General features: G+C 57.6%; 57 protein-coding genes (1 of these 57 cut by a window edge). 34 read left to right on the top strand and 23 right to left on the bottom strand.

Annotated features, from left to right (window positions below; translation table 11 throughout):
* From FEZ62_RS09330 to rpmE, 3 genes are all read right to left on the bottom strand, one after another.
* Positions 1-881, bottom strand: the 5' portion of a protein-coding gene (locus tag FEZ62_RS09330) for a malic enzyme-like NAD(P)-binding protein (protein WP_069898381.1). 388 nt of this gene lie to the left of the window's left edge; only the first 881 of its 1,269 coding nucleotides appear in the window; it begins with the start codon at positions 879-881; its stop codon lies beyond the left edge, outside the window.
* Positions 882-1,072: 191 nt separating this feature from the next.
* Entirely contained in the window at positions 1,073-1,855 is a 783-nt protein-coding gene (locus tag FEZ62_RS09325) for a thermonuclease family protein (protein WP_242454919.1), read from the bottom strand.
* Between the two features lie 77 nt (positions 1,856-1,932).
* Positions 1,933-2,148, bottom strand: coding sequence for a 50S ribosomal protein L31 (gene rpmE, locus FEZ62_RS09320; RefSeq protein ID WP_069898383.1), 216 nt, complete (start codon positions 2,146-2,148; stop codon positions 1,933-1,935).
* Between the two features lie 165 nt (positions 2,149-2,313).
* On the opposite strand from rpmE, the gene FEZ62_RS09315 reads away from it, so the two are divergent.
* From FEZ62_RS09315 to FEZ62_RS09270, 10 genes are all read left to right on the top strand, one after another.
* Positions 2,314-4,533, top strand: a complete 2,220-nt coding sequence (locus tag FEZ62_RS09315; protein ID WP_172927464.1) for a primosomal protein N' — start codon at positions 2,314-2,316, stop codon at positions 4,531-4,533.
* A gap of 147 nt (positions 4,534-4,680) precedes the next feature.
* Positions 4,681-6,420, top strand: a complete 1,740-nt coding sequence (argS, locus tag FEZ62_RS09310; RefSeq protein WP_172927463.1) for an arginine--tRNA ligase — start codon at positions 4,681-4,683, stop codon at positions 6,418-6,420.
* Positions 6,421-7,098, top strand: coding sequence for an SPOR domain-containing protein (locus FEZ62_RS09305; protein WP_069898386.1), 678 nt, complete (start codon positions 6,421-6,423; stop codon positions 7,096-7,098). It abuts the gene before it with no gap.
* 214 nt (positions 7,099-7,312) lie between these two features.
* Positions 7,313-7,846: an ATP-dependent protease subunit HslV gene (hslV, locus tag FEZ62_RS09300; RefSeq protein ID WP_069898387.1), complete on the top strand. Its 534-nt coding sequence runs from the start codon at positions 7,313-7,315 to the stop codon at positions 7,844-7,846.
* A gap of 26 nt (positions 7,847-7,872) precedes the next feature.
* Positions 7,873-9,210 carry an ATP-dependent protease ATPase subunit HslU gene (gene hslU / locus FEZ62_RS09295; protein ID WP_172927462.1) on the top strand — a complete coding sequence of 446 codons (1,338 nt, stop codon included), beginning with the start codon at positions 7,873-7,875 and terminating at the stop codon, positions 9,208-9,210.
* Between the two features lie 78 nt (positions 9,211-9,288).
* A complete protein-coding gene (locus FEZ62_RS09290; RefSeq protein WP_069898389.1) occupies positions 9,289-9,660 on the top strand; it encodes a DUF971 domain-containing protein in 372 nt (123 codons plus the stop codon).
* Between the two features lie 341 nt (positions 9,661-10,001).
* Positions 10,002-11,681, top strand: a complete 1,680-nt coding sequence (gene phaC / locus FEZ62_RS09285; RefSeq protein WP_172927461.1) for a class II poly(R)-hydroxyalkanoic acid synthase — start codon at positions 10,002-10,004, stop codon at positions 11,679-11,681.
* Positions 11,682-11,819: 138 nt separating this feature from the next.
* Positions 11,820-12,677 (top strand): poly(3-hydroxyalkanoate) depolymerase, encoded by an 858-nt coding sequence (gene phaZ, locus FEZ62_RS09280; RefSeq protein ID WP_069898391.1) that lies wholly within the window; start codon positions 11,820-11,822, stop codon positions 12,675-12,677.
* Between the two features lie 189 nt (positions 12,678-12,866).
* Positions 12,867-14,549: a class II poly(R)-hydroxyalkanoic acid synthase gene (gene phaC / locus FEZ62_RS09275; protein WP_172927460.1), complete on the top strand. Its 1,683-nt coding sequence runs from the start codon at positions 12,867-12,869 to the stop codon at positions 14,547-14,549.
* Between the two features lie 147 nt (positions 14,550-14,696).
* Positions 14,697-15,311 carry a TetR/AcrR family transcriptional regulator gene (locus tag FEZ62_RS09270; RefSeq protein ID WP_069898393.1) on the top strand — a complete coding sequence of 205 codons (615 nt, stop codon included), beginning with the start codon at positions 14,697-14,699 and terminating at the stop codon, positions 15,309-15,311.
* A 64-nt stretch (positions 15,312-15,375) separates the two neighbouring features.
* Here the strand turns inward: FEZ62_RS09270 and FEZ62_RS09265 are convergent, their stop codons facing one another.
* From FEZ62_RS09265 to FEZ62_RS09255, 3 genes are all read right to left on the bottom strand, one after another.
* Entirely contained in the window at positions 15,376-16,185 is an 810-nt protein-coding gene (locus FEZ62_RS09265; protein WP_172927459.1) for a phasin family protein, read from the bottom strand.
* Positions 16,186-16,195: 10 nt separating this feature from the next.
* The gene (locus FEZ62_RS09260) at positions 16,196-16,630 is read right to left on the bottom strand and encodes a phasin family protein (protein WP_069898395.1); all 435 of its coding nucleotides are present in this window, start codon (positions 16,628-16,630) and stop codon (positions 16,196-16,198) included.
* A 117-nt stretch (positions 16,631-16,747) separates the two neighbouring features.
* Positions 16,748-17,026 carry a polyhydroxyalkanoic acid system family protein gene (locus tag FEZ62_RS09255; RefSeq protein WP_069898396.1) on the bottom strand — a complete coding sequence of 93 codons (279 nt, stop codon included), beginning with the start codon at positions 17,024-17,026 and terminating at the stop codon, positions 16,748-16,750.
* Positions 17,027-17,169: 143 nt separating this feature from the next.
* Between FEZ62_RS09255 and ubiE the strand changes: the two genes are divergently transcribed.
* The 9 genes from ubiE (at position 17,170) to FEZ62_RS09210 (ending at position 23,282) form a co-directional block, all read left to right on the top strand.
* The gene (ubiE, locus tag FEZ62_RS09250; protein WP_069898397.1) at positions 17,170-17,940 is read left to right on the top strand and encodes a bifunctional demethylmenaquinone methyltransferase/2-methoxy-6-polyprenyl-1,4-benzoquinol methylase UbiE; all 771 of its coding nucleotides are present in this window, start codon (positions 17,170-17,172) and stop codon (positions 17,938-17,940) included.
* On the top strand, positions 17,940-18,557 hold the full coding sequence (locus FEZ62_RS09245) for an SCP2 sterol-binding domain-containing protein (protein ID WP_090510140.1): 618 nt from the start codon (positions 17,940-17,942) through the stop codon (positions 18,555-18,557). Before ubiE ends, FEZ62_RS09245 begins: the two co-directional genes overlap by 1 nt.
* Positions 18,554-20,143: a ubiquinone biosynthesis regulatory protein kinase UbiB gene (gene ubiB / locus FEZ62_RS09240; RefSeq protein WP_069898399.1), complete on the top strand. Its 1,590-nt coding sequence runs from the start codon at positions 18,554-18,556 to the stop codon at positions 20,141-20,143. The genes FEZ62_RS09245 and ubiB overlap by 4 nt, the downstream gene beginning before the upstream one ends.
* A gap of 109 nt (positions 20,144-20,252) precedes the next feature.
* Entirely contained in the window at positions 20,253-20,654 is a 402-nt protein-coding gene (gene hisI / locus FEZ62_RS09235) for a phosphoribosyl-AMP cyclohydrolase (RefSeq protein ID WP_172927458.1), read from the top strand.
* On the top strand, positions 20,647-20,979 hold the full coding sequence (locus FEZ62_RS09230; RefSeq protein WP_069898401.1) for a phosphoribosyl-ATP diphosphatase: 333 nt from the start codon (positions 20,647-20,649) through the stop codon (positions 20,977-20,979). Before hisI ends, FEZ62_RS09230 begins: the two co-directional genes overlap by 8 nt.
* 27 nt (positions 20,980-21,006) lie before the next feature.
* Positions 21,007-21,240, top strand: a complete 234-nt coding sequence (tatA, locus tag FEZ62_RS09225) for a twin-arginine translocase TatA/TatE family subunit (RefSeq protein ID WP_069898402.1) — start codon at positions 21,007-21,009, stop codon at positions 21,238-21,240.
* 115 nt (positions 21,241-21,355) lie between these two features.
* Positions 21,356-21,745, top strand: a complete 390-nt coding sequence (tatB, locus tag FEZ62_RS09220) for a Sec-independent protein translocase protein TatB (RefSeq protein WP_172927457.1) — start codon at positions 21,356-21,358, stop codon at positions 21,743-21,745.
* Complete coding sequence (tatC, locus tag FEZ62_RS09215; protein ID WP_069898404.1) at positions 21,742-22,578, top strand: twin-arginine translocase subunit TatC; 837 nt, start codon at positions 21,742-21,744, stop codon at positions 22,576-22,578. The genes tatB and tatC overlap by 4 nt, the downstream gene beginning before the upstream one ends.
* Entirely contained in the window at positions 22,575-23,282 is a 708-nt protein-coding gene (locus FEZ62_RS09210; protein ID WP_172927456.1) for a 16S rRNA (uracil(1498)-N(3))-methyltransferase, read from the top strand. The genes tatC and FEZ62_RS09210 overlap by 4 nt, the downstream gene beginning before the upstream one ends.
* A gap of 6 nt (positions 23,283-23,288) precedes the next feature.
* Here the strand turns inward: FEZ62_RS09210 and FEZ62_RS09205 are convergent, their stop codons facing one another.
* Positions 23,289-23,783, bottom strand: coding sequence for a helix-turn-helix domain-containing protein (locus FEZ62_RS09205; protein WP_069898406.1), 495 nt, complete (start codon positions 23,781-23,783; stop codon positions 23,289-23,291).
* 100 nt (positions 23,784-23,883) lie between these two features.
* Here FEZ62_RS09205 and FEZ62_RS09200 point away from each other — a divergent pair, with 100 nt between their 5' ends.
* Together FEZ62_RS09200 and FEZ62_RS09195 are read left to right on the top strand one after the other, a co-directional pair.
* A complete protein-coding gene (locus tag FEZ62_RS09200; protein ID WP_172927455.1) occupies positions 23,884-24,612 on the top strand; it encodes an SDR family oxidoreductase in 729 nt (242 codons plus the stop codon).
* A 45-nt stretch (positions 24,613-24,657) separates the two neighbouring features.
* On the top strand, positions 24,658-25,248 hold the full coding sequence (locus FEZ62_RS09195; protein ID WP_172927454.1) for a 2-hydroxychromene-2-carboxylate isomerase: 591 nt from the start codon (positions 24,658-24,660) through the stop codon (positions 25,246-25,248).
* A gap of 71 nt (positions 25,249-25,319) precedes the next feature.
* On the opposite strand, the gene dtd is transcribed toward FEZ62_RS09195, so the two are convergent.
* Positions 25,320-25,757 carry a D-aminoacyl-tRNA deacylase gene (gene dtd, locus FEZ62_RS09190; protein WP_172927453.1) on the bottom strand — a complete coding sequence of 146 codons (438 nt, stop codon included), beginning with the start codon at positions 25,755-25,757 and terminating at the stop codon, positions 25,320-25,322.
* A complete protein-coding gene (pip, locus tag FEZ62_RS09185) occupies positions 25,754-26,725 on the bottom strand; it encodes a prolyl aminopeptidase (protein WP_172927452.1) in 972 nt (323 codons plus the stop codon). The genes dtd and pip overlap by 4 nt, the downstream gene beginning before the upstream one ends.
* Positions 26,726-26,841: 116 nt before the next feature.
* On the opposite strand from pip, the gene FEZ62_RS09180 reads away from it, so the two are divergent.
* Positions 26,842-27,276, top strand: a complete 435-nt coding sequence (locus tag FEZ62_RS09180) for a hypothetical protein (protein WP_150547849.1) — start codon at positions 26,842-26,844, stop codon at positions 27,274-27,276.
* Positions 27,277-27,304: 28 nt separating this feature from the next.
* On the opposite strand, the gene FEZ62_RS09175 is transcribed toward FEZ62_RS09180, so the two are convergent.
* The 5 genes from FEZ62_RS09175 to estP form a co-directional block, all read right to left on the bottom strand.
* Positions 27,305-27,868, bottom strand: coding sequence for a lipocalin family protein (locus FEZ62_RS09175; protein ID WP_170827719.1), 564 nt, complete (start codon positions 27,866-27,868; stop codon positions 27,305-27,307).
* A gap of 10 nt (positions 27,869-27,878) precedes the next feature.
* The gene (locus tag FEZ62_RS09170; RefSeq protein ID WP_069898413.1) at positions 27,879-28,133 is read right to left on the bottom strand and encodes a hypothetical protein; all 255 of its coding nucleotides are present in this window, start codon (positions 28,131-28,133) and stop codon (positions 27,879-27,881) included.
* A gap of 115 nt (positions 28,134-28,248) precedes the next feature.
* Complete coding sequence (locus tag FEZ62_RS09165) at positions 28,249-28,857, bottom strand: DUF924 family protein (protein ID WP_069898414.1); 609 nt, start codon at positions 28,855-28,857, stop codon at positions 28,249-28,251.
* Positions 28,858-28,860: 3 nt separating this feature from the next.
* The gene (locus tag FEZ62_RS09160) at positions 28,861-29,865 is read right to left on the bottom strand and encodes a class 1 fructose-bisphosphatase (RefSeq protein WP_172927451.1); all 1,005 of its coding nucleotides are present in this window, start codon (positions 29,863-29,865) and stop codon (positions 28,861-28,863) included.
* A gap of 80 nt (positions 29,866-29,945) precedes the next feature.
* A complete protein-coding gene (estP, locus tag FEZ62_RS09155) occupies positions 29,946-31,847 on the bottom strand; it encodes an esterase EstP (RefSeq protein ID WP_201970334.1) in 1,902 nt (633 codons plus the stop codon).
* Between the two features lie 298 nt (positions 31,848-32,145).
* Here estP and FEZ62_RS09150 point away from each other — a divergent pair, with 298 nt between their 5' ends.
* Complete coding sequence (locus tag FEZ62_RS09150; RefSeq protein ID WP_069898417.1) at positions 32,146-32,547, top strand: YkgJ family cysteine cluster protein; 402 nt, start codon at positions 32,146-32,148, stop codon at positions 32,545-32,547.
* Positions 32,548-32,614: 67 nt separating this feature from the next.
* On the opposite strand, the gene cptA is transcribed toward FEZ62_RS09150, so the two are convergent.
* The 3 genes from cptA to thiI form a co-directional block, all read right to left on the bottom strand.
* Positions 32,615-34,375: a phosphoethanolamine transferase CptA gene (gene cptA, locus FEZ62_RS09145; RefSeq protein WP_172927450.1), complete on the bottom strand. Its 1,761-nt coding sequence runs from the start codon at positions 34,373-34,375 to the stop codon at positions 32,615-32,617.
* Between the two features lie 186 nt (positions 34,376-34,561).
* On the bottom strand, positions 34,562-36,373 hold the full coding sequence (typA, locus tag FEZ62_RS09140; RefSeq protein ID WP_069898419.1) for a translational GTPase TypA: 1,812 nt from the start codon (positions 36,371-36,373) through the stop codon (positions 34,562-34,564).
* 162 nt (positions 36,374-36,535) lie between these two features.
* Entirely contained in the window at positions 36,536-37,990 is a 1,455-nt protein-coding gene (gene thiI, locus FEZ62_RS09135; RefSeq protein WP_172927449.1) for a tRNA uracil 4-sulfurtransferase ThiI, read from the bottom strand.
* A 326-nt stretch (positions 37,991-38,316) separates the two neighbouring features.
* Between thiI and glnA the strand changes: the two genes are divergently transcribed.
* The 6 genes from glnA (at position 38,317) to FEZ62_RS09105 (ending at position 44,596) form a co-directional block, all read left to right on the top strand.
* Entirely contained in the window at positions 38,317-39,723 is a 1,407-nt protein-coding gene (gene glnA / locus FEZ62_RS09130; protein ID WP_069898421.1) for a glutamate--ammonia ligase, read from the top strand.
* A gap of 199 nt (positions 39,724-39,922) precedes the next feature.
* Positions 39,923-40,474, top strand: a complete 552-nt coding sequence (locus FEZ62_RS09125; protein ID WP_172927448.1) for a DUF4124 domain-containing protein — start codon at positions 39,923-39,925, stop codon at positions 40,472-40,474.
* Positions 40,475-40,483: 9 nt separating this feature from the next.
* Positions 40,484-41,101: a DUF4124 domain-containing protein gene (locus tag FEZ62_RS09120; RefSeq protein WP_069898423.1), complete on the top strand. Its 618-nt coding sequence runs from the start codon at positions 40,484-40,486 to the stop codon at positions 41,099-41,101.
* A 199-nt stretch (positions 41,102-41,300) separates the two neighbouring features.
* Positions 41,301-42,383, top strand: a complete 1,083-nt coding sequence (gene glnL / locus FEZ62_RS09115) for a nitrogen regulation protein NR(II) (protein WP_170827721.1) — start codon at positions 41,301-41,303, stop codon at positions 42,381-42,383.
* Positions 42,380-43,816, top strand: a complete 1,437-nt coding sequence (gene ntrC, locus FEZ62_RS09110; RefSeq protein WP_069898425.1) for a nitrogen regulation protein NR(I) — start codon at positions 42,380-42,382, stop codon at positions 43,814-43,816. The genes glnL and ntrC overlap by 4 nt, the downstream gene beginning before the upstream one ends.
* 324 nt (positions 43,817-44,140) lie before the next feature.
* Positions 44,141-44,596, top strand: coding sequence for an SRPBCC family protein (locus FEZ62_RS09105; RefSeq protein ID WP_172927447.1), 456 nt, complete (start codon positions 44,141-44,143; stop codon positions 44,594-44,596).
* A gap of 266 nt (positions 44,597-44,862) precedes the next feature.
* Here the strand turns inward: FEZ62_RS09105 and FEZ62_RS09100 are convergent, their stop codons facing one another.
* The gene (locus tag FEZ62_RS09100) at positions 44,863-45,303 is read right to left on the bottom strand and encodes a hypothetical protein (protein WP_150547853.1); all 441 of its coding nucleotides are present in this window, start codon (positions 45,301-45,303) and stop codon (positions 44,863-44,865) included.
* On the opposite strand from FEZ62_RS09100, the gene trmL reads away from it, so the two are divergent.
* Positions 45,302-45,784, top strand: a complete 483-nt coding sequence (trmL, locus tag FEZ62_RS09095; protein WP_172927446.1) for a tRNA (uridine(34)/cytosine(34)/5-carboxymethylaminomethyluridine(34)-2'-O)-methyltransferase TrmL — start codon at positions 45,302-45,304, stop codon at positions 45,782-45,784. The genes FEZ62_RS09100 and trmL overlap by 2 nt on opposite strands.
* Before the next feature lie 11 nt (positions 45,785-45,795).
* Here trmL and argA read toward each other — a convergent pair whose 3' ends face one another.
* From argA to FEZ62_RS09075, 4 genes are all read right to left on the bottom strand, one after another.
* Positions 45,796-47,094, bottom strand: a complete 1,299-nt coding sequence (argA, locus tag FEZ62_RS09090) for an amino-acid N-acetyltransferase (RefSeq protein ID WP_069898429.1) — start codon at positions 47,092-47,094, stop codon at positions 45,796-45,798.
* A 111-nt stretch (positions 47,095-47,205) separates the two neighbouring features.
* Positions 47,206-48,360 (bottom strand): acetylornithine deacetylase, encoded by a 1,155-nt coding sequence (argE, locus tag FEZ62_RS09085; protein ID WP_172927445.1) that lies wholly within the window; start codon positions 48,358-48,360, stop codon positions 47,206-47,208.
* A 127-nt stretch (positions 48,361-48,487) separates the two neighbouring features.
* The gene (locus tag FEZ62_RS09080; RefSeq protein ID WP_090510094.1) at positions 48,488-49,756 is read right to left on the bottom strand and encodes an inorganic phosphate transporter; all 1,269 of its coding nucleotides are present in this window, start codon (positions 49,754-49,756) and stop codon (positions 48,488-48,490) included.
* Between the two features lie 36 nt (positions 49,757-49,792).
* The gene (locus FEZ62_RS09075; RefSeq protein WP_150547855.1) at positions 49,793-50,470 is read right to left on the bottom strand and encodes a TIGR00153 family protein; all 678 of its coding nucleotides are present in this window, start codon (positions 50,468-50,470) and stop codon (positions 49,793-49,795) included.
* 111 nt (positions 50,471-50,581) lie between these two features.
* Between FEZ62_RS09075 and FEZ62_RS09070 the strand changes: the two genes are divergently transcribed.
* From FEZ62_RS09070 to FEZ62_RS09055, 4 genes are all read left to right on the top strand, one after another.
* On the top strand, positions 50,582-51,946 hold the full coding sequence (locus FEZ62_RS09070; RefSeq protein ID WP_172927444.1) for a CYTH domain-containing protein: 1,365 nt from the start codon (positions 50,582-50,584) through the stop codon (positions 51,944-51,946).
* Between the two features lie 178 nt (positions 51,947-52,124).
* Positions 52,125-53,909 (top strand): GspE/PulE family protein, encoded by a 1,785-nt coding sequence (locus FEZ62_RS09065; RefSeq protein WP_069898434.1) that lies wholly within the window; start codon positions 52,125-52,127, stop codon positions 53,907-53,909.
* Between the two features lie 152 nt (positions 53,910-54,061).
* Positions 54,062-54,982 (top strand): SPFH domain-containing protein, encoded by a 921-nt coding sequence (locus FEZ62_RS09060; RefSeq protein ID WP_150547857.1) that lies wholly within the window; start codon positions 54,062-54,064, stop codon positions 54,980-54,982.
* 2 nt (positions 54,983-54,984) lie between these two features.
* A complete protein-coding gene (locus FEZ62_RS09055; RefSeq protein ID WP_090510366.1) occupies positions 54,985-55,437 on the top strand; it encodes an NfeD family protein in 453 nt (150 codons plus the stop codon).
* A gap of 80 nt (positions 55,438-55,517) precedes the next feature.
* Here FEZ62_RS09055 and gcvH read toward each other — a convergent pair whose 3' ends face one another.
* Entirely contained in the window at positions 55,518-55,901 is a 384-nt protein-coding gene (gene gcvH, locus FEZ62_RS09050; protein WP_172927443.1) for a glycine cleavage system protein GcvH, read from the bottom strand.
* Between the last annotated feature and the right edge of the window lie 147 nt (positions 55,902-56,048).

The following is a 56,048-nucleotide window of genomic DNA, read 5'->3' as shown; positions in this document are numbered from 1 at the left end:
AGCTCTGGCTTGATTTCCGGATCCGGGTTCGAGCATGCAAACACGATAGGCGAAGGGCCCATGCGCAGTAGGTCTTCAGGGCTGAGCAGGTCAGGACCCGACAGGCCGACGAATACGTCAGCACCATCCAATGCGTCCGACAATGTGCGCTTCGGCGTTTCGGTGGCGAACACAGCCTTGTACTGATTGAGGTCATCACGGCCTGCATGAATCACACCTTTACGGTCGATCATGTAGATGTTCTCGACCTTGGCGCCCATGCTGACCAACAACTTCATGCACGAGATTGCCGCAGCGCCTGCACCCAGGCACACGATCTTCGCTTGCTCGATGGTTTTGCCAGCGATTTCCAATGCGTTGAGCATACCGGCAGCGGTTACGATCGCAGTACCGTGCTGGTCATCGTGGAAAACCGGAATGTCGCACTGCTCGATCAGCGCACGCTCGATCTCAAAGCACTCAGGCGCCTTGATGTCTTCGAGGTTGATGCCGCCGAAGGTGATCGAAATACGTTTTACCGTGTCGATGAATGCCTGCGGGCTTTCCGAATCCACTTCGATATCGAATACGTCAATACCGGCGAAGCGCTTGAACAGAACGCCTTTACCTTCCATTACGGGCTTGGAAGCGAGTGGGCCGAGGTTACCCAGACCGAGAATGGCAGTACCGTCGGAAATTACAGCGACCAGATTGCCCTTACCGGTGTATTGGTAAGCCAGCTCGGGATCACGCGCAATCTCACGCACAGGAGCAGCAACGCCTGGGCTGTAAGCCAACGAAAGGTCACGTGCCGTGGCAGTCGGCTTGGTCAGCTCTACACTCAACTTACCCGGGCGGGGCTGAGCGTGGTACTCGAGAGCGGCGGTTTTTAGATCAGACATATTGGAATTTCCGCTTTAGGCTGTTGAACAGGCAGGCGGCCGAGGATACGCAAGTTGTATACACTTTTACAAGACTGATCAGTCAGTCGGCATACCAAGGCTTACCCGGCTATCCTTGCCCGGTGATTAGGACCCCTCGATTATTACCTAGCTAAGGAAATGCGCACCAGTGCCAACGGGCCTTTTTTCTATTACAAAGTGGTTTTAACTGATGACAGCGTTTCGATCATGGTCGGATGGGTCAGAATCAGCATCCAACGCGCGCGCCCGACCTTATTTCGACCGCGCGAAGCTCTGTCGACCACCCAACCGCGCGCAATGACCTCCCGCCCCACATAATTTGCCAGCGACTCGCGCTTGAACGATTTCAGCGCCTGCCCGTCAATGCGAATCACCGCAGCCCCTAACTCAAGCCAGGCACCTTGCGCATTAACCTGCACCTTGCGCACCCGCGCCCTGATTTGCCTGAAACCACCATGAGTCAACTCTTCGGGAGCCTGCAGCACCGGCTGGCGCCAAACACCCGCGTTCTGTTCACGGGCGAACTGCTGGGCGGCCAGCTGACAATCCAGCAGCGCCAGATTGGGCGCAATAGCTATCTGGTAACCGAGCCCGCTTGCGAGCAACTGCGCCTCGATATTGCGCCCGGCGCCGTCAAACACATGGGCCAGCGTGCGCCCGTAGCGGTCATGGCGCTGCGCACCATATTGCAGGCCGACTTGCCCATCACTGGCATCCAGAAGGGCCTGAAGACGGCGCTGCGCTGCGACGGCGAATGGCTCAGCGGTTTGACCTTTGCGGCCTAGCTCCGGGGTGTTGATGCCGATCAGGCGAACACTGCGACCATCAACTAGGCGCAAGGTATCGCCGTCGACCACCCGCTTGACCGAAACGTAGGTAAGCTCCTCGCTGGCCGAACAAAACGCCTGAGGCTGTATTTGCGCCTGCACCTGCGCTGCAAAAAACGCAGGCATAAAAAAAGCGCCCACAAGGGACGCTTTTTTCACACACAAGAAGCAGACCATAAGGTCGCTCCTGGCTGTTTGGCTGCTTACTTGGTAGCGCCGAACACACCGAAACGCTGCTTGAAGCGGTCGATACGGCCGCCAGCGTCGAGGACTTTCTGCTTACCGGTGTAGAACGGGTGGCACTCAGAGCAAACGTCCAGGCTCAATGGCTTAGCCAGAGTCGAACGAGTTTCGATCACGTTACCGCAGCTGCAAGTAGCTTCGATAGCGACGTATTCTGGATGGATATCAGCTTTCATGGGGTATACCTCAATATATGTGCCGCCACCTGACCCTATGTCAGATACCGCACAGAAATAGGCCGCGGATGATAACAGACTCAAGCGCTGATGCAAGATCACGTGACTGCCAGCCGTCGCCTGCAGCCATGCTAATATCCTGACCTTTGTTTGCGGAGTCACCGCGTGCCCAACGCCATTCTGCGCCTCGCCCTGCCCTCGCCGCTACGCCGCCTGTTCGATTATCTGGCGCCGGTTGGCGTGTCTGTCGATACCCTGCAGCCAGGCATGCGCGTGCGTGTGCCCTTCGGCCGCCGCGAAATGATTGGCGTTTTGATCGAGGTCAGCGCACACAGCGATGTGCCTGCCGACAAGCTCAAGCCAGCCCTTGAGGTACTGGATGAAACAGCGCCCATGCCGCCGGCCTTTTTCCGGCTGTGCATGTGGACCGCGCAGTACTACCAGCACAGTATTGGCGACACCTTCAGTTGGGCATTGCCGACGCTACTGCGTCAGGGCGAGCCTGCGATCGCGCGTCAGGAGCGCTTCTGGTCAATCGCGCCGGGCGCCGACCTTGAAGACCCGCGCCTTAATCGCGCACCGCGCCAGCGCCAGGCGCTGAAAACCATCGCCCAGCATCCGCATGGGGTTGCCCATTCGCTACTCAGCCAACTGCAACTGAGTAAAGACAGCCTCGAACAACTCAAAGACAAAGGTCTGGTGGTGGTTGAAACACGCCAACATGCGCCAAGTGCCCGACACAGTAATTGGCTGGCGCAGCCCGAGCTGCCGCTCAATGAGGAGCAACTCACCGCCTCGACAGCTGTGCAAGAAGGTTTTGGTCGTTATGGTGCCTATTTGCTGGCAGGTGTGACGGGCAGCGGTAAAACCGAGGTTTACCTGCAACTCATTCATCAGACACTGCAGGCGGGCAAGCAAGCGCTGGTACTCATCCCGGAAATCAACCTCGGCCCGCAAACACTCGCGCGCTTCGAGCGCCGCTTCAACGCCAGAATCGCCCTGCTGCACTCCGCAGTGAATGACCGTGACCGGCTCGATGCGTGGCTCGCTGCCCGCGACGGCGATGCCGACATCATTATCGGCACCCGCTCGGCGCTGTTCACCCCGATGAAAAATCCGGGTTTGATCATCATCGACGAAGAACATGACGCCTCCTATAAACAGCAGGAAGGCTTGCGCTATCACGCCAGGGATCTGGCGCTGGTTCGCGCGCATCAGGAAAACGTGCCGATTGTGCTCGGCTCGGCCACGCCGTCATTAGAGACTTTGCACAACGCCACCAGCGGGCGTTATCAGTTGCTCAAGCTCAACAAGCGGGCGGGCGGTGCATTGCCTCCGCGCTTCCTGCGTCTGGATGTAAAAAGCCTGCCGCTGGACTCCGGCATATCGGGGCCCATGCAGCAGGCGATTAGCCAAACGCTGGCTGCCGGCCAACAGGTGCTGGTGTTCCTCAACCGGCGCGGTTTTGCCCCGACTCTGTTGTGTCACGATTGCGGCTGGCTGTCGGAATGTCCGCGCTGCGACGCCCGCATGACGGTGCACCAGCGCTCCAACGAACTGCGCTGCCACCACTGCGGTCATGCCGAGCGTCAGCCGCGCAACTGCCCCAAATGCCAGCGCGTGGACTTGCGCCCGGTGGGTGCAGGCACTGAGCGTGCGGAAGAACGGCTGGCCACGCTGTTTCCGGATGTACCGGTCCTGCGCGTCGACCGCGACAGCACCTCGCGCAAGGACGCCATGAACAACTTGCTGACCACCATTGAGCGTGGAGAGCCTTGTATTCTGGTCGGCACTCAGATGCTGGCCAAAGGGCACCACTTCCCACGCGTTACGCTGGTGGCCATTCTTGATGCCGACGGCGGGCTCTTCTCTGCTGACTTCCGCGCCAGCGAACGCATGGCGCAACTCATCGTTCAAGTTGCCGGCCGCGCCGGGCGAGCCGAAGAGGCTGGCAAGGTGATTATCCAGAGCCATCTGGCCGATCACCCGTTGCTGGTCCAGCTTACCGAGCAAGGCTACTTCGCCTTTGCCGAACAGGCCCTGACCGAGCGCCGCGACGCCGGCTTGCCGCCGTTTTGTCACTTGGCCCTGCTGCGTGCAGAAGCCCACAAACCAGGTCAGGCCGAAGGATTTCTCGACGAAGCCTGCGCTGAAGCCGAAATGCTTCTTGGCGAATTGCAACTTGAAGGCATCGAATTACTGGGACCGGTGCCCGCGCCAATGGAGCGCCGCGCCGGACGCTATCGGGCGCAGTTACTGATTCAATCTGCCGCACGTGCGCCCTTGCACCGTCTTTTACATGCATGGCTCGCCGCAATGGAACAGATGCCCAGCGGCCGTGCAGTGCGCTGGTCGCTGGATGTCGACCCGATTGACCTGTTTTAAGCCGCGCCGCTTTTCTCTACGCCAAACGCGCAAAAATACCCGATAATTGCCTGTTTACCTGCCATTGATAGGTTGAAGCTTGAAGCCGCAGGCCCAAGCCGCCGATAATGCAGAGTTTTCAACACGCCACGGCCGACTGAGCAGACCATGAAAGACAGCATTCGCAACCTGATCCAGCAAGCCCTGACCCGCCTGACCGCCGAAGGCGTGTTGCCTGAGGGTCTGAGCCCGACCATTCAGGTCGAGAATACCAAGGACAAAACCCACGGCGACTTCGCCAGCAACATCGCCATGATGTTGGCCAAGCCTGCCGGCATGAAGCCGCGTGATCTGGCGGAGAAGCTGATTGCTGCAATGCCTGCCGACCCGCAAATCAGCAAGGTCGAAATCGCAGGCCCGGGTTTCCTCAACTTTTATCAGAACATCGAAGCTCTGGCCGGGCGCGTTGACGCTTTGCTTGAAGACGCTCAGCTTGGCGTGCGTAAAGCCGGCCCGGCCCAGCGCGTGGTGATTGACCTCTCATCACCCAACCTCGCCAAGGAAATGCACGTCGGCCACCTGCGTTCGACCATCATCGGTGATGCGGTTGGCCGTGTCCTGGAGTTCCTGGGCGACGAAGTTATCCGCCAGAACCACGTAGGCGACTGGGGCACGCAGTTCGGCATGTTGCTGGCCTTCATGGAAGAGAATCCTGCAGCCGCTGAGAGCGAACTGGCGGACTTGGAAGGTTTCTATCGCGCCGCCAAGAAACGTTTTGACGAGTCGCCTGAGTTTGCCGATCGTGCTCGCGCACTGGTGGTGGAGCTTCAGGCGAACAAGCCTGAGTGCATGCGCTTGTGGCACCGCTTCAACGAGATTTCGCTGTCGCATTGCCAGAAGGCCTACGACCGCCTCAACGTCAAATTGACCCCGGCAGACGTCAAAGGTGAAAGCGCCTATAACGACGATCTGGCAAACGTGGTCAGCGACCTGCAAGCCAAAGGGCTGCTGAGCGAAAGCGACGGCGCCAAGTGCGTGTTCCTCGACGAGTTCAAGAACGCAGACGGCAATCCTCTGCCGGTAATTGTGCAGAAAGCTGGCGGCGGATACCTGTACGCGACCACCGACCTTGCCGCCATGCGCTATCGCAGCAACACCCTGAAAGCTGATCGCGCGCTGTACTTTGTCGACCAGCGTCAGGCCCTGCATTTCCAGATGGCCTTTGAAGTGGCTCGCCGCGCAGGCTTTGTTGCACAAGACATGCAGCTTGAGCACATGGGCTTCGGCACCATGAACGGCGCCGACGGCCGTCCGTTCAAAACCCGCGATGGCGGCACAGTAAAACTCATCGACCTGCTCGATGAGGCCGAAGAGCGTGCCTACAATCTGGTCAAGGGCAAGAACCCGGATCTGGCAGAAGAGCAGCTGCGCGAAATCGCCAGCGCCGTGGGCATTGGCGCAGTGAAATACGCTGACCTGTCCAAGCACCGCACCAGCGATTACAGCTTCAACTTCGAACTGATGCTCAGCTTTGAGGGCAACACCGCACCTTATCTGCTGTACGCCTACACGCGCGTCGCCAGCATTTTCCGCAAACTGGGGAAAAGCTTCGACGAGGTAGACGGCAAATTGCAGCTTCAGGCCACACATGAAATCGAACTGGCGGGTAAGCTGGCGCAGTTCGGTGAAGTCCTCAACAGCGTTGCCGACAAAGGTACGCCGCACTTGCTGTGTGCTTACCTCTACGATCTGGCCGGGCTGTTCTCGAGCTTCTACGAACACTGCCCAATTATCGCGGCCGAAGACCCTGCTACCCAGCAAAGCCGTCTGCGCCTCGCGGCACTGACCGGTCGCACGTTGAAGCAGGGCCTGGAACTGCTGGGCCTGGAAACTCTGGAGCGTATGTAAGTGGCTGCACGTAAAAAACCAGCACCCAAGCGTGGCGCGAGCCGCAATCGGGCGCCTGCGAAAAAACCAATGCCGGGCTGGATCTGGCTGGCGTGCGGTTTGGCCATCGGGGTTTTCGTGATGCTGCTGATGAATCTCAAGCCCGGTGACGATGCGATAAAACGCGCCGCCGAGCAAAAGGCTCAACACAGCCAGAATAAAGCCAAGGAAACCAAGCCTGATCCAGGCCCGGAAAAGCCGAAATATGACTTCTACACCCTGTTGCCAGGCTCTGAAGTCATCGTGCCGCCTGAGGCTGTGGAAAAGACGCCGCCAACGCCTGAGCAAAAACCGGTAACCCCGGAGGAAGCCGCCAAGATCGACGCCGCACGCGCTGAAGCCGCGCTGGCAGGTGAAGTGCCGCCGCCTCCACCCGTTATCGCCAAAGCTCCGGTGACCACCAAGTACTTCCTGCAAGCGGGCTCGTTCCGCCGCAAGGACGATGCCGACAGCGTGCGCGCGCAAATCATCATGCTTGGTCAGAATGTGAATGTTGAATCCGGCAAAGTCCGTGACGAGACCTGGTATCGCGTACTGGTTGGCCCGTTCGCCACTCGCGAAGACCTCAACAAGTCGCAAGCCACGCTGTCCAAAAATGGCTTCAACAACTTGCTGCTGCAACAACGCCAAGGCAACTAAGCGCTCAATTTAATGGCCATCACTCAGGTGTTGGCCATTGAACCCTCTGCTTCTACCCAAAAAATCCCCGCAAAATCCCCCCGCGCAACCCCGTCACCAAGGCACTTAGCAACAGCTTTAGTGAAGAATCCTTGCTCAGCCGTTGAAAATTGCCTTATGGCCCCCCATTTGGTTCCTATTGGGCATTTTCGCCCCGCTGCGTGGAGACTCTCCCTTGACCACCATCGTTTCAGTTCGCCGCAACGGCAAAGTCGTCATGGGCGGCGACGGCCAGGTTTCTCTTGGCAATACCGTTATGAAAGGCAACGCTAAGAAAGTCCGCCGTCTTTATCACGGCCAAGTACTCGCAGGCTTTGCGGGCGCCACGGCGGATGCCTTTACCCTGTTTGAGCGCTTTGAAGGGAAACTGGAAAAGCATCAGGGCCATCTGGTTCGCGCCGCTGTTGAGCTGGCAAAAGACTGGCGCACCGATCGCTCGCTAAGCCGTCTGGAGGCCATGCTGGCTGTGGCCAACAAAGATGCATCGCTGATCATCACCGGCAACGGTGATGTTGTAGACCCTGAACACGGCCTGATTGCAATGGGCTCCGGCGGTGGTTTCGCCCAAGCCGCAGCCTTGGCCATGCTGCAACATACCGAGCAAATGTCCGCCCGCGAGATCGCGGAGAGCGCCTTAAACATTGCCGGTTCAATCTGTGTGTTCACCAACCAAAACCTGACAATCGAGGAGCTGGACTCGGAGGTGTAAACCTCGTCCAGCCCGGAGCCCCAGTTATGTCGATGACACCCCGCGAAATCGTTCACGAACTCAACCGCCACATCATTGGCCAGGATGACGCCAAGCGTGCAGTGGCCATTGCCCTGCGTAATCGCTGGCGGCGCATGCAGCTGCCGCTGGATTTGCGTGCAGAGGTCACACCGAAAAATATTCTGATGATCGGTCCAACCGGTGTCGGCAAGACCGAGATCGCCCGACGCCTGGCCAAACTGGCTAACGCGCCGTTCATCAAGGTTGAAGCGACCAAGTTCACCGAGGTTGGCTATGTCGGCCGCGATGTCGAATCGATCATCCGCGACCTCGCCGATGCCTCGGTAAAAATGCTTCGCGAGCAGGAGATCATCAAGGTTCGTCATCGCGCCGAAGATGCCGCCGAAGAGCGCATTCTCGATGCCTTGCTTCCACCTGCACGCAGCTTCAGCGAAGAGCAGGCGCAGAGCAACGACTCGAACACCCGTCAGCTGTTCCGCAAACGTTTGCGCGAGGGCCAGCTGGACGACAAAGAGATCGAAATTGAAGTCTCCGAGAGCCCGGCCGGCATCGAAATCATGACGCCGCCCGGCATGGAAGAGATGACCAGCCAGTTGCAGAACCTGTTCTCCAACATGGGCAAAGGCAAGACCAAGAGCCGCAAGCTCAAGGTTGGCGAAGCACTGAAACTGGTTCGCGACGAAGAAGCCGCGCGCCTGGTTAATGAGGAAGAGCTCAAGGCGCGTGCGCTGGAAGCTGTAGAGCAGAATGGTATCGTCTTTATCGATGAAATCGACAAGGTCGCTAAGCGTGGCAACACCGGCGGCGCCGATGTATCGCGTGAAGGTGTACAGCGCGACCTGCTGCCGCTGATCGAAGGCTGCACGGTGAATACCAAGCTGGGCATGGTCAAGACTGACCACATCCTGTTCATCGCCTCCGGTGCGTTCCACCTGAGCAAGCCAAGTGATCTGGTGCCTGAACTGCAAGGTCGCCTGCCAATCCGGGTGGAACTCAAAGCCCTGTCGCCGCAGGACTTCGAGCGCATTCTCACCGAGCCGCATGCGTCCCTGACCGAGCAATACAGCGCGCTGCTGCAAACCGAAGGGCTGAAAATTCAGTTTGCCGAGGACGGTATCAAGCGCCTTGCCGAGATCGCCTGGCAGGTTAACGAGAAGACCGAGAACATTGGTGCGCGTCGTCTGCACACCTTGCTTGAGCGCCTGCTGGAAGAAGTCTCGTTCAGCGCCGGCGATCTGGCCGCGCAACACAGCGAGCAGCCGATCCAGATCGGTGCCGAGTACGTCAACGAGCATCTCGGTGAGTTGTCCGAAGACGAAGACCTGTCGCGTTATATTCTTTAATCTAAGCTGCATACACAGGCCGGGAACTGCACCTTCGCAGCTCCCGGTTGCCCTGTGAATACTGTTGAGAGCCACGCCATGCGAATCCCCAGCGCCATCGAACTGCACAAAGCATCCAGAACGTTGACGCTCAAATATGGCGACCAGAGCTACACCCTGAGCGCCGAGTTTCTGCGCGTGCATTCCCCTTCTGCCGAGGTGCAAGGCCACGGCAATCCAGTCCTGCAAACGGGCAAGCTGAACGTCGGCATAAGCCGCATCGAGCCTGCCGGCAACTATGCCCTAAAACTGTGCTTCGATGATGGGCACGACAGCGGCCTGTTCAGCTGGGATTACCTCTACCAACTCGCAACCCGCCAAACCGAACTTTGGGACGACTACCTCGCCGAATTGCGCGCAGCCGGTAAATCCCGCGACCCCAGTGAGTCAATCGTACGTCTGATGTCCTGAACCGTACTCTCGGTCGGCCTCTGCGGCGACTTAGCTCATGATGCTGGCCCACAATTGCGCACATTGTGATTACCATGACGGCCACGCACAGTTAGAGCGCATTTTCTAATTCTTGCACGCATACTTCAGCGCTATAAAAGCGCTGTCTTGGCTTGCGCTATTAGAAAAACTCGGGTAACCAATGAGGTTGGTAAGTTCCCTGCATACAAATGTGCGCTGTACAGACAATTTTGTTTATCTATCCCAGGTTACCCAGCGGTAAAGGTTCGGCAGCTGCCCGGCACTGCAGTGATCCACCTGGTATTAAGTGGGTTTAAACCCAGGACAGTGGAGCGTCAACGATGACAGATAAAAATAACGACGACTTGAAGCGCCAAGCTTCAGACAACACACTGGGCCTCAACCCGGTAGTTGGAATTCGAGGCAAAGACCTGCTGACATCTGCTCGCATGGTGCTTTCACAAGCACTCCGGCAGCCCTTTCACAGCGCCAAGCATGTTGCCCATTTCGGCATTGAATTAAAGAACGTAATGCTCGGGCGCTCCGAGCTGACACCTGAAGATGGCGATCGCCGCTTCTCCGATCCGGCCTGGAGCCAAAACCCGCTTTACCGTCGTTATCTGCAAACTTATCTGGCGTGGCGCAAAGAGCTGCATGACTGGATCGAAGAAAGCGCACTGGCCCCGCAGGACGTCAGCCGCGGCCACTTTGTTATCAACCTGATGACCGAAGCCATGGCGCCGAGCAACACCATGGCCAACCCCGCAGCGGTAAAACGCTTTTTCGAAACCGGCGGCAAGAGCCTGCTCGACGGCCTTTCCCATCTCGCCAAAGATCTGGTGAATAACGGCGGTCTGCCAAGCCAGGTCAATAAGGATGCATTCGAGGTCGGCCAGAACCTGGCAACCACGCCTGGCGCTGTGGTGTTCCGTAACGATCAGCTTGAACTGATCCAGTACAACCCGGTGACCGAACAAGTACACGAACGCCCTTTGCTGGTGGTGCCACCGCAAATCAACAAATACTACGTATTCGACCTGACGCCCGAGAAAAGCCTGTCGCGCTTCCTGCTGCGCAACCACGTACAAACCTTTGTCGTGAGCTGGCGCAACCCGACCAAGGCTCAGCGCGAATGGGGGCTTTCAACCTATATCGAAGCCCTCAAAGAAGCCATCGACGTCATCACCTCGATTACCGGCAGCAAAGACATCAACATGCTCGGTGCCTGCTCTGGCGGCCTGACGACCGCATCCTTGCTAGGCCATTACGCAGCCCTGAATGACCCCAAGGTTCATGCCCTGACCTTGCTGGTCAGCGTGCTCGACACTCACCTTGATACCCAGGTGGCGCTGTTCGCCGATGAGTTCACCCTGGAAGCCGCCAAGCGTCGCTCGTATCAGGCTGGTGTGCTTGAGGGCAGCGATCTGGCCAAAGTATTTGCCTGGATGCGGCCGAATGACCTGATCTGGAATTATTGGGTCAACAATTACCTGCTGGGCAACGAGCCACCGGTTTTCGATATTCTTTACTGGAACAATGACACCACCCGCCTGCCTGCTGCATTGCATGGCGAGTTCATCGACATGTTCCAGACCAATCCGCTCACGCGGGCCAATGCGCTCGAAGTCTGCGGAACGCCAATCGACCTCAAGCAAGTCACCTGTGATTTCTTTTGCGTGGCAGGCACCACAGACCACATTACGCCTTGGACTTCATGTTACAAATCGGCCCTGTTATTCGGCGGCAAGTGTGAATTCGTGTTGTCCAACAGCGGCCACATTCAAAGTATTTTGAATCCGCCTGGCAACCCCAAGTCGCGCTACATGACCAACTCCGAAATGCCTAAAGATCCGAAAGACTGGCAGGACGGCGCAACCAAACACACCGACTCGTGGTGGCTACACTGGCAGGCCTGGCTTGCCGAGCGCTCAGGCAAATTGAACAAAGCTCCGACGTCACTGGGCAATAAGAAACACCCCGCCGCTGAAGCTGCACCGGGGACTTACGTTCACGAACGTTAAATTTTGCGTATTACGCAATGATGCCCGCGGCACAGGATGTGCCGCTCGCAAAACCGGCTTGGCCGGCGCGCGAATCCGGCTTGCTGGGAATCACCGGTACTGGTCAGGCCCAGCGTATTAACTGATAGGGATTAGTGTATGTCGCGTCCATTCGTTTTCCGCACCATCGACATCGATGGTCAAACCATCCGCACCGCTGTGCGTCCGGGCGACAGCGCTATTGCGCCGCTGCTTATCTTCAACGGCATCGGCGCCAACCTCGAGTTGGTCATGCCGTTTGTTCGCGCGCTCGATCCGGAACTTGAAGTGATCGCATTCGATGTACCTGGCGTGGGTGGTTCATCTACGCCCAGTACACCTTTTCGCTTTCCCGGATTAGCCAAACTGGCGGCACGCATGCTCGACTACCTGGACTACGGGCAAGTCAACGCGATTGGGGTTTCCTGGGGCGGGGCACTGGCGCAGCAGTTTGCTCACGACTACCCCGAGCGCTGCAAAAAACTGGTGCTGGCTGCCACTTCGGCAGGCGCCGTGATGATACCGGGCAAGCCCAAGGTGCTCATGCGCATGGCCAGCCCACGGCGCTATGTTCAGCCCTCCTACGGCGTGCGCATTGCACCGCACATTTATGGCGGTGCATTTCGTCGCGACCCGGATCTGGCAATGGCGCACGCCAGTAAAGTCCGCTCCTCTGGCAAGGTCGGTTATTACTGGCAGTTGTTTGCAGGATTAGGCTGGACCAGCATCCACTGGCTGCACAAGATCCGCCAACCAACCCTAGTGCTGGCGGGTGATGACGACCCGATTATTCCCCTCATCAACATGCGCATGCTGGCGTGGCGCATCCCCAACTCCGAGCTGCATGTCATCGACGACGGCCACCTGTTTCTGGTGACCCGGGCAGAAGCTGTAGCGCCCATCATCATGAAGTTTCTGGCGGTCGAGAAGCAGCGCGCAATCATGCACCCTGAACCGGCAGTGACACGCGCTCATTGAGCGCGTGGTCGCTTTGCTGTCGCACAATTGTAGTGCTTGCTGTCTATATTTGAGTCATTTGCGCCCATGCCCTGCTTCTTCAAAGCAGGCTGCCCCGCTCTGGCATGCACCTTTTGCATGCATTGGTATAAGCCTTGCTGACCAATCCTGAACCTTGGGCTCAATGTTCTAGTAATGGAGTGCTGCCTGATGCAAAACAAGACTAATAGCGGGAGCTTTTCACCCCCCGCCAAGCACATGAATGCACAAACAGCGATCGCGGGCCTGCGCGGTCGCGACTTCGCCTCCACGCTGCGCACCCTTGCCCTGCAAGGGCTCAAACAACCGGTGCACAGTGCCAAGCATTTAGCGGCGTTTGGCAGTCAACTTGGCCGTGTGTTGATGGGCGACGCGCCACACAAGGTCAACCCGCAGGACAGCCGCTTCAGTGATCCGACCTGGCAGCTGAATCCATTCTATCGCCGGAGTTTGCAGGCGTATCTGGCCTGGCAGGCGCAACTGAACAAGTGGGTCGAAGAAAGTGATTTATCGGCCGATGACCGGGCGCGCTCCAAGTTCGTGCTTTCAATCATCAGCGACGCGCTGTCGCCATCCAATTCGCTGCTCAATCCACTGGCCGTCAAAGAGCTGTTCAACAGCGGCGGCAGCAGCGTCTTCAAAGGCCTCAATCATCTATACGATGACCTGATGAACAACAACGGCCTGCCCAGCCAAGTCAGTAAACACGCCTTCGAAGTCGGTCGCAATGTGGCCACTACGGTGGGCTCAGTGGTGTTTCGCAATGAGTTGATCGAACTCATTCAGTACAGGCCGATGAGCGAGAAGCAGTACCTCAAACCCCTGCTGATCGTGCCACCGCAGATCAACAAGTTTTATATTTTCGACCTCTCGCCTGAAAAAAGCCTGATCCAATACGCCCTGAAAAATAACCTGCAGACATTCGTGGTCAGCTGGCGTAACCCGTCGCCACAACATCGCGAGTGGGGCCTGTCGAGTTATGTAGAAGCGCTTGAAGAAGCCATTGATGCCTGCCGCGATATCACCGGCAGTAAAGACGTCAACCTGATGGGCGCCTGCGCTGGCGGGCTGACCATTGCCGCCCTGCTCGGCCATCTGCAAGCCAAGCGCCAGCTGAAAAAAGTGGCCAGCAGTACCTATCTGGTGAGCTTGATGGACAGCCAGATCGACAGCCCGGCCATGCTCTTCGCCGATGAGAAAACCCTCGAAACGGCCAAGCGGCGCTCCTACCAGCAGGGTGTTCTTGAGGGTCGCGACATGGCCAAGGTGTTTGCCTGGATGCGCCCCAATGACTTGATCTGGAACTACTGGGTCAACAATTACCTGTTGGGCAAACAGCCTCCCTCGTTCGACATTCTCTACTGGAACAACGACAACACGCGTCTGCCCGCTGCGCTGCATGGCGACCTGATCGACTTTTTCAAACATAACCCGCTCGCGCGCAGCGCTGGGCTGGAGATCTGCGGCACGCCGATAGACCTGCAGAAGGTCAATATCGACAGTTTCAGCGTGGCCGGCATCAACGATCACATCACCCCGTGGGATGCGGTTTATCGCTCGGCTTTGCTGCTCGGCGGTAACCGGCGCTTCGTGCTGTCCAACAGCGGCCATATCCAGAGCATTCTCAACCCACCCGGCAACAGCAAATCCAACTACTACGACAACCCGAAAATGACCTCAGATCCTCGCGCCTGGTTTTACGATGCCAAGCAAACGCCGGGCAGTTGGTGGCCGGTGTGGCTGGAGTGGATACAGGAGCGCTCCGGCGAGCAGCGTGAAACCATTGTGGCCATCGGCAATCAACGCCATCCGGCGCTGGAAGCCGCGCCTGGCACTTACGTTCACGTGCGCTAAACGGCTATTTGATAAGAGCGTTACCAGCGGGCAGGCCATCCTGCCCGTTCTTTTGACTGAGCCAACTAAATACTGCCATCCAAGCGCTAGTCGAACGCCCTGCTGACGGTTATCTTCAGGGCTTAGCTGGCCAACTCAGAGCTGTGCATGAAAACCCGCGACCGCATCCTTGAATGCGCCCTGCATTTATTCAATGAAGAGGGCGAGCCTAACGTCTCGACACTTGAGATCGCCAACGAACTGGAAATCTCTCCCGGCAATCTCTATTACCACTTTCACGGTAAAGAGCCGCTCATTACCGGCCTGTTCGAACGATTCCAGGCTGAACTCGCACCGCTGCTCGACCCGCCAGAAAACGTGGAGCTGGAGGTTGAAGACTACTGGTTGTTTTTGCACCTGATTGTCGAGCGCATGGCCCAGTACCGATTCCTGTTTCAGGACCTTTCGAATCTGACCGGACGGCTGCCGAAAATAGCCCACGGCATGCGCCTCTGGCTCAACTCACTCAAGCGCACGCTGGCGTCGTTGCTGGCCCGTCTGAGTGAAGACAATGCCCTGTTGGGCGACACCCAAACGCTGGGGCAACTGGTTGAGCAGATCACCATGACCCTGCTGTTCTCGCTGGACTATCAGCGCATCATCGGCAAGGAAGGGGAAAGCCGGGTAGTGGTTTATCAGGTCATGATGCTGGTCGCGCCGCATCTGGACAGCGAGTCGCGTTTTGCCGCAGAGCACTTGGCGCAGCGTTACCTGGAAACCTGAGCGCAAGCCGCAACACCCATAAAAACGCCCGGCACTTGGCCGGGCGTTTTCACATCAGCGCGTCTTACGACTGTGCGGAAGGTGTAGCAGTTGCAGCTGGCGTTGCTGCCGGAGCTGCAGAGGGCGTTGCGGTAGCCGCTGGCGCAGCTGGAGTCGCTACCGGAGCCGCCGGCTTGACGGCGGGTTTGGCTGCCGCTGGCTTGCGCGCCGCAGGTTTACGCGCGGCGGGCTTGGCAGCCGGTTTTGCAGCGGCTTTAGCAGCTGGTTTTGCCGCAGCAGGTTTAGCGGCCGCTTTGGCAGCGGGCTTGGCAGCTGCAGGTTTAGCAGCAGCTTTGGCTACCGGCTTCTTGGCGGCGGGTTTAGCGGCCGCTTTAGCAACGGGTTTGGCCGCAGGCTTAGCTGCAGTTTTTGCAACCGGCTTCTTGGCAACCGTCTTGACCGATACACCAGTCAGCTTTTCGATTTGTGCAGTCAGGCTTTCAATTTTAGTGTTGAGTGCTTTGACTTCATTGCGGCTAGGCACACCCAAGCGCGAGATCGCGTTGTTCAGACGCTTGTCAAAAGCCTCTTCCAACTCGCCCCACTTGCCGATGGCCTTATCTTTAACGCCATCAACTCTGGACTTGGCTGAACCCACGCGAGTATCAACGCTGGATTTAACCGCGCCAACCTGCTTGTCGACTTCGGTCTTGGCTTGCTTCTCAGCTTTCTCGCCATCTTTAACCAGCGAGTCGAACAGCTTGTTGCCGTCCTTGCTGACTTTTGAATAAGCGCCCAAACCGGCCAGCCAGATTTGACGGGAGTACTTTTCAATACCACCGACCCAAGAGGTCGTCTGCTTTTCTACTTTTTCTGTTTTTTTCTTAACAGCCATGGTGCTCTCCTTACTTGGTACGCGCGACGTGATCGAGCAATGCGTTCAGCTCATCCAGCTTAGCAGACAGAACTTCAACGTCTTGCTTGGATGGGATGCCGATACGGTTAAGAGCAGCAGCAACGCGCGAATCGAATGCGTGCTCAATTTTGTCGAGTTGAACTTCGACCTTGCTCTTCACACCAACAACACTGCTTTTAACTTGAACAATCTGAGTGTTGGCAGCTTCCAGCTGGTCATCAACCAGCTTCTTGCCGGTCTTCTCAACGCCTTCGCCGGCCTTGATCAGCTCTTTGAAATATTCACCGCTTTCCTGACCCGCCTTGGCGTATGCGCCAAGACCAGCCAGCCAAATTTTGCGCGCGTAAACCTTAACGTCGCCCAGGGTGCTGGATTTGTCTTCAACAGCAGCCTCTACCTTCTTCTTTGCGATCACTTTGGACATGGTGCACCTCACTCATCATTATTAAGAGGAAACGCCCACACTTCGCAGGCTTGAGAGCAAGGTACCGAGAAAAATTAGAAACCACATACTAGGTTCAAAAATAGCCGCAACTCGCTGTCAGGCTTGCAGGTGTTTATCCAGTACCGTTTCGATTTCACGCTTGATGGTCGGGCTCAGTGCAGAAAGCAGCAGCCCCAGATTGAGCTTTACCAGCACATTGTTATCGCCGACATCAATGCTACCGTCGGCCCCGCTGCGCTTGAACTCCAGCGTGTCGCCATTCCAGCGGTAGCGCACGTCATACCGCTCGGCGAGACGCTCGGCAAGGTACTCCGCCTTCTCGCGAGCGGCATCGCGACCCAGTGAATGCGTACGTTCAACAACAATCTTGGCCATGTATCCACTCCAGACAGCAACTTGATAGACGTGACTATATCAGCCCCTGTGGCGATTTCGCTCACACCACCTGTAGCGCATGCCAAGACATAAGGCCAGTCGCAGGTTTAGAATAGCGGCCACTTTGATTCAGGTGCCGCGATATGAACGACCCGCGCAAGAGCAACGACAGCGAACCCACCACACACTTTGGCTTCAAGGATGTTCCCGAAAGCCAAAAGGCGCAGAAAGTCGCCGAGGTGTTCCACTCTGTAGCTGCCAAGTACGATGTCATGAACGACTTGCTCTCTGGCGGCATGCACCGCCTGTGGAAGCGTTTCACCATCGAGCTGTCTGGCGTACGTACCGGCAACCGGGTTCTGGATATTGCCGGTGGCACGGGCGATCTGGCGCGCCAGTTTGCGCGTTTGGTAGGCCCGACCGGTGAAGTGGTACTGGCCGACATCAACGAGTCGATGCTCAAGGTCGGCCGCGACCGCCTGCTCGACAAAGGTGTCTCGGGCAATGTGCAGTTCGTTCAGGCCGACGCCGAAAAACTGCCCTTCCCCGACAACCACTTCGACTGCGTCACCATCGCCTTCGGCCTGCGCAACGTCACCCATAAAGAAGACGCCCTGCGCTCAATGCTGCGCGTACTCAAACCGGGCGGCCGCCTGCTGGTACTGGAATTTTCCAAACCGTCCAGCGACATGCTCTCCAAGGCTTACGACAGCTACTCGTTCCGCGTGATGCCCCTGATTGGCAAGCTGATCACCAACGACGCCGACAGCTATCGTTATCTGGCTGAGTCGATTCGTATGCACCCCGATCAGGAAACCCTCAAGGGCATGATGATCGACGCTGGTTTCGAGCGCACCACTTACCACAACATGACGGGCGGCATTGTCGCCCTGCATCGCGGTATCAAACCCTGATGATGCTCAGCGGCATTCTGGCCAGCATTGAGCTGGGCCTTAATCGCGTACTTGTCATGGACAGCACAGCGCTGCCACGACTGGCGCGCCTGAATGGCCGGGTGATTGCGGTCGAATGCCAGAGCCCGGCTGTGCAATTGTTCATCCTTGCCGACGGCCAGGGCATTCGCCTCGCCTCTCAGTGGGAAGGCGATGTGGCGTGTCGCTTGCGCGCCAGTGCCAGCAAGCTGCTGCAACTGGGCCTGAGCGCAGACAAGACCGCCATATTGCACAGCCAGGACGTCAGCCTCGAAGGCGACAGCGCCGCCCTGCTCGATCTCGCCGCAATCCTTCAGGACTTGCAGCTCGACTGGGAATACGAGCTGTCGCGCTGGCTTGGCCCGGTGGCCAGCCAGTTGCTCAGCAGCCATTTGCGCAGCCGCTACAACTGGACCAGCCAGACCTTGAACAGCTTGCGTCTGAACCTCACCGACTACCTCAGTGAAGAGTCGCGCAGTCTGGTCGGCGAGCGGGAAGCGCAAGCACGCTTTGCCGAACTCGACTCGCTAAAAATCGCCCTGGATCGCCTCGACGCCCGCGTTGAGCGCCTCGCCAACCTGAAAAAGCCGAAAGCATGAAGCTGCTTGCCGCCCGTCGTTTACTGCGTATCCAGCGGGTCATCATCCGCTACCAACTGGATGACCTGCTACTTGCCCTGCCAATCCCGTTTTGGGTGCGTGCACTGAGCTACCTGTTGCCCTGGCGCTGGCTGCCGCGCAAAACGCTGAACCTTTCCCGCGGCGAGCGCTTGCGTCTGGCGCTGGAAGACCTCGGGCCGATCTTTATCAAGTTTGGCCAACTGCTCTCGACCCGTCGCGACCTGATGCCGCCTGATATCGCCGACGAACTGGCCAGGCTGCAGGATCAGGTGCCGCCCTTCGATCCGGTGCAATCCAAGGCGCTGATCGAGGCGCAACTGGGCGCTAAAGTCAGTGACATGTTCGCCCGTTTCGATGCTCAACCACTGGCCTCGGCCTCGATTGCGCAGGTGCACGCGGCGCAGCTCAAGAGCGGCGAAGAAGTGGTGATCAAGGTGATTCGCCCCGGCCTCAAACCGGTGATTCGCCAGGACATCGCGTGGCTGTTCCTGCTCGCCAAATTAGCCGAAAAGGCTTCGGCAGATGCCCGCCTGTTGCGCCCGGTCGAAGTAGTCAGCGACTACGAAAAGACCATCTACGACGAACTCGACCTGCTCCGCGAGGCGGCGAATGCCAGCCAGCTGCGCCGCAACTTCGAAGATTCACCGCTGCTCTATGTGCCGCAGGTTTACTGGGACTATTGCCGCCCGCAAGTGCTGGTCATGGAGCGGATCTACGGCGTGCCGGTTACCGATCTGGACACCCTGGCCGATCAGCGCACCGACATGAAGCTGCTGGCCGAACGCGGCGTCGAGATTTTCTTCACTCAGGTTTTCCGCGACAGCTTCTTCCACGCCGACATGCACCCCGGCAATATCTTTGTCAGCAATCGCCAGCCGTGGAACCCGCAATACATCGCCATCGACTGCGGCATCATCGGCAGCCTCACCCCTGAAGATCAGGACTATCTGGCGCGCAACCTGATTGCCTTCTTCAAGCGTGACTACCGCCGCGTGGCGCAATTGCACATCGACTCTGGCTGGATTCCTGCGACCACCAAGGTCAATGATTTTGAAGCCGCCATCCGCACGGTGTGCGAGCCTATCTTCGAAAAACCGCTCAAGGATATTTCCTTCGGCCAACTGTTGATGCGCCTGTTCCAGACCGCCCGACGCTTCAACATGGAAGTGCAGCCGCAACTGGTCTTACTGCAGAAAACCCTGCTGAATATCGAAGGGCTGGGGCGCCAGCTCTACCCCGATCTCGACCTGTGGAGCACCGCGCAACCGTTTCTGGAGCGCTGGATGCGTGAACGGGTAAGCCCGCGCAATGTTCTGCGTAACCTGCAGTTGCAGGCGGAGCAAGTGCCGCACCTGTCGCAAATGGCGCGCGACACATTAGACCGCCTGAACCAGCAACAAGTCGCGGCACCTGTCACGCCGCAAAGCCGCTACGGCTGGGCATCACGCCTGCTGGGCGCGGCGTTGATTGCTGGCGCGGTGACTCAGGGTCTGAGCCTGAGCCTGCTGGTCTGGCCAAGCTGGGCCATGCTCGCCGGCGGGATATTCCTGGTGCTGCGCCGATAGCCAGGCCGCAGCGGTGCTGGCACACTAGACCTGTGTATAGGTTGCTCGGCGACTGCCGCCGAGTAGCCCGAAAACCCTATTTGAAAAGCCCGCATGGGCGGACGATGTGATGAACGATTGGCTCGATGATATCAAGTGGGACAGTGACGGCCTGGTACCGGCAATCGCTCAGGATCACCTCACTGGCCGCGTGCTGATGATGGCCTGGATGAACCGTGAAGCGCTGGCCCTGACAGCCAGCGAGCAGCGGGCGATTTACTGGTCTCGCTCGCGCGCCAAGCTGTGGCGCAAGGGTGAAGAATCCGGCCACGTGCAGAAACTGCATGAACTGCGCCTCGATTGCGACGCGGACGTGATTATCCTCAAAGTTGAACAGCTCGGCGGCATTGCTTGCCACACGGGTCGTGAAAGCTGCTTTTATCGGGTTTTTGAAAATGGCGGCTGGAAAACCGTTGATGCGGTGATCAAAGACCCGCAGAGTATTTACCAGAAGGGAAACGGCCATGACTGATACGCTCAACCGACTGGCCGAAGTGCTCGAATCACGTAAAGGCGCCGCTGCAGACTCCTCCTACGTGGCGAGTTTGTACGCCAAGGGCCTGAACAAGATTCTTGAGAAGCTTGGCGAAGAATCGATTGAAACCATTATTGCGGCTAAAGACGCGGCAAACAGTGGTGATTGCAGTGACGTGATCTACGAAACTGCTGACTTGTGGTTTCACAGCATGGTGATGCTGGCCTCGCTGGGGCAACATCCGCAAGCTGTGCTTGATGAGCTGGACAGACGTTTTGGACTTTCTGGGCATGCGGAAAAAGCCGCACGTCCACAATCCTAATCTAATGATAACAACGGAGTAATTCGCATGGGTTTCGGTGGCATTAGCATCTGGCAACTCCTGATCATCCTGCTGATCGTGGTCATGCTGTTCGGTACCAAACGCCTCAAAGGCATGGGCTCGGACATCGGTGATGCGATCAAAGGCTTTCGTAAATCGATGAATACCGACGAGGCTGAAAAGCCTTCCGTTGAAGAGAAGCAAGGGCAGACCATTGATGCCCAGGCGCACAAAGTCGAAGAGCCTGCCAAGAAAGACTAAGCAGCGCTGATTTGTTGTGAACAATGCCTGCAAGCAGCCAAACGCCCGATTGAGCGGACATTTGGCTGCTTGCAGGCGCAGTGGTTTTATCCTGGCACCCTGAGAGCACGTCCTCATGTTCGATGTAGGTTTTTCCGAGCTGCTATTGGTTGGCTTGGTCGCATTATTGGTTCTTGGCCCCGAAAGGTTGCCGGGAGCGGTGCGCACTGCCGGGCTATGGATTGGCCGTATCAAACGCAGTTTCAACACCATGAAGGCTGAAGTTGAGCGCGAAATCGGCGCCGACGAAATTCGCCGGCAACTGCACAACGAGCAGATTCTCGACCTTGAGCGCGAAATGAAGGCGATGAAACAAGAGATCACCGCCCCGTTTACCGCCAACACCGAGCCAACGCCCGCAGAACCCAAACCTGCACCCAGTACGCCGGCTGCCGAGGTTGCCAAGCCGCAAACACCGCCCTCACCTACTCCAGACGCCAGCCAGGATAAAGCCTCACAACCATGAGCCGAGATAGCCAAAGCGATCAGGAAATGCCCCTGATCTCGCACCTGACTGAGTTGCGCACGCGGGTGCTGCGTAGCGTTGTTGCAGTACTGCTGCTGTTTGCCGGACTGTTCTACTTCTCTCAAGACATCTACGCGCTGGTCGCCGCGCCACTGCGTGCGTACCTGCCCGCAGGCGCCACCATGATCGCGACCGGCGTGGCATCGCCGTTCCTGACGCCGTTCAAGCTGACCTTGATGGTCGCCCTGTTCCTGTCGATGCCGATCATCCTGCAGCAGATCTGGGGTTTCATCGCGCCCGGCCTGTACAAGCACGAGAAGCGCATTGCCGTACCGCTGCTGATCTCCAGCATTTTCCTGTTCTACGGCGGCATGGCATTCGCCTACTTCGTCGTGTTCCCGATCATGTTCGGCTTCTTTGCCAGCGTGACCCCGGAAGGCGTCGAGATGATGACCGACATCGGCCAGTATCTCGACTTCGTGCTCACGCTGTTCTTTGCCTTCGGCGTGGCCTTCGAGATTCCGGTCGCGACCTTCCTGCTGATCTGGGTCGGCATCATCGAAGTCGAAACCCTGCGCAAGAGCCGCCCCTACGTGATCGTTGGCTGCTTCGCCATCGGCATGGTGTTGACCCCGCCGGATATCTTCTCGCAAACCTTGCTCGCCGTGCCGATGTGGATGCTGTTCGAGACCGGCTTGCTGTTTGGCGCGCTGGTGAAACGCCGCAGCGAATACAGCGAAGAAGACGAAATGCCTGAAGATGCGCCAGCCAGCACGCCAACCCGCGATGCCGAGACAGGCCACGACGACCAGCCGCCTGCTGCGCAACCGTGAATTTACTGCTCCTCGAAGATGCTGATTTCATCACCACCGACCGCGCCCTGTTGCGCGGCCGGCGGTTGCAGCATTTGCATGAAGTGCACCGCGCCGAAACCGGCGACACCCTGCGTGTGGGCCGCCTCGATGGCCTGATGGGCACGGGCAAGATTTTGCAGCTGGGCAGCGATCAGGCCGAAATCCAGATCGAACTCAACCAGCCGCCTCCCGCCAAATTGCCGTTGACCCTGCTGCTCGCCATGCCCAGACCGAAAATGCTGCGCCGTGTGCTGCAAACCGTCAGCAGCATGGGCGTACCGCGCCTGGTTTTGCTTAACAGCTATCGGGTCGAGAAGAGCTTCTGGCAAACGCCGTTTCTGCACCCCGAAGCCATTCGTGAGCAACTTATTCTGGGCCTGGAGCAGGCACGCGACACCGTGCTGCCCGAGGTCATCATCGAGAAACGCTTCAAACCCTTTGTCGAAGATCGCCTGCCGCAACTAGCTGCGGGCAGTCTGGCACTGGTCGGTCACCCCGGCGAATATCAGGAATGCCCACGCGCAGTGACCCAGGCAGTTACCCTGGCGATAGGTCCGGAAGGCGGCTGGATCCCCTATGAAATCGATTTGCTGCAAGGCGCGGGGATGACGCCGGTGCAACTCGGACAACGCATCCTGCGCGTCGAGACGGCCGTTACCGCCCTGCTCGCGCGCCTGTTCTAAGCTCTGTTAGCGCTCGCCCTGCTGATGCCAATGCGCGGGCAATAACTGCCCGTGAAACGCCTCGCCCTCCTCCAGCATCACCTCACCGGCCTGCAACGGCTCGGCGCACTCGGAGCACACCAGTACGCCATGCATGTGCTGGCCGCAGGGTTTGTGGATATGACGAATCGGCGGGCCTTCTGCGCCGCTCATGTGGCGGTCTCCCCAATTGACCAGGGCCAACACGGCCGGATACAGATCCCTTCCTTTTGGCGTCAGCCGGTATTCCTCGCGCACAGGCCGCTGCTGGTAAGCCTGTTTGACCAGAACCTCGGCTTCGACCAGTTTTTTCAGGCGGTCAGCCAACACATGGCGGGTAACGCCGAGGCGACTTTCAAACTCATCGAAACGCCGCACGCCGAGAAAGCATTCGCGTAGCACCAGCAGCGTCCAGCGATCGCCCACCACCGAGAGCGTGCGCGCCAGCGAGCACGGTTGTTGGTCCAGTTGTTCCCAGCGCATTTATCAGCCTCCGTCGAGTACGGTGCTAGAGTAGCTTGACAAGTTCTAAAGTGGAACTGACTATCTTATAAGTTCCAAAACAGAACCCATCGAGGCAAAAATGAACCAACAAAAAGCGATTCTGGTGGTGGGCGCGGGCGATGCAACCGGCTCGGCAATTGCCAAACGGTTTGCCCGCGAAGGCTATGTGGCGTGCGTAGCGCGGCGTAATGCCGAGAAATTGCAGCCGCTGGTGGACGACATCACCAGCGCCGGAGGTCAGGCCAGAGCCTTTGGTTGTGACGCCCGTATCGAGAGCCAGGTAGTCGAAATGGTCGATACCATTGAGCGTGAGATTGGCCCGCTGGAAGTTGTCGTGTTCAACATTGGCGCCAATGTGCGGTTCTCGATTACCGAAACCACCGAACGCGTGTACCGCAAGGTCTGGGAGATGGCTGCGCTGTCGGGTTTTCTCACCGGTCGCGAAGCGGCTCGGGTGATGCTGCCACGTAACCAAGGCACCATCATTTTTACCGGCGCCACGGCATCCCTGCGGGGCGGCAACGGTTTCTGTGCTTTCGCCGGCGCCAAGTTTGCTTTGCGTGCATTGGCCCAGAGCATGGCCCGTGAACTAGGCCCCAAGGGCATTCATGTTGCGCACCCGATCATTGATGGTGCCATCGACACCGCGTTTATCCGCGAAACCTTTCCCGAGATGTACGCGAAGAAGGATCAGGATGGCATTCTCAACCCCGATCACATCGCCGACACCTATTGGAATATTCACGTCCAGCCGCGAGATTGCTGGGCTCATGAGATGGATCTGCGCCCCTGGCAGGAAACCTTCTGAGCGCACGGGCAAACAACAATAAATCGCTGACTTGAGCACATCATTATGAGTAAAACCGTAGAGTTCTTTTTCGACTTTGGCAGTCCGGCAAGTTATCTGGCCTGGACACAACTGCCTGAAATAACCCAGCAGGCAGGCGCTGAAATCATCTGGCAGCCGATGCTGCTGGGTGCGGTATTCAAGGCCACTGGCAATCAGTCTCCGGCGATGATCCCCAGCAAAGGCCGCTACATGTTTCAGGACCTGGCCCGCTTCGCTAAGCGCTATCAGGTCGAGATGAATTTCAACCCGCACTTCCCGATCAACACGATCACGCTGATGCGCGGCGCGGCAGGCTATTTGGGCACCGAACATTTCGCGCGATACGTCGAATGCGTGTTTCGCGCCATGTGGGTCGACAAACAGAACCTCGGCGACCCGCAGGTACTAGGCGAAGTCCTAGCCAAGAACGGCTTCGATCCGCAAACCTTCTTGGCGATGGTCAGCGATGAGGCGGTCAAGGAGCGGCTCAAGACCATCACCGAAGACGCCATCAAACGCGGCGCATTTGGTGCCCCGACGATGTTTGTCGGTGAGCAGCTGTTCTTTGGCCAGGACCGCCTCGACTTCGTTCGCGAAGCACTGGCAAACGGTTGAACGCAAAACGCCTGCGAAGCCAGATTTAAAAGGGCTTCGCAGGCGTTTATGTGATCGCGAAAAAGTGCGTATCAGGTTTCCAGCAGAAAGGTTACCGGCCCGTCATTGACCAGATGCACCTGCATGTCGGCACCAAACTCGCCGGTCGCTACTTGCGCGTGCTTGCTGCGCGCCATCGCGACCAACTCATCGTATACCTGAGCACCTTGCTGTGGCGGCGCGGCACTGGAAAAGCTCGGGCGCAGACCGCTTTTGGTATTGGCCGCCAGCGTAAACTGCGAAACCAGCAACAACCCGCCCTGCACATCGCTCAGCGACAGATTCATCTTGCCATCGGCATCACTGAATACCCGGTAGTTGAGCAGCTTGTGGAGCATCTTGCTGACGCTCGCCTGATCATCCTGCGGCTCGACGCCAACCAGCACCAGCAAGCCTTGCTCGATAGCGCCCACGCAGGTTGCGGCCACCTCGACCCGCGCACTGCTAACACGTTGAATCAGTGCTTTCATGCTTCATCCGGTGCCAGGTTGAGTAGACGATGGGCGATTTGATCGGCCGCTCGCACCAGCGCATCGGTGGTGCCGACTTCCGAGGCCGCGTGCCCGGCATCGCGGATAATCTGCAATTCGCTATTCGGCCAGGCCTGATGCAGCTCCCAGGCGTTTTCAAGCGGGCAGATCACATCGTACCGACCGTGCACGATAATGCCCGGCAAGTGGGCGATGTTTGGCATGTTATTGAGCAGCTGATTCGGCTCAAGAAAGGCGTTGTTGACGAAGTAATGGCACTCGATGCGCGCAATCGACAACGCGCGGTGCGCCTCGCTGAAACGCTCCACCACCTGCGGATTGGGGCGCAGGGTGGCAGTACGCCCTTCCCACGTCGACCAGGCCTTGGCGGCGTGCATCTGGGCGATCTGATCAGGGCCGGTGAGGCGTTTGTAGAAGGCCTGAATCATATCGCCACGCTCATCAACAGGGATTGGCGCGACATAGTCCTGCCAGAAATCCGGGAACATGCGGCTCGCACCTTCCTGATAGAACCACTGCAACTCCTGCTGACGGCACAGGAAGATGCCACGCAGAATCAGAGCGCTAACCCGGTCGGGGTGGGTTTGCGCGTAGGCCAGCGACAAGGTTGAACCCCAGGAACCGCCAAACAGCACCCATTTATCGATTTTCAGGTGCTCACGGATTATCTCCATGTCAGCCACCAGATCCCAGGTGGTGTTGTTTTCGAGGCTTGCATGCGGCGTCGAACGGCCACAACCGCGCTGATCAAACGTGATAATGCGATAGAGATTAGGATCGAAGAAGCGCCGGCTCAGCGCATCACAACCAGCGCCTGGGCCGCCGTGAACAAAGACCACCGGCAGGCCGTCGGGCGAGCCGCTTTCATCGACATAAAGCACATGCGGCGTCTCGACGGACAACTCATGGCGTGCGTAAGGCTTGATCTCCGGGTACAGCGTCTGCATGACATACTCCTGACTTTCTCTTGCGTGACGCAAAGTCTTCACCATCATGACGCCAGTGCTGACTGATTGCGTGCGACACTCCGTCGGGCATCATAACCATGAAAAGGCATCTATGTATGGCAGTTAAAACGTTTGGTCTGGCATTTATTCTGTTGCTGACCCAACTGCTTGGTTGCTCGGCAGACACAACACCGCAAAGTGAACTGGAAGCGGCGGTTGAACGCCTGCAGGAGAGCCTTGAGAACAAGCGCAACAGCGCCGTGATGGAGCAACTGCACGACGACTTCAGTGCGCAACAGATGTATGACCGCGACTGGGCCAAGCGCACCATGACCTTGCTGTTTCTGCGCCACAAGAACGTCCGGGTACTCGCACTGAGCAAGCAGAGCCAGATCGATCCGGTGTATCAGAATATTGGTCGTACTCAGGCACAAATCGCACTAACCGGTGCCGAAGGGCTGATCCCCGACAGCGCCCGCCACTACAGCGTAGAACTTGAGTGGTGGCGCGTCGATGATCAATGGTTGCTGGCACGCCTGAACTGGCAATGAGCCTAACTCACGCGCGCTCTGCAACGGTTTACTCGGCCGGCATTTTCGAGTCCGGCGTGCGCCAGATCAGCTTGCTGGTGTCATAGCCACGGCCGTGGGCAACGTCGACCAGATTGTCGCGCACCGACTCGGTAACTTCGGGGGTGCGAGACAGAATCCAGAGGTACTCGTAATCCGGGCTGCCGACGACTGCGGTGGTGTAGTCATCGTCGAGATACAACACCCAATACTCGCCCTTGCTAACGCCCGGCAGCAGCGTGCTGAACCAGTTGTCGAAGCTCACCCACAGTTTGTCGGTCTTGCCCTGAACCTGGGGAACAGCGGTGCCTTGGGCTTCTTGCCAGCCGCCCTCGGCGCTGCGGCAACGATTGAGCACGCCCACCGTGCCGTCATCGCGCAGATCGTAATGCGCTTCGGACTGCGCACAGTTGCGCTGGAAGAACATCGGCAAGCGCGCCAGCTCGTACCAGGTGCCCTGATAACGCTCCAGATTAACCTTGTCGACTGTTTTCGGCGGCACCGAACCAGTACCCGAATTCGCACACGCGGCCAGCACCAGCGGGGCCAGCAATACCAATAGAAAACGCATCAATTTAAGCTCCTCACTTCAGGCCTTCACCGGAAAACATAATCACCTTGTCACCTGCATACTGCACGCTGATGAAATGTTTGCTATCACCCCAGGTGCAGCTCGACATGCCCATTGCACCGGCACAGTCATCCGGTGCGCCCAACAGCTTTTCGACCTCAGGCTTGGTCATTCCGGATTCAAGCTTGGCGTAGTTTTCTTGATTGACCTTGCTGCACGCGACAATCAACAGACAACTGCCCAACAGCGCTAAGTTACGCAGCGGCATGATCAACTCCCTTGTTATATGACATACAAATACCGCAAAGCGCTGGTTCAAGCGCGCTGCGGTTGGATTGATGCACAAGTCTGGCACAGCACTTGGCAATCTGCTCAATTGGACGTCAGAACCGCGAGCCGGGTTCCTTGAGGAAAGCCACTTCTTCGCCACTGGAACGACGACCCAACACAGTGTTGCGGTGGGGGAAGCGGTTAAAACGCTCGATCACGCGCTGATGGCGCTCGGCGTAATCAAGATAATCAGCAAAGACCTGCTGGTCTGCCGGGCCGGCCTCATCAAGCAAGCGCCGAAACTGGGCGACCGCACGACGCTGCTGGCCGGGGTCTTCGGCATGTTCGAGAACCAGATAAATGAATACCCGCTCAATCGGCTGCAACTGCTGATCCAGCCCGGCCTCGATGCCATCGCGCACCAGCGCCTGAGCTTGCGAGTCACCTGCAAACGATTTGGGGTTATTGCGGTAGATCATGCGAGGCAGTTGGTCGAGCAACAGCACAACTGCCAACAAGCCTCGCGGATCAGTCAGCCAGTCATTCAACTGCCCGGCCAGAGCATCACGCACCAGAGGCGCAAACAGCTCACGCGCCTCGTTGTCCTGCATGACGTTTTTGCCAAACCAGAGTTTGCTGCGCGCAGCCGCAATTTCATGTGCGGCTGCCTGCACATCAGCGCCGAACCACCACTCGTGCAAGGGTTGCCAAGGCGCTGTCATGCATTACTCCTGGTGGTAAGCGGTGACGCGATCGACTTCTTCTTTAGAGCCGAGGAACACCGGCACACGCTGGTGCAACGAAGTCGGCTGGATATCGAGAATCCGCTGGTTGCCGTCGGTGGCAACACCGCCCGCCTGCTCGATGATGAAGGCCATCGGGTTGGCCTCGTACATCAGGCGCAGCTTTCCCGGCTTGTCGTCGCGGTTATCGCGCGGGTACATGAACAGGCCGCCGCGGGTAAGAATACGGTGAACGTCGGCAACCATGGCGGCGATCCAACGCATGTTGAAGTTCTTCTTCAGCGGGCCTTCGGCGCCAGCCAGCAACTCGCCGACGTAACGCTTGACCGGCTCTTCCCAATGACGCTGGTTGGACATGTTAATGGCGAATTCCTGAGTGGCCTCAGGCACCTTGATGTCGTCGTGGGTGAGCACGAAGCTGCCCAGTTCGCGGTCCAGGGTGAAGCCTTTAACGCCATTGCCCATGGTCAGCAGCAACATGGTTTGCGGGCCATAAATGGCATAGCCAGCGCATACTTGTTGAGAGCCTGGCTGGAGGAACGCTTCTTCGCCCAGATCACCCTTGTCGCCTTTGCGATCAGGGCAACGCAGTACCGAGAAAATGGTACCGACCGAGACGTTGACGTCGATGTTCGACGAGCCGTCCAGCGGATCGAATACCAGCAGGTAAGCACCCTTCGGGTAACGGCCTGGGATCTGATAAGCGTTGTCCATTTCCTCGGACGCCATACCGGCCAGGTGACCGCCCCACTCGTTGGCTTCGAGAAGGATTTCGTTGGAGATCACGTCGAGCTTTTTCTGTACCTCACCCTGCACGTTCTCGGTACCCATGCTGCCGAGCACGCCGCCCAGTGCACCTTTCGACACTTGATGGCTGATCGCCTTGCAGGCCCGTGCAACAACTTCAATCAAGAAGCGAAGATCAGCCGGAGTATTGTGGCTGCGGGTTTGCTCGATCAGATAGCGGCTCAGGGTAACGCGTGACATGTGAGGCTCCAGGGATAGGAAATCGCATGCAGTTTAACCGTTTATGGGCGCCAGCGTCTCCTGCTGCCGCCCATCGGTACTTACCAGTCCCAGGCGAGTGACAGCGCAACACCCTGTTGCTTGTTGTCGTCGCTCTTGCTCAGGCTGTAAACGCCACGCAATGCCAGGTCGCTCGTCAGTTGCTGGCTGAAACCGAGACTGGCGCGATCGAGGTTATCGTCGGGGATGTAGCCCGCCAGTTCGTAGTCGATGCCCGGCAAGCTGTTGAGCGAGGTACGCACGTCCGTGCTGTCGTCATCGTACTCAGTTTCGTGGGCAATCTCAGCGAATAGCTGGGTGGCTTGCGTCACCGCCCAACGCCCTTGCAGACCAATGCCCAAGCGCTTGGAGGTACGGTCCTGATCGCCAAAGGTCAACGCTGTAGAACGGTTACCGGACTCTGCGTAGCCGTCAACCTCAACCTTGGCATAGTCGGCGCTGATAAATGGACTCAGGTGCCAATTGCTGCCCGGCTGGGCAATGTCGTAACCGGCACGTGCAGATAGCCCCCACAAGGAGCCTTCGGTGTCGCCTTTTTCAACGCGCTCAACACGGCCCAAATCGATTTTGCGCTTGAGGTCGTGATAATCCAGATAGCCCGTGCTGAGCGAGGCGTCAGCCCACCAGCGGTTATGTTGGTACTGCGCAAACACGCTGCCCAAATAACTGCGCATGTCGTAATCAGAGTCGGCGCTGCCCACTTCCAGATTTTGCTCATAAAGGCCCATCAACAGGCCAACCCGCCAGCTGTCATCAAGCCGGTAGCTGCCGCCAACGTTCAAGCTGTAGCCATCGCCGTCGCCACTTGGCGCTGCCGCCTGGCTGTCAAAATCCAGCCGCTGTCCGCCACCGGCCACAATGGCGCGCCACTGACCGACCGGCTGCCACGCCTCCCAATCAGCGACATATTGATTACGCAGCTGATCTTGATGCGCGCGCAAGGTGCCGTGCGCCATTTCGGGCAACAGGCTGATTTCCCAGGGCGCGGCAAGCAGTGAATAAGCGTAGTCAGCGACTATCTGCTGAACCGCCGTGGTTGGGTGAACACCGTCGTTGTAGAGCAGCTTGCTGGGGTCTGGCGTGGCGCTGTTGATGCCCCACGTGGAATTGATGTTGGCGCAATCGGCAAAACAGCTGCCGATTAGATTTTGCGTGGTATCAAAACCATAAGAGCCCGCATCTTGCAGCACTTCAGTGAACAGTGCCGGCACGTTCAACGGAATGATTTGCGCATCAATCTGCGCGAGCTGACGGACCAACTCGGCATTGAACCCTTGGCCAATCGCGCTAACGGTTGGCGCCAAAGGCGTACCCGAAATAGCCGGTGTTGTGCCCACGTTTGGCAACAACGAGACCATGATGTATCGAGCGCCAGCGCCTTGCAGCGCGCGCACACTATCTGCCAACTGGGTGGCCGCAGCCGCTGGCCCGGTGACAAAAATCGTGCCCTGCAGGAAATCGTTACCGCCGCCGTTGACGTAGAACAACGCATTCGGATCAAGGCTCAGACCGCGATTCGCTAAATCAACCAGATAACCATCACGGGTGCGAGTGCCGGCAACCGAGCCACCGGCCTGGGTGATTGAGTTATAAATCTGATCGGTGCGGTAACCGCCCACCGCCCAGTTATTACCGTCAGCCAAACCTTGATCGGCAAACACTTGCGAGGTCGATGGCGTTTGCGCACCCAAACCGAGCTGTTCGCCCAACAACATTGGCGAGGTTGATCCGAAGATCTCACCACTGCCGTTTTGATAGGTCGGGCCGACACGGTTGGTGAAGCGGTTGGTGGCGCCAGCGGGGCCGCCCGGATCAGCAAACTGCCCGGCATCACTGAGACTGTCGCCAAATACCACCAAGCTTGAGAAGGGGCCAGCATGGCTGGACGTTGAATAACCGGCGAGCAAGCACGCCACAGCAAGCGGAGTCAGGATGCGTTTCAATGGGTATTCCTTATTTTATTGTTATAGGCATGACCAACTGATCAAATCTAGTCAGTTTTGCAAATGTTGCATTAGATTTGCGTCACACTTTTTGTTCACCAAGGGCGGTGATCCCGGCACTCAGCTCAGCGTCGCCAGCTGATTTCAACGAGTGATGCGCGCCAATACGCTCTGCCAGCAAAGCCCATCGGCCTGATTTAACTGCTGGATTAACCACCGGCGAGCAGAAGACGCTTCACAAATAAGCAGACGCCGCTATCATCACCCGCCGCAACTCCCTCCTACGCTTAGCAGACCGATGAAAAACAACCTGATCGCCGCCGCAGAAATTGACCGCCTCGACACGTGGGCCAAATACACCAGCGACATGTGTCACAGCTGCAACTCCAGCTGCTGCACGCTGCCTGTTGAGGTGCGCATTAGCGACTTGATTCGCATGGGCGTGGTCGATGAGTTCGAGCGTGGCGACCCGCCGAAGAATGTCGCCAAGCGTTTGCAGAAAGAAGGCATCGTCGAGCGTTATAACCAGAAGTCGGGCATCTTTACCCTGACGCGCATGTCGAACAACGACTGCCTGTATCTCGATCGCAAAACACGCCTGTGCACCATTTACGACAAGCGCCCGGAAACCTGCCGCAATCACCCGAAGATTGGCCCGCGTCCCGGTTACTGCGCGTACATTCCCAAAGCTGTTCGCTGACAGCAGGCATAAAAAATCCCGCATCGGCGGGATTTTTTATGGGCGGGTCCAAACCTGTAGCAGCGGATCAGGTTCCGCTTTTTATCAGCGGCTGGTTGCTCACCTGCTCATTCGGCGCCGGATGGTTCTTACGGGTCTTAATCATGCTGAAGTCGATTAACGACTTAGGCTGACTCGGGTCGCCGATAATCTGCGGCCGCGCGGTGAACTGATCGCTGATCAGGCTCTTGCTCTTGTCCAACTCAGCGAAGCTCAAGCCCGCCAGATCTGCCCATGTGTGGATCAGGTTAGCACTGCTGTAGGGGCGACTGAGCATCGACTTGAAGTCGAATGAGCTGTGCTGTTTCCACTTGTCCGAAGCCCAGACAATGAACGGAATGGTGTACATCGGCGCTGTCGGCTTGCCTTCGTTACGCCCAATCACACCGCCATCGGCCGAGTCGAACACCGCCTCGCCGTGGTCAGACAGATACAACAGGAAACCATCTGGCTGACTGGCCGAGAATTGCTTGATCAGACTGGAGACCACAAAGTCGTTGTACAGCACCGCGTTGTCATAGCTGTTGTAGGTTGGCAGCTGATCTTCGGTGACCCATTTCGGCACACCGCTGTTATCCGTGAATTTCTCAAACTCTTCGGGGTAGCGATATTTGTAGCGCATGTGTGTGCCGAGCAAGTGCACCACAATCAGTTTACGCGGGGCCTTATCGGCCAGTGCCTTGTTGAACGGCTTGAGCACATCGCCGTCGTACTGGCGCGCATTCTGATTTAGGTTGTTGTTCAGGTACACCTGCTCGTCGGTCTGCTTGGAGAACGTGGTGAGCATGGTGTTGCGCTTGGTCATGGTCTGCTGATTGGTGATCCAGAAGGTCTTGTAACCCGCCTGCTCCATCAAGTTGATGATCGAAGGCGTGCTCAGGTAACCATCAGGGTTGTTCTCGTCAGCAAAGGTCAGCACCTGTTGCAGGGCTTCGATGGTGTAGGGCCGTGGCGTAACCACGTTATCGAACACCTGCAACTGATCGCGCAACTTGTCCAGTTCCGGCGTGGTCTCGCGGTTGTAGCCATACAGGCTCATACGCTGACGGTTAGTCGATTCGCCAATCACCAGTACCAGCGTTGACGGCTGATCCGCACGCGCCTCGACCATATTGGTCAGCGGCGCAAGCTTGGCATTGCCCTCAAGCAAGGTGTTCATGTTTTCCAGTTGCTTGCGGTACTTGTTGTAGCCCACCACCAACTGCCAGGGCACGGCGGGCTCGAAGCGCCCTTCAAATTTGTCGATGGCGGCTTGCGTCGGGCCGCTTTTCTGGTACTCGCGCACCGCTGGATAGCCGATCAGCGAAAGCGCCAAGATGACGGCCAGCGCATACGACTGCGACTTACCCGAATGCAGCGGTCGCACTTTGCGCCAGATCAACCACGCACCGAGCGTGTAAACCAGGTAAACGGGCACCATCCACCAGACGAAGTACTGCCCGAAATACTCGGTGCTCTCGGCCATGTTCGACTCGAACATGATGAAGATGACGCTTTGCGAGAACTGCTGGCCGTAGATGCAGAAGTAGCCCAGACCAATCAAAGAGGTCAGCCAGAGGACGATACCGATGCCACCGGCAATGCTTTTGGTCTTGGATGGAAACAGTAAAACCGGGATCAGCCAGATGCCACTGACCAGGAATGCCTGACGAAAGCTGGTGAAACCGTTAGTCCCGGTCAGTTGAATCAGAACCTGGGTAACACCCGAAAAATACCAGAAGAACAGGAATAACCAGGCGAGCCCCGCCCAGTCCCAACCCTGCCTTTCCTTGGCGCTAGATGATTGCATTAATAACTCCTAAACCAGTCGATCGCTCACAGCTCGTATGCAATGGCACAGAGCAATGCGTTATCAAGGCCTCGGATGCTAGCAATCGGTCTGTGAAAAAAATGTCCACAGATCCAAGTAATTTCTGCCACCCATAAAAAAACCCCGCCAGCGGAACTGGCGGGGCTTTTAGCGCTTGGCTAGAACTTAGTTCTTGCTGGCACGCTTACGGTCAGTCTCAAGCAGGAACTTCTTGCGCAGACGGATCGACTTAGGCGTGATTTCAGCCAGTTCGTCGTCTTCGATGAATTCCAGAGCCTGTTCCAGGGTGTAACGGATTGGCGGAACCAGTGCGATGGTTTCGTCTTTACCGGAAGCACGCATGTTGTCGAGCTTCTTGCCCTTTGTTGGGTTAACAACCAGGTCGTTGTCACGGCTGTTGATACCAACCAGCATGCCTTCGTACACGTCATCGCCGTGGCCGAGGAACAGCTTGCCACGCGCCTGCAGGGTTTCCAGCGAGTAAGTCAGAGCCTTACCGGTAGCGCTCGAAACCAGAACGCCCTGAACGCGGCCGCCCATGTCACCCGACTTCATCGGGCCATAGTGGCTGAAGATGCTGGTCAGGATGCCCGAACCCGAAGTCAGGGTCAGGAACTGGTTACGGAAGCCGATCAGGCCACGCGCAGGAATGGTGTACTCAAGACGTACACGGCCTTTGCCATCCGGAACCATGTTGGTCAGGTCGCCTTTACGGTTACCCATCTGTTCCATCATCGGGCCCTGATGCTGCTCTTCCAGGTCGATGGTGACGTTTTCGAATGGTTCGTGCTTAACGCCGTCAACCATGCGGATGATTACTTCAGGACGACCTACAGCCAGTTCGAAGCCTTCGCGACGCATGGTTTCGATCAGTACCGAGAGGTGCAGTTCACCACGGCCAGAGACCTTGAACTTGTCAGCGCTGTCGCCTTCTTCAACGCGCAGTGCCACGTTGTACAGCAGTTCTTTGTCCAGACGCTCTTTGATGTTACGGCTGGTGACGAACTTGCCTTCCTTACCGCAGAACGGCGAGTCGTTAACCTGGAAGGTCATGCTCACGGTTGGCTCGTCAACGGTCAGTGGCTCCAGCGCCTCAACGGTCAGCGGATCGCACAGAGTGTCGGAGATGAACAGTTCGTCCATGCCGCTGACGCAAACGATATCACCGGCTTGAGCTTCGCCGACTTCAACGCGCTGCAGGCCCGAGTGACCCATGATCTTGAGGATACGGCCGTTGCGCTTCTTGCCGTCGGTACCGATAGCGGTAACCGGGGTGTTGGTCTTGACCTTACCGCGAGCGATACGGCCGATACCGATTACACCGAGGAAGCTGTTGTAGTCCAGCTGCGAGATCTGCATCTGGAACGGGCCATCAACGTCTACAGCCGGAGCCGGTACGTGGTCGATGATCGCCTGGAACAGCGGGTCCATGTTGTCTTGCAGGTTGTCGTGCTCAAGACCTGCAATACCGTTCAGGGCGCTGCAATAAACGATTGGGAAGTCGAGCTGCTCTTCGGTTGCACCGAGGTTGTCGAACAGGTCGAAAATCTGGTCAACAACCCAGTCAGGACGCGCGCCCGGACGGTCGATCTTGTTGATTACAACGATTGGGCGCAGGCCGGCTTTGAACGCTTTCTGCGTTACGAAGCGAGTCTGTGGCATCGGGCCGTCTTGGGCGTCAACCACCAGCAGCACGGAGTCAACCATGCTCATTACACGCTCTACTTCACCACCGAAGTCGGCGTGCCCCGGGGTGTCTACGATGTTGATGTCGTAGTCGTGCCATTTCAGCGCGGTGTTTTTCGCCAGAATGGTAATACCACGTTCTTTTTCCTGGTCGTTGCTGTCCATCACGCGCTCGTTTTCAAGCTCTTTACGATCAAGCGTGCCGGACTGGCGCAGGAGTTTGTCTACCAGGGTAGTTTTACCGTGGTCAACGTGGGCGATGATGGCGATGTTACGTAGATTATCGATCACTTGTGTATCTCAATCAGAGGATTCGGTTGCCGCATAGTTTAGGCGGCGAGTATTAACTAAATATAAATTCTGCTAGACGGCGTAAGTGCACAGGCGCTGTTTTACGCCGTCTTCATGTCGGGAGGGCGATGGCGGATGCTTCCGCCATTCAACCCGGGCGTTCTATGTCGGACGATAAACGCGCACATTGGCATGCCCCTCGTTTAACAAGTGGTGAGCATGCAAACGGCTCATGACGCCTTTATCGCAATAAAGGAGATATTGGCGATTGGCGTCCAGCTCCTTGAAGCGGCTGTTCAGGGCATAGAACGGCAGCGTCTGCACTTCAATACCGGGCAGCTCAAGCGGCTCGTCCTCGGCACTATCCGGATGACGGATATCAATGACTACCTGGCCGGCCAGCACTTCGCCGACCTCTTCCACAGCAATATCCTTGCCCAACTCGTCGATGACTTTGTCGATCGGCAACTGGGTGGCGCGCTCAAGCGCACGATCAAGAATCGCCATGTCGAACTGCTGCTCTTCATAAATGATCCGGTCGCGCTTGGCGCGCGTGGTCGGATTCACCGAGATTACGCCGCAGTACTCAGGCATATGGCGGGCAAATTCGGCGGTGCCGATTTTTGTCGCGGTATCAATAATGTCTTGCTTGTGGCTGGCAATCAGCGGACGCAGTACCAGCTTGTCGGTCACCGAATCGATCACCGAAAGGTTCGGCAGTGTCTGGCTCGACACCTGCGAAATGGCCTCGCCGGTCACCAGCGCATCAATATTCAGACGGTCTGCAACCTGCGCCGAGGCGCGCAGCATCATGCGCTTGAGCACAACACCCATCTGGCTGTTATCAACCTTTTGCAGAATCTCGCCGAGCACTTCCTCAAACGGCACGCTGACAAACAGAACGCGCTGGGAGCTGCCGAACTTCTTCCATAAATAGTGCGCAACTTCCATCACGCCCAATTCGTGGGCACGACCGCCCAGATTGAAGAAGCAGAAATGCGTGACCATGCCACGGCGCATCATCTGGTACGCCGCAACGGTCGAGTCGAAACCACCGGACATCAATACCAGGGTCTGCTCAACTGAGCCCAGCGGGTAGCCGCCAATGCTTTCGTGCTGATTGTGGATAACGAAAAGACGCTGATCGCGAATTTCCATGCGCACCACAACTTCAGGCTCTTTCAGCGAAATCCCGGCCGCACCGCACTGCTGGCGCAACTGGCTGCCAACATAGCGTTCGATGTCCATCGAGCTGAAATCATGCTTGCCTGCACGCTTACAGCGCACAGAAAAAATCTTGCCGGGCAGTTGATGGGCGAAATGCTTTTTGCATTTTTCCAGCACATCATCAAAATCACCCAGCGGATATTCGTTAACTTCGAGGAAGTGAACGATGCCTGGCGTGCAACTGAGACGCTCAGTCATCTCGCGCAGGATCTTTTCATCGGTAATCTTGGTTTCGACTTCCAGGTTGTCCCACACACCCGTAACCAGCAGCTGCGGATCGAGATCGCGGAGCACCGAACGGATGTTCTTCGCCAATTGCCGGATGAAGTTCTTGCGAACTGGCCGGCTCTTGATGGTGATTTCTGGGAAAACTTTTACGATCAGTTTCATGGAAGCAACGCGCGCCAAGCTCGCGAAAAAACAGGGGCGCGGATTATACCGGAAATTGCTCAAGGTTTGATCAAAAAACTTACAGCGGATTTTTATCGCTCCATATTGGTGCATCGCAGTTTCATAAAGAACCAGATTGGTGCGTGCAATTTCTAAAACTGATCGCAAACACGCCGATACGCCTGTATTTCTGGCTTTTTACCCATCACAGTGCACTGGCATGCAATTTGCTCCCTTGTGAGGCAGAGAGTCCTGGCGGAGTATCCGCAGGCTTTACTGAACTTTGAGGGCTCAACAGAAAGAGCCTTATCCACCTGGAGGACAGCATGTCGAAGTCGATTCAACTTATTAAAGAACACGACGTGAAGTGGGTAGACCTGCGCTTCACTGACACCAAGGGTAAGCAGCACCACGTAACCATGCCGGCTCGCGATGCATTGGACGACGAATTCTTCGAACACGGCAAAATGTTCGACGGCTCCTCCATCCACGGCTGGAAAGGCATCGAAGCCTCCGACATGATCCTGATGCCGGTTGACGACACTGCTGTGCTCGACCCGTTCACCGAAGAGCCAACCCTGATTCTGGTTTGCGACATCATCGAACCAAGCACCATGCAAGGCTACGATCGCGACCCACGCTCGATCGCCAAGCGCGCTGAGGAGTTCCTCAAGTCGACCGGTATCGGTGACACCGTATTCGTAGGCCCGGAGCCTGAGTTCTTCATCTTCGACGAAGTGAAGTTCAAGTCGGACATCTCCGGCTCGATGTTCAAAATCTTCTCTGAGCAGGGTTCCTGGAACACTGACGCAGACATCGAAGGCGGCAACAAAGGCCACCGTCCTGCTGTTAAAGGTGGTTACTTCCCAGTTCCGCCGTGCGACCACGACCACGAAATCCGTACTGCCATGTGTAATGCCATGGAAGATATGGGCCTGGTCATCGAAGTTCACCACCACGAAGTGGCGACTGCCGGCCAGAACGAAATCGGCGTTAAGTTCAACACGCTGGTAGCCAAGGCTGACGAAGTTCAGACCCTGAAGTACTGCGTACACAACGTAGCTGATGCCTACGGCAAAACTGCTACCTTCATGCCTAAGCCACTGTACGGCGACAACGGCTCGGGTATGCACGTTCACATGTCGATCTCCAAAGACGGCAAGAACACCTTCTCCGGCGAAGGCTATGCCGGCCTGTCTGACACCGCTCTGTACTTCATCGGCGGTATCATCAAGCACGGTAAAGCACTGAACGGCTTCACCAACCCGTCGACCAACTCGTACAAGCGTCTGGTCCCAGGTTTCGAAGCACCCGTTATGCTGGCCTACTCGGCACGTAACCGTTCGGCTTCCATCCGTATTCCTTACGTTTCGAGCCCTAAAGCTCGTCGTATCGAAGCTCGCTTCCCGGATCCGGCTGCCAACCCATACCTGGCTTTCGCAGCACTGCTGATGGCCGGTATCGACGGTATCCAGAACAAGATCCACCCTGGCGATGCAGCTGACAAGAACCTGTACGACCTGCCACCAGAAGAAGGCAAGTTGATCCCACAGGTTTGCGGCAGCCTGAAAGAAGCCCTGGAAGAGCTGGACAAAGGTCGTGCGTTCCTGACCAAAGGCGGCGTATTCAGCGACGACTTCATCGATGCTTACCTTGAGCTCAAGCACGAAGAAGAAATCAAAGTACGCACCTTCGTACACCCGCTGGAATACGACCTGTACTACAGCGTCTAAAACCTGCGAGCTGCAAAATGAGGCCACCTTCGGGTGGCCTCATTGCGTTAGGGGGCTTTTAAACGGAAACACCCGCTTACGATGAGTTAGCCCGACAGAGGCCAAAATTGCGCTGCAGTGACGCAGCTCGCAGCCAAGTCGCTTGCCAGTAGCGTCTGGCGGTGCAAATCTACAAGGGTCAATAATTGGGAGACTCACCATGCGCCGCATGCTCATTTGCGCACTGCTGGTAATCGCACTGCCCGTTAGCGCTCAAATCTATAAATACACTGACGCCAATGGTAATACCGCGTATACCAATCAGCCGCCTGACGGCACCAAGGTTGAGACTGTTGAAGTTGAACCGACCAATACGGTCGAGATTCAACAGCCCAGTATGCCGCCACCCATCAACCAGTCTGATTCAGAAGAACAGGTGGCGCCTTATCGCACCCTGCAACTGACCAATCTGCCGGACGATGAAGCCCTGCGCGCCAACAACGGCACATTCAGCGTGGGCGTACAGATTGATCCGCGCCTGAGCCCGGCGCATCGTTTTCAGTTGATCCTCGACGGTCAGCCATACGGACAAACCAGCAGCGTACCGATGCTGCAAGTAACCAATGCTGACCGTGGCGAGCACACGTTAGCCGTTCGGGTCGTTGGTTCAAATGGCCCGGTACAACAGAGCGAGAGCGTTACGATTACCGTGCAACGGGTGAGCACCAACAGCCCGGCACTTAACAAACCCACTCCACGCAAGAGCCCATAACCCTTAATCATGCGCCTCATTATGCTTTGCCTGATGCTGTTGAGCTTTTCCGCAGCGGCGCAGGTCTACACCTACATTGATGCCGAAGGGAATCGGGTCTTTACCGACAAACCCAGGGCAGGCAACGCCAAACGCGTTGAGCTGCCTACCACCAACACCATGCCGGTACCCGGGCAAACCAGAGCGCCGGTCACCAAGGTTGAGAAGCCCGCAGAGCCGCAAGTTCACTATCAATTGCTGCGCATTCTGGTGCCGCAGCCGGACGCCACCATACGCAGCAATAACGGTGACCTGATTGTCAGTGCCACCAGCGAGCCAACCCTGCAACAAGGCCATCGCTATCGCCTGTTGCTGGATGGCAACGTGACGGGCGAAGCCGGCACCAGCCCGGTATTCCCGCTGGAGAATCTCGACCGCGGTACTCATCAGCTGTCTGTTGAAATAATTGATGAGCAGGACCGCACCGTCGAGCGCACCCCCAACCAGCCAGTGCACATTTTGCGCACCTCGTTGGCTCAGCGACGCATGGCCAAGCCTTGCCAACTGCCTGAATACGGCGTTCGTCCGGAATGCCCGATCGACGAAAAACCCGAAGAGCCGGACATCCCTTTCGTCCCGTTTATCTGACCTGACAACGCGTCGCACCATATCGGTGCGCCGCCGAGCGTCGAATCCTATACTCTCCCCATTTTGGGTCGCAGCAAAACCCACTATTTGCACTAAACCATTCGCTAAGCGCCGAAATAACGCTGTTTATTGCGACTTTTCGGGGCTTTGGTTTGCTTCTTGCATTTTCTAGACAACTGCCGGAATGCCCAAGCCTATGATCATTAATGACGCACTGCACCGCCTGTTGCTCGACAATCTGACCACCGCCACCTTGCTACTCAATGCCGACCTGCGCCTTGAGTATATGAATCCGGCGGCAGAGATGCTGCTGGCTGTCAGTGGGCAACGCAGCCACGGCCAATTCATCAGCGAACTGTTCACCGAATCGCAAGAGGCGCTGATTTCCCTGCGCCAAGCGGTCGAAGAAGCGCATCCGTTCAACAAACGCGAAGCGACACTGACCTCGGCGTCCGGGCAAACATTGACCGTCGACTACGCCGTGACGCCGCTATTCAATAAAGGCGAAACCCTGCTGCTGCTGGAAGTGCTGCCGCGTGACCGCTTGTTGCGCATCACCAAAGAAGAAGCGCAGTTGTCCAAGCAGGAAACCACCAAGATGTTGGTGCGCGGGCTGGCCCACGAGATCAAGAACCCACTCGGCGGCATTCGCGGCGCGGCGCAACTGCTGGCCCGTGAACTGCCGGAAGAGAGCCTCAAGGATTACACCAACGTCATCATCGAGGAAGCCGACCGTCTGCGTAATCTGGTCGACCGCATGCTTGGCTCAAACAAGCTGCCGCTGCTGGCCATGACCAACATTCACGAAGTGCTGGAGCGCGTGAGCAATTTGGTCGAGGCCGAATCGCAAGGCGGTATCACCTTGGTACGCGACTACGATCCGAGCATCCCGGATGTACTGATCGACCGCGAACAGATGATTCAGGCCGTGCTCAATATTGTGCGCAACGCCATGCAGGCGCTGGCACCGCTCAGCGATATTCGCCTCGGCCGGATCACCCTGCGCACACGCGCATTGCGCCAGTTCACCATCGCGCATGTTCGTCATCGCCTGGTGACTAAAATCGAGATTATCGACAACGGACCGGGAATTCCGTCCGAGCTGCAAGAAACCATCTTCTACCCCATGGTCAGCGGACGTGCCGATGGCACCGGTCTGGGCCTGGCCATTACTCAGAACATCATCAGTCAGCATCAGGGTTTGATTGAGTGTGAAAGCCATCCCGGCCACACCGTGTTCTCAATCTTTTTGCCGCTGGAACAAGGAGTAACTCCGTCATGAGTCACAGTGAAACCGTATGGATCGTCGACGACGACCGTTCCATCCGCTGGGTGTTGGAAAAAGCCCTGCAACAAGAGGGCATGACTACCCAGAGTTTCGAAAGTGCAGACGGCTTGATCAGTCGGCTAACGCGCCAACAGCCCGATGTGATCATTTCGGACATCCGCATGCCGGGCGCGAGCGGCCTGGAGTTGCTGGCTAAAATCCGCGAAATGCATCCGCGCCTGCCGGTCATCATCATGACTGCGCATTCAGATCTCGACAGCGCCGTGGCCTCTTATCAGGGCGGAGCATTCGAATACCTGCCCAAGCCGTTCGACGTTGACGAGGCAGTTTCGCTGGTCAAACGTGCGATTCAGCACGCACAGGAACAGCAGAACCTCAACGTTCCGGCAGTGGCTGCACAAACACCGGAAATCATCGGCGAAGCGCCGGCGATGCAGGAAGTATTCCGCGCCATCGGCCGTCTTTCGCACTCCAACATCACCGTGCTGATCAATGGCGAGTCGGGCACCGGTAAAGAACTGGTCGCCCACGCCCTGCATCGTCACAGCCCACGCTCGGCGTCACCATTCATTGCACTGAACATGGCGGCGATTCCCAAGGACTTGATGGAATCCGAGCTGTTCGGCCACGAAAAAGGCGCATTCACCGGCGCGGCCAACCTGCGTCGCGGCCGCTTCGAGCAAGCCGACGGCGGCACGCTGTTCCTCGATGAAATCGGCGACATGCCGGCCGACACCCAAACCCGCTTACTGCGCGTACTGGCCGACGGCGAATTTTATCGGGTCGGCGGCCATGTGCCGGTCAAGGTTGATGTGCGCATCATTGCGGCGACTCACCAGAACCTCGAAACGCTGGTCAACGATGGCAAGTTCCGTGAAGACTTGTTCCACCGCCTCAACGTAATCCGCATTCATATTCCGCGCCTGTCGGACCGCCGCGAAGACATCCCGACACTCGCACGGCATTTCCTCAGCCGCGCCGCGCTTGAGCTGGCGGTTGAGCCGAAACTGCTGAAACGCGAAACCGAAGACTACCTGCAGCATTTGCCGTGGCCAGGTAACGTTCGCCAGCTGGAAAACACCTGCCGCTGGATCACCGTCATGGCGTCTGGCCGTGAAGTGCATGTTGGCGACCTGCCGCCTGAGCTGCTCGCCCAGCCGCAAGAGAGCGCACCGGTCAGCAATTGGGAACAAGCCTTGCGCCAGTGGGCTGATCAAGCGCTGGCACGCGGCAACTCAAACCTGCTCGACAGCGCCGTACCGGCCTTTGAACGCATCATGATCGAGACGGCGCTCAAGCATACCGCTGGCCGACGTCGTGACGCCGCAGTGCTGCTCGGCTGGGGTCGCAACACCCTGACGCGCAAGATCAAAGAGTTGGGTATGAACATTGACGGCGGCGACGACGACAGCGACGACGACAACTGAGCCAGCCCCGCACGCCTTAAGTGTTAATAAAAGCGCCCCCAATGCACCAAGCATCGGGGGCGCTTTGCTTTCATCGCAGTAATTTCATGTAGGCAAAGAAGCCGCCCTCTTCACCTGACCCACTCGCTGGCATTCAACACTCACTTGCCTGCACCGACGGCAAATCGCCCGCAGACTGCTGATTCAGAGAAAGCGCCAGGCGGTTGAGCGGCTTTCTCCCGACTGATTATTTCAGCCTATATTGAAGACTCCATTCGCTCATAGCCTGCGCCATGGCTCAGGTAATGAGCGCAGTCATAGGTTGATTCTAAACAGGAGCGCGCCATGCCTAATGCCACAGGTACGGTTCGACTGCACCGCGTACTGCGGGCGCCTGCCGAACGTGTTTACAAAGCCTTCACTGATAAAAGCGCACTGGAACGCTGGTTGCCGCCCTTTGGCTTTACCGGCGCCATCGAAGAGATTGATGTGCGCGTCGGTGGGGGTTATCGCATGTCTTTCACTAATTTCAGCACCGGCAACAGCCACGCGTTCAGCGTTGAATACGTTGAGCTGATCGCCAATCAGCGCATTTGCCACACCGACCGCTTTGACGACCCCAATCTGGCAGGTGAAATGCGTGTCACGATCGACCTGAAAAGCGTTGTCTGCGGCACCGAGCTGAGCATTGTTCAAGCCGGCATTCCCGCCGTTATCCCAGAAGCGATGTGCTACCTGGGCTGGCAGGAATCACTTGTGCGGCTGGCCCACTTGGTAGAGCCGGATATTGCAGACCAGTAACCCAATTAACGCATCGACAGAAAACGGGCATGAAGCCCGTTTTTTTTATTTCAACGCCCAGTTTCGGCGCTTTATCGCGGTGCAGTGCACCCGTGCGGTTCACTTAAAAATCCCTGCAAATCATCCAGCGTCGCCGCGGATACCCCGCAAGCTACTGATTTATATGAATATTTATATAAATTCAAAAGTTGGCATCGTATCTGCATTAAGTAAAGCATTCCCAGTTTCGGGGACCTTGGTACAGGCAGGCCGGGGAATCCCCTCTTTTATTCCTCCCGGAGGCTGACACTCAGCCTCCAACGCTTCTCAAGTTGCTCAAGACGCCAGTCACCGAGCAACCCTCGCGCCGCAAGAACCCTCAGTTGCAAACGCCGTTGCTGACGCTTGAGCCGCCAATTGGCGGGCTTGCCCGCTAACAACAGCTCGCCCTGCTGTTCACGCCCAAGGCTCTCGAACTCAAGCATGTAAGCGCCATCAAGAAGGCTTTCGCTGACCTGAGGCGCTTCGTTGAACCACAGGTACAAACCGTTATCGACCACCTCGACCTGCTCCAGCCGGACAGCATCGGGGCGCAGCAAATCACCGAACATCAGGCCGATTAAAAAGCCGAATATCGCCAGAGACGCAATAACCCTTAACCACGGACGCGGCCTTGGAGGCTTATCAGAGGTAGAATACTGCCCGCCTTCACGCTCGGAGCCGCGCATGTTTCACGTTATCCTTTTTCAACCAGAAATCCCGCCCAATACCGGCAACATTATCAGGCTCTGCGCCAATAGCGGCAGCCACTTGCATTTGATTGAACCGCTGGGCTTCGAGCTCGACGACAAACGACTGCGCCGTGCCGGACTGGACTATCACGAATACGCCACACTGAAGCGCTATCCGGACCTCGACAGCTGCTTGCAGGCGCTGGGCAATCCACGTGTGTTTGCCTTCACCACCAAAGGCACGCAGGCCTTTCACGAAGTGGCCTACAAGCCCGGTGACGCCTTCTTGTTTGGCCCGGAGAGCCGTGGCCTACCGCAAGATGTGCGCGACGCACTGCCCGTTGAGCAATGCGTGCGCTTGCCGATGCGCGACGGCTGTCGCAGCCTGAACCTGTCGAACACCGTCGCGGTTGCGGTTTACGAGGCCTGGCGCCAGAACAACTTCAGCATGCCTGAGCAACCCGCTGCCGCGGAATAACGTTCGCGGCCTTACAGCGCCTTCTCGAAGACCTTGGAGTTGCGCTGGAAGTTGTACAGCGATGCGCGGGCAGCAGGCAGGCGCTCGACGCTGCTGGGCACAAAACCACGCTCACGAAACCAGTGCGCGGTGCGCGTGGTCAGCACGAACAGGGTCTTCATGCCCAACGCTCTGGCCCGCGACTCGATCCGTGCCAACAGCTCATCGCCACGACCGCCGTGGCGATAGGCTGGATTGACCGCCAAGCACGCCAGCTCGGCAAAGTCCGAGTCGGCAATTGGATAAAGCGCGGCGCAGGCAATAATCAGCCCTTCGCGTTCGACGATGCTGAACTGCTCGATTTCGCGCTCCAGCACCTCGCGCGAACGGCGTACCAGAATGCCCTGATCCTCCAGCGGGCTGATCAGCTCGATCAAGCCGCCCACATCATCAATGGTCGCCTCGCGCAGAGACTCGAATTGCTCCTGCGCCACCAGCGTACCGTTACCGGTGCGGGTGAACAGCTCGTTGAGCAGCGCACCGTCTTCGGCGTAGCTGACGATATGCGTGCGCCGCACCCCGGCCTTGCACGCCTGCGCAGCCGCCTCGAGCAGCTCTGCCTGATAATTGCCGGCCAGACGCTGCATGTGTTGCGGCACCTGCTGGGGACGCAACTCGCGAATCAGCGCGCCGTTTTCATCCAGCAGACCGCAGTCAGCCCCGAACAGCAGCAGCTTGTCAGCGCCCAGATCAATTGCAGCGCGGGTGGCAACGTCTTCACAGGCCAGATTGAAAATCTCGCCTGTAGGCGAATAGCCGAGCGATGACAGCAGCACGATACTGCGCTCATCCAGCAGACGGCCAATGCCCTTGCGGTCGACCCGCCGCACTTCGCCGGTATGGTGATAATCCACGCCATCGACCACACCGATAGGCCGCGCGGTGACGAAATTGCCGCTGGCAACCCGCAAGCGGGCGCCCTGCATTGGCGAGGCGGCCATGTCCATCGACAAACGCGCCTCAATGGCGATACGCAGTTGGCCAACAGCGTCGATTACGCATTCAAGGGTTGGCCCGTCGGTTACCCGCATGTCGCGGTGAAAATGCGGCGTGATACCACGCGCATTCAGACGCGCCTCGATTTGTGAGCGCGAGCCGTGCACCAGCACCAGTCGCACACCCAGGCTGTGCAACAGCACCAGGTCGTGGACGATGTTACCGAAGTTGGGATGAGCAACGCCCTCACCGGGCAACATCACCACAAATGTGCAGTCACGGTGGGCGTTGATGTAGGGCGAAGCGTGGCGCAGCCAGTTGACGTAATCGTGCATGTAAGTGCCTGTGAAACATGAAAACTAAGAAGCCTTTGCAGGCTCATTCACTCCAGCAAAACGTACCGACCGGTTATCGTCGCAACTGCATCAACGGGGCGCTCCTCACATTCAGGGTTTAATCGGGGTCAGGCAATAGTGTCGTATCAGCTCACTCAACAGACGCACTGTCGGCTGCAAACGTGACATATCAAGGTACTCGCCGGGCTGGTGAGCGCAGTCGATATTGCCGGGGCCGAGCACCAGCGTCTCACAGCCAAGCTGCTGAAGATAAGGCGCTTCGGTGCCAAAGGCTACTGCTGCAGCGGTGTGGCCGGTGAGACGCTCGGCAACGCGAACCAGCTCGCAGTCGGCATCCTGCGCGAACGGCGGCACACTCGGGAACAGCGGCGCATAGTCGATCTTGACCTGATGCTGCTCGGCCAGCGGCTGCAGCTTCTGGCGAATCGCCGCGCGCAGTGCTTCGGGTTGCATGCCCGGTAACGGGCGCAAGTCGAACTCCAGCGAGCATTGCCCGCAGATACGATTGGGGTTGTCGCCACCATGAATACAGCCCAGATTCAGCGTCGGTTGCGGCACCGTGAACTGGGCGTTGTTGAACTCGCTTTGCCACTGCTTGCGCAGTTGCTGCAATTCACCCATGACCGCCTGCATGGCTTCCAGCGCACTGTGACCGAGCGACGGATCAGACGAATGGCCACTGCGCCCGAGAATGTCGATGCGCTCCATCATGATGCCTTTGTGCATGCGAATGGGCTTGAGGCTGGTCGGCTCGCCAATCACCGCAGCCCGCCCCAGCGGCCTGCCCGCCTCGGCCAATGCGCGCGCACCGGCCATCGAGCTTTCCTCGTCGCACGTTGCCAGAATCAGCAATGGCTGGCAGAAGCGCTGTTCAAGCAAAGGTTTCACCGCCTCGATGATCAAGGCAAAGAACCCCTTCATGTCGCAACTGCCCAAGCCGATCCAGCGGCCATCCGCCTCGGTCAATTTGAGCGGGTCGGTCTGCCACAACTCGGCATCGAACGGCACAGTATCGGTATGCCCGGCCAGCACTAAACCGCCAGGGCCGGAACCATAGCTGGCGAGCAGATTGAATTTGCCGGCAGAGACTTCCTGCACATCGCAGCTAAAGCCGAGATCTTCCAGCCACGCAGACAACAGCTCGATCACCGGCCGGTTGCTCTGGTCCCAGTTAGCCTGGGTACAGCTCACCGAGGGCGCAGCAATCAGCGCAGCAAATTGGTCTTTGAAAGATGGCAGTGGCATCAGCAGTCTCCACGCAGGCGGCCTGGAAAACTATCGCAGGCCATTGGCCCCATCATAGAGGCAATGCGGGAGAAGATGGAACCGTGGGATTAACGACAGCCGCATTGCGCGGCTGTCGTTGGCAACATCAAACCGAGCCGAAAATAGCGCGCAAGATGAAGAAGAAGAAAATCGACAGTGCCGCGCCCACCGGCAAAGTAATCAGCCAGGACATGAAAATCTTGCCGATTACGCCCAGGTTCAGCGCACCGATACCGCGCGCGATACCAACGCCAAGAACGGCGCCCACCAGCGTGTGAGTTGTCGATACTGGCAAGCCGATAGCCGAGGCGCCCACAACGGTGGTCGCGGTAGCCAGCTCGGCAGCGAAGCCACGGCTCGGCGTCAGTTCAGTGATTTCCTTACCGATGGTGGCGATTACCTTGTAGCCGTAAGTGGCGAGACCGATAACGATACCAACCGCACCCAGGAGCAATACCCAGCTTGGAAGAGCGGCTTTGGCGCCGACCATTTCGCCACCGGAATTGATTACCCCAACGATGGCCGCCAGCGGGCCGACGGCGTTGGCAACGTCGTTGGAACCGTGGGCGAACGCCATGGAGCAGGCGGTGAAGATCATCAGCACGGCAAAGACTTTTTCCACGCTGGCGAAGTGGAACGACTTGTCCGCTTCAACGTCGATCTTGATACGGCTGAGCAAAATGATGCCCAACACCATGACACCGGTGCCTACGCCCAGCGAAACCAGGAAACCCTGAAACGCCGAGAGGTCCAGACCGATGTGCTTGAGGCCTTTGGTCATGGTCATGATCGACACCATGAAACCGGTGGCAAACATGTACAGCGGCACGAAGCGTTTGGCGTTGGCAAAAGGATTATCTGTGTCGATGATCAACTTCTGCACGCTCATGAACACACCGAACGCGACCAATCCGGACAGCACCGGCGAGACCACCCAGCTGGCGACAATCGGGCCAACACCGGACCAGTGAACAGCATCAAAGGACACACCCACCGCGGCGAAACCGATGACCGCACCCACAATCGAGTGAGTGGTCGAAACCGGCCAGCCCTTGGTCGATGCAATCAGCAGCCAGGTGCCCGCCGCAAGCAGCGCCGACATCATGCCCAGCACCATCAGTCCGGGACTGATCATCGACGCGTCGACAATGCCGCTTTTGATGGTTTCTGTGACCTGACCACCGGCCAGATAGGCGCCGGTGAACTCAAAGATCATGGCGATGAAAATCGCCTGCTTGATGGTCAGAGCCCGCGAGCCAACGGAGGTACCCATCGCGTTGGCAACGTCGTTCGCGCCGACGCCCCAGGCCATGAAGAAGCCGAAAATACAGGCAAGAACCAGGAGTACGATGCCGTAATCCGCAATCAGAGACATAAAATAATTCCGTTAATCCAGAAAGAACACTGGCGCTTAGCGCGCCAGCAGCTGCTCCAGTCGGTTACCGACACGCTCTGCGCGGTCAGCCACATCACCCAGCCACTCGATGACCTTGTAGAGGAACATCACGTCGACTGCAGGAAGGTCCTTTTCCAGTTTAAACAGCGCACGACGGATCGAAATCTGCATCACGTCGGTGTCACGCTCAATTTCTTCAAGCTCCATGACCATGGACTCAACCAGCATAGCCTCGCGGCCGCCAAAGCCGGCTTCAAGCAGCGAGTCGAGTTCTTTCATGGCTTTCAGGGCTTGCGCGCTGGCTTCAACACAGCGGCGCACGAAGGCAAGCATCTCAGGCTGCAGGGACGCCGGGATGGTCATGCTGCGGCCGAGCATCAGGCCGGCAATGTCCTTGGCACGGTTGGCGATTTTGTCCTGTACACTGAGCAGTTCAAGCAAGTCCGAACGGGGCACTGGCAAAAACAAATTCTTTGGAAGGTGCAGACGCACGCTTTTCTTGAGTTTGTCGGCTTCATTTTCGAGCCGGGCCATGTCCTGTTGTACCTGTTCAACTTTGGCCCAGTCTTCCGCCATAACGGCTTCAAAGAAGGGCACAAGGTTCGCCGCGCACTCGTGGGCTTTGGCGATGTGTTGCTGCATCGGTCCGATGGGTGAACGACCGAACAGGCTTACAAACGGATTGATTGGCATAGGGTGGACCCCTGATTTAAGAAGGCGGCAAGTATACGGATCAGTCCGGCAGCTCGCCAGCACGGTCATCGGCCTGTCACAAATTCATAGTAGGCGCAAAAAAACACCATCATGGTCAAAGAAACTGAAATCAAGCTGCGGGTTAGCCGCGAAACCCTTATTGCTCTGCAAGATCATCCGTTGCTGAAAAAGCGCAACAAGAGCGGTTGGGAGCCTCGCGAGCTATTAAACCAGTACTTCGACACGCCTGATCGTGACCTGGCTCAGGCGAAAGTCGCTTTGCGTTTACGCCGTGATGGCGATGCTTTCATTCAGACGCTTAAAACCCGAGGTCAAAGTGTAGCGGGTTTATCCGAGCGTAATGAGTGGGACTGGCATCTGGATAAAGCCAAACTCGACCTCAAGAAACTCGATGACACCTGCTGGCCGCAAGCCTTGGCCGAGCTCGATAAAAAGCAGCTCAAGCCGATCTTCACCACCGACTTCACCCGCCAACGCGCCGATATCGCCTGGGGCCGTGGTAAGAGCAAAGTGGTTATCGAGGCCGCACTCGACCTCGGCAAAGTGATTGCCGGCAAGCAGCAGGAAGAAATCTGCGAGCTGGAGCTTGAGTTGCGCCAGGGTGAACCCGAAGCGCTGCTGGAACTCGCCGCCGAACTGGCAGCCGACCTGCCTTTGATGCCGTGCGATATCAGCAAAGCCGAGCGCGGCTATCGCCTGTTCGATGCCGACAGCTATTCCCTGAGCCTGCCGGCGCCGGAACTGAACGCCGAGCAAAGCCTCGACGATGCCTTCGCTGCACTGGCCTGGCACCTGCTGGGCAGCAGCCAGCGCTTGGCTGAGCAATACCGTTTCAACGGCCACTGGCGTTTGCTCAATGACTGGTTTGAACAACTGGTTTACTTGCGCGCTCTGCTCGGCAGCCTCGGCCAAGCGGCTCCGCGCGCCAGCAGCAGCGAACTGCGCCAACTGCTCGATGCCATGCTCAATGACTGGCGCCCGCGCCTGCAGGCCGGTCAGGACGATGAAGCGGTGCGTAAAGCAGCCCCTGAAATGTTCGCAGAAGAGCTTAAGCAAACCCGCTGGGGCCTGTTCTCGCTCAACCTGTCGCGTTGGTTACTGACCCGCAGCTGGACGACCACACGCAACAACCGCGGTAATCGTCAGGGCGCAGCGCCTCTGGGTAACTGGTTGCCAACCCTGCTTGCCGAAGAAGGCCAGGCCCTGCAACTCAAGCGCTACCAGCAGCAACCGGAAGATCTGGCCGAGCAAATGCCGCGTATCGAGCGTTTGCTGGCTTGGCTGAAACTGGCGCGTGGGGTGCTTGAAGTGGCCGAAGTCGACCGCCTGTACGGTGAGCTGATCAAGTTTTATGCACTGGCCGCCAGCCCGATCAGCGAGGAAGTTCTGGCTGATCGCCAAACGCAGGCGATCGCACTCAATAGCCTGAAGCCATGGCGCCAACTGGTTAAATAACCCCTGCCCGCCGCCGGTTTTCTGCCGGCGGCCTTTACCGCAGCCCCCGCGGCTGCGAGTAAAACCGCTGTGTTAGCTGCACATAGCTCGACTAATCTACAAAATTAGACCGGGCAGGCAGACAATCTGCATACTTGGCCTCACGCTTTGAGCCATCGTAATTTCTGCAGGGAGTCCCATGTCGGCATTATCCACCCCCACCCAGGATCGGGTACTGGACCTCGGCGACCTTTTGCGCGATCTGGTCAGCCAGGGTCGAATCGATCAGGACGACGCCGAAAAGTGCCTGGCCATACGCCGCAGCGCCACCCACAACCACCAGCATCCGCTGGAGTTTCTGGCCGCCCAGCAAGTTGCCGATGGCAAACATCCCGGCAAGATGCTCGACCTGGAAACCCTCACCGTCTGGCTGGCCGAGCACGTCAATCAACCTTACTTGCGCATCGATCCGCTGAAGATCGATGTTGCTTCGGTAACGCCGTTGATGTCTTACGCGTTTGCCCAACGGCACAAGATTCTCGCGGTATCGGCCACCTCCGATCTGGTCACAATTGCCAGCGCGCAACCGCTGGTAAGCAGTTGGGAAGCCAACCTGACCCACGTACTCAAGCGGCCGATCAAGCGCGTTGTCGCCAACCCGAGCGATATTCAACGCTACACCGTCGAGTTTTATCGCCTGGCCAAGTCGGTCACTGGCGCTACCGCTCAAGACATGAAAGTCAGCGGCATGGGCAACTTCGAGCAGTTGCTCAATCTGGGCAATCAGGATCAGGAGCCGGACGCCAACGACGCGCACATCGTCAATATTGTTGACTGGCTGTTTCAGTACGCCTTCCAGCAGCGCGCCAGTGATATCCACATCGAGCCGCGTCGTGAACGCGGCAGCGTGCGTTTTCGTATCGATGGCGTGCTGCACACCGTTTACCAATTCCCGCCGCAGGTCACCATGGCCGTGGTCAGCCGCCTGAAGAGCCTGGGACGGATGAACGTCGCCGAGAAACGCCGTCCGCAAGATGGCCGGGTAAAGACCAAAACCCCAGAAGGCGGCGAAGTCGAACTGCGCCTCTCAACCTTGCCGACCGCGTTCGGCGAAAAAATGGTCATGCGTATTTTTGACCCCGAGGTGCTGCTTAAAAGCTTCGACCAGTTGGGCTTCTCGCAAGACGACCTGCGCCGCTGGGAGAGCATGACCAGCCAACCCAACGGCATCATTCTGGTGACCGGCCCCACGGGTTCCGGCAAGACCACCACGCTGTACACCACGCTCAAACAACTGGCGACCGAAGAGGTCAACGTCTGCACCATTGAAGACCCGATCGAAATGATCGAGACGAGCTTCAACCAGATGCAGGTGCAGCACAATATCGACCTCAACTTTGCCAGCGGCGTACGCGCCCTGATGCGTCAGGACCCGGACATCATCATGGTCGGCGAGATCCGCGATCTGGAAACCGCTGAGATGGCGATTCAGGCGGCGCTCACCGGCCACCTCGTACTCTCGACGCTGCACACCAACGATGCACCCAGCGCCATCACCCGCCTGCTCGAACTGGGCGTACCGCATTACCTGCTCCGGGCCACGCTGCTCGGGGTAATGGCTCAGCGTCTGGTGCGTACGCTTTGCCCGCACTGCAAGGCGCCGGTCGAACTCGCCGAAGAAGACTGGCAGAACCTGACCAAGCCGTGGAGCGCGCCGCTACCGACTGGCGCACACACCGCCGTTGGTTGTCTTGAGTGCCGCGACACGGGTTACCGGGGTCGCGCCGGGGTGTATGAAATCATGTTGCTCAACGACGGAATCAAGTCCATGTTGTCGGCAGACACCGATCTGGTTGCCCTGCGCCGCCAGGCATTCAAGGAAGGCATGCGCAGCCTGCGCTTATCCGGTGCGCAAAAGGTTGCCGCAGGACTGACAACCATTACCGAGGTTTTAAGGGTCACGCCACAGAGTGAGCACAAGTGACTGGGATGTAAGTGCGCAATTTTTGGCACAAATGCGCACTTAGTAGCAATCTGCTGCCGCGCATCAAAGAAATCGCGAGGTTGCTAACGCCCGGTTTTTTTCAGCTGTGTTTAGATGCGCCCCGTCAGCACTGATCAACAAGGAACATCCACATGGAAATCGGCAGTGTCATCATTCTGTTTGTCGTCCTCGCGGTCGCCATACTGTTTATGGGCTTCAAGGTGGTGCCACAAGGCTCGCAATGGACGGTTGAGCGTTTCGGCCGCTACACCAACACGCTGAAACCGGGCCTCAATATCATCGTGCCGCTGGTCGACCGTATCGGCCACAAGCTCAGCGTGATGGAAACCGTGCTGGATATCCCGCCGCAAGAAGTCATCAGCGCCGACAACGCCATCGTGCAGATCGACGCCGTGTGCTTTTCGCAGGTGATCAATGCGGCGCAGGCTGCCTACGAGGTGAACAACCTTGAGCATGCGATCCGCAATTTGGTGATGACCAATATCCGCACCGTGCTCGGCTCGCTCGAACTCGATGCCATGCTCAGCCAACGCGATGCAATCAACGAGCGCCTGCTGCGCACCGTGGATGAAGCGACCGCCCCGTGGGGGATCAAGATCACCCGCATCGAAATCAAGGACATCACCCCACCCGCCGATCTGGTTAACGCGATGGCCAGCCAGATGAAAGCCGAGCGCCTCAAGCGTGCACAGATTCTGGAAGCCGAAGGTTCGCGATCAGCCGCTATCCTCACCGCTGAAGGCAAGAAACAGGGGCAAATACTCGAAGCTGAAGGCGAACGTCAGGCCGCTTTTCTGCAAGCAGAAGCGCGTGAGCGTGCAGCCGCCGCAGAAGCCGAAGCAACCCGTCTGGTCTCGGAAGCCATCGCCAGCGGTAACGTGCAGGCGATTAACTATTTTGTCGCGCAGAAGTATGTCGACGCACTCGGCCAACTGGCCAGCGCCGACAACAGCAAGGTAATTCTGATGCCATTGGAAGCCAGCCAGATCATCGGTTCGGTGGGCGGAATCGGCGAAATTGTCAAAGCAACCTTCGGCGACAAGCAGGCTTGATGATGTTGAGTTTTTTACACCAGTTAACGTTTTGGGATTGGCTTGCGCTGGGCACCGTACTGCTGATTTTTGAAGTTTTTGGCGCCGGCGGTTACCTGCTCTGGGTCGGGATCGCCGCCGCAGGCGTTGGCCTGATCACCTTTCTCCTGCCGCAAACCCCGTGGGCTCTGCAGTTTATTCTGTTTGCCGTGTTGTCGATTCTGAGCGCTGTGCTTTGGTGGAAGCGCCAGCGCACCGCTGCCAAACCGTCGGATCAACCCGGCTTGAATATGCGCGGCAGTGAACTGCTGGGTAAGGAGTTTGAGTTGTTCGAGCCCATCAGCAGCGGGCGCGGCAAGATCAAGGCAGGCGGTTCGATGTGGCTGGTCAGCGGCCCCGACATGCCCAGCGGCAGCAAGGTCAGAGTGATTGGCCAGGACGGCGTGATATTGCGGGTTGAAGCCGCGCAGGCCTGAACGCCAGAGCTGTAACGCTGCTTGCTGCAGACAAAATAAAACCCCGGCACCGCACAGTGCCGGGGTTTTATTTTTAAAGATTACTCTTGCGCAACGGTTTCGTACGCAGCGGCGTCCATCAACTTGTCCAGCTCGCTGGCGTCCGCCGGCTTGAGCTTGAAGAACCAGCTGCCGTATGGATCGCTGTTAACGCTTTCCGGGCTGTCTGCCAGCGCTTCGTTGATGGCGATCACTTCGCCGCCAACCGGTGCGTAAATGTCCGAGGCGGCTTTTACCGACTCAACCACACCCGCTTCCTGACCGGCAGACAGTGCTTTACCCACTTCTGGCAGCTCGATGAATACCACGTCGCCCAAAGCTTCCTGAGCATGATCAGAAATACCTACAGTAACGCTGCCATCAGCTTCAAGGCGAGCCCATTCATGGCTGGCGGCGTAACGCAGATCGGCGGGAATGTTGCTCATGTGTCGTTCCTCGTAAGACGTGACGGCGACCGGGCCGTCTGGAAAATTTAGCAGGCCTTGGCCATACCGAAAGAAGATTGCTTGAAACGCTACCACAGTCAGGCCGCGCCAGCTCCCTGGCATGCCAAAAATTGCTCGACCACGTGT

The sequence above is a fragment of the Pseudomonas sp. MS19 genome, assembly GCF_013277615.1.
Classification (GTDB): domain Bacteria; phylum Pseudomonadota; class Gammaproteobacteria; order Pseudomonadales; family Pseudomonadaceae; genus Aquipseudomonas; species Aquipseudomonas marincola.
Note: the sequence above shows the minus strand (reverse complement) of the source record. Positions and strands in the feature narration are given on the sequence as shown.

Excerpts from the sequence above, each read along its gene's own strand:
- FEZ62_RS09325 (WP_242454919.1), bottom strand. The coding sequence starts at position 1,855 with ATGCCTGCGTTTTTTGCAGCGCAGGTGCAGGCGCAAATACAGCCTCAG.
- rpmE (WP_069898383.1), bottom strand. The coding sequence starts at position 2,148 with ATGAAAGCTGATATCCATCCAGAATACGTCGCTATCGAAGCTACTTGC.
- argS (WP_172927463.1), top strand. The coding sequence starts at position 4,681 with ATGAAAGACAGCATTCGCAACCTGATCCAGCAAGCCCTGACCCGCCTG.
- hslU (WP_172927462.1), top strand. The coding sequence starts at position 7,873 with ATGTCGATGACACCCCGCGAAATCGTTCACGAACTCAACCGCCACATC.
- FEZ62_RS09290 (WP_069898389.1), top strand. The coding sequence starts at position 9,289 with ATGCGAATCCCCAGCGCCATCGAACTGCACAAAGCATCCAGAACGTTG.
- phaC (WP_172927461.1), top strand. The coding sequence starts at position 10,002 with ATGACAGATAAAAATAACGACGACTTGAAGCGCCAAGCTTCAGACAAC.
- phaZ (WP_069898391.1), top strand. The coding sequence starts at position 11,820 with ATGTCGCGTCCATTCGTTTTCCGCACCATCGACATCGATGGTCAAACC.
- phaC (WP_172927460.1), top strand. The coding sequence starts at position 12,867 with ATGCAAAACAAGACTAATAGCGGGAGCTTTTCACCCCCCGCCAAGCAC.
- FEZ62_RS09270 (WP_069898393.1), top strand. The coding sequence starts at position 14,697 with ATGAAAACCCGCGACCGCATCCTTGAATGCGCCCTGCATTTATTCAAT.
- FEZ62_RS09265 (WP_172927459.1), bottom strand. The coding sequence starts at position 16,185 with ATGGCTGTTAAGAAAAAAACAGAAAAAGTAGAAAAGCAGACGACCTCT.
- FEZ62_RS09260 (WP_069898395.1), bottom strand. The coding sequence starts at position 16,630 with ATGTCCAAAGTGATCGCAAAGAAGAAGGTAGAGGCTGCTGTTGAAGAC.
- FEZ62_RS09255 (WP_069898396.1), bottom strand. The coding sequence starts at position 17,026 with ATGGCCAAGATTGTTGTTGAACGTACGCATTCACTGGGTCGCGATGCC.
- ubiE (WP_069898397.1), top strand. The coding sequence starts at position 17,170 with ATGAACGACCCGCGCAAGAGCAACGACAGCGAACCCACCACACACTTT.
- FEZ62_RS09245 (WP_090510140.1), top strand. The coding sequence starts at position 17,940 with ATGATGCTCAGCGGCATTCTGGCCAGCATTGAGCTGGGCCTTAATCGC.
- ubiB (WP_069898399.1), top strand. The coding sequence starts at position 18,554 with ATGAAGCTGCTTGCCGCCCGTCGTTTACTGCGTATCCAGCGGGTCATC.
- hisI (WP_172927458.1), top strand. The coding sequence starts at position 20,253 with ATGAACGATTGGCTCGATGATATCAAGTGGGACAGTGACGGCCTGGTA.
- FEZ62_RS09230 (WP_069898401.1), top strand. The coding sequence starts at position 20,647 with ATGACTGATACGCTCAACCGACTGGCCGAAGTGCTCGAATCACGTAAA.
- tatA (WP_069898402.1), top strand. The coding sequence starts at position 21,007 with ATGGGTTTCGGTGGCATTAGCATCTGGCAACTCCTGATCATCCTGCTG.
- tatB (WP_172927457.1), top strand. The coding sequence starts at position 21,356 with ATGTTCGATGTAGGTTTTTCCGAGCTGCTATTGGTTGGCTTGGTCGCA.
- tatC (WP_069898404.1), top strand. The coding sequence starts at position 21,742 with ATGAGCCGAGATAGCCAAAGCGATCAGGAAATGCCCCTGATCTCGCAC.
- FEZ62_RS09205 (WP_069898406.1), bottom strand. The coding sequence starts at position 23,783 with ATGCGCTGGGAACAACTGGACCAACAACCGTGCTCGCTGGCGCGCACG.
- FEZ62_RS09200 (WP_172927455.1), top strand. The coding sequence starts at position 23,884 with ATGAACCAACAAAAAGCGATTCTGGTGGTGGGCGCGGGCGATGCAACC.
- FEZ62_RS09195 (WP_172927454.1), top strand. The coding sequence starts at position 24,658 with ATGAGTAAAACCGTAGAGTTCTTTTTCGACTTTGGCAGTCCGGCAAGT.
- dtd (WP_172927453.1), bottom strand. The coding sequence starts at position 25,757 with ATGAAAGCACTGATTCAACGTGTTAGCAGTGCGCGGGTCGAGGTGGCC.
- pip (WP_172927452.1), bottom strand. The coding sequence starts at position 26,725 with ATGCAGACGCTGTACCCGGAGATCAAGCCTTACGCACGCCATGAGTTG.
- FEZ62_RS09180 (WP_150547849.1), top strand. The coding sequence starts at position 26,842 with ATGGCAGTTAAAACGTTTGGTCTGGCATTTATTCTGTTGCTGACCCAA.
- FEZ62_RS09170 (WP_069898413.1), bottom strand. The coding sequence starts at position 28,133 with ATGCCGCTGCGTAACTTAGCGCTGTTGGGCAGTTGTCTGTTGATTGTC.
- FEZ62_RS09165 (WP_069898414.1), bottom strand. The coding sequence starts at position 28,857 with ATGACAGCGCCTTGGCAACCCTTGCACGAGTGGTGGTTCGGCGCTGAT.
- FEZ62_RS09160 (WP_172927451.1), bottom strand. The coding sequence starts at position 29,865 with ATGTCACGCGTTACCCTGAGCCGCTATCTGATCGAGCAAACCCGCAGC.
- FEZ62_RS09150 (WP_069898417.1), top strand. The coding sequence starts at position 32,146 with ATGAAAAACAACCTGATCGCCGCCGCAGAAATTGACCGCCTCGACACG.
- cptA (WP_172927450.1), bottom strand. The coding sequence starts at position 34,375 with ATGCAATCATCTAGCGCCAAGGAAAGGCAGGGTTGGGACTGGGCGGGG.
- thiI (WP_172927449.1), bottom strand. The coding sequence starts at position 37,990 with ATGAAACTGATCGTAAAAGTTTTCCCAGAAATCACCATCAAGAGCCGG.
- glnA (WP_069898421.1), top strand. The coding sequence starts at position 38,317 with ATGTCGAAGTCGATTCAACTTATTAAAGAACACGACGTGAAGTGGGTA.
- FEZ62_RS09125 (WP_172927448.1), top strand. The coding sequence starts at position 39,923 with ATGCGCCGCATGCTCATTTGCGCACTGCTGGTAATCGCACTGCCCGTT.
- FEZ62_RS09120 (WP_069898423.1), top strand. The coding sequence starts at position 40,484 with ATGCGCCTCATTATGCTTTGCCTGATGCTGTTGAGCTTTTCCGCAGCG.
- ntrC (WP_069898425.1), top strand. The coding sequence starts at position 42,380 with ATGAGTCACAGTGAAACCGTATGGATCGTCGACGACGACCGTTCCATC.
- FEZ62_RS09105 (WP_172927447.1), top strand. The coding sequence starts at position 44,141 with ATGCCTAATGCCACAGGTACGGTTCGACTGCACCGCGTACTGCGGGCG.
- trmL (WP_172927446.1), top strand. The coding sequence starts at position 45,302 with ATGTTTCACGTTATCCTTTTTCAACCAGAAATCCCGCCCAATACCGGC.
- FEZ62_RS09100 (WP_150547853.1), bottom strand. The coding sequence starts at position 45,303 with ATGCGCGGCTCCGAGCGTGAAGGCGGGCAGTATTCTACCTCTGATAAG.
- argA (WP_069898429.1), bottom strand. The coding sequence starts at position 47,094 with ATGCACGATTACGTCAACTGGCTGCGCCACGCTTCGCCCTACATCAAC.
- argE (WP_172927445.1), bottom strand. The coding sequence starts at position 48,360 with ATGCCACTGCCATCTTTCAAAGACCAATTTGCTGCGCTGATTGCTGCG.
- FEZ62_RS09080 (WP_090510094.1), bottom strand. The coding sequence starts at position 49,756 with ATGTCTCTGATTGCGGATTACGGCATCGTACTCCTGGTTCTTGCCTGT.
- FEZ62_RS09075 (WP_150547855.1), bottom strand. The coding sequence starts at position 50,470 with ATGCCAATCAATCCGTTTGTAAGCCTGTTCGGTCGTTCACCCATCGGA.
- FEZ62_RS09070 (WP_172927444.1), top strand. The coding sequence starts at position 50,582 with ATGGTCAAAGAAACTGAAATCAAGCTGCGGGTTAGCCGCGAAACCCTT.
- FEZ62_RS09065 (WP_069898434.1), top strand. The coding sequence starts at position 52,125 with ATGTCGGCATTATCCACCCCCACCCAGGATCGGGTACTGGACCTCGGC.
- FEZ62_RS09060 (WP_150547857.1), top strand. The coding sequence starts at position 54,062 with ATGGAAATCGGCAGTGTCATCATTCTGTTTGTCGTCCTCGCGGTCGCC.
- FEZ62_RS09055 (WP_090510366.1), top strand. The coding sequence starts at position 54,985 with ATGTTGAGTTTTTTACACCAGTTAACGTTTTGGGATTGGCTTGCGCTG.
- gcvH (WP_172927443.1), bottom strand. The coding sequence starts at position 55,901 with ATGAGCAACATTCCCGCCGATCTGCGTTACGCCGCCAGCCATGAATGG.